The following is a 57,671-nucleotide window of genomic DNA, read 5'->3' as shown; positions in this document are numbered from 1 at the left end:
GCCCGGGCCCGTGGGATCACCGTGGTCGGCACCGCGAGCGAGTCGAACCACGACCACCTGCGCGAGCTCGGCGCGATCCCGGTGACGTACGGCGAGGGCCTGGCCGAGCGGGTGCGGGCCGCCGCCCCGGGCGGGGTGGACCGGGTGCTGGACGCGGCCGGGCGCGGGGTGCTGCCGCTGTCGATCGAGCTGGTGGGCGGCGCGGACCGGGTGCTGACGATCGCCGACATCCAGGGCGCGCAGGAGCACGGCGTCCGGTTCACCGGTGGCGCCGAGGGCGTCGAGCCCTACTACACGAGTGCCTACGCGGCCGCGCTGGCCCTGCACGAGGCGGGCACCCTGCGGCTGCCGCTGCACCGGGTGTTCCCGCTGGCGGAGGCGGCCGAGGCGCAGCGGGTCAGTGAGGGCGGGCACCTGCGCGGCAAGATCGTGCTGACGGTCTGACAGGCACACGGCGCCCGCCCTGTCCCTGTCTGCCCGTTTTGCTTCCGTTTTGCATTGGCTGCGCCATTTCCGTACGGTTTCATCCGTTCGGAGTAATTCGGCAGGCGGACGCGCCGTAAACACGGCGCTACGCCGTCCGGCCGACATGCGGTCCCTCGAACGGTCGACCAGGGTTGGCCGGACGTGGGCGGCACCGGACCGCCTGCCCTGACGGTCAGGAGGACCAGGCGCATGGGTGGAACGGACAGGCGGGCGGTGATCGGCGAGTTCCTCGGGACCCTGCTGCTGGTGCTGCTGGCAGTGGGTGCGGCGGTGCTCGCGGGGGTGGCGATCGGTCCGGTGGGCATCGCGTTCGCGTTCGGCTTCGTGCTGCTGGCGCTCGCGTACGCGCTCGGCCCGATCTCCGGCTGCCACGTCAACCCGGCGGTGACGCTCGGCTTCCTGCTGGCCCGCCGGATCGACGGGCGCACGGCGGTGTCGTACTGGGTGGCGCAGCTGCTCGGCGGCATCGCGGGTGCGGGGCTCGTCCTGCTGCTGGCGAAGCAGATACCGGGGCTGGAGACCCACGGCAAGCTCGGCACCAACGGCTGGGGCGAGCGCTCCCAGATGCACATCAACGCCGGCGGCGCGTTCCTGACCGAGGTCATCCTCACCTTCCTGCTGGTGTACGTCGTCCTGGCGGTCACCCACCGGCTCGCCGCGGTCGGCTTCGACGGGCTGCCGATCGGCCTCGCGCTGGTGGTCGTCCACCTGGTCGGCATCCCGCTCACCGGCACCTCGGTCAACCCGGCGCGCAGCCTCGGCCCGGCGCTGTTCGCGGGCGGCGACGCGCTGTCGCAGCTGTGGCTGTTCCTGCTCGCCCCGCTGGTCGGCGGCGCGCTGGCGGCGGGCGTGCACCTGCTGACCCACCCGCAGCCCAACCTTCCGGTGGCGGAGGCCCTGGCGACGGACGCGCGGGTGTAGTACCCGCCGTCGAGCCGGCGCGGCGGCCGGGACCGTACCGACGGTCCCGGCCGCCGCTGTCGTCGGTGGCCTTCTGCCGGCTCCTGCTTCTCTCCGCTCCGCCCCCCGGTCCCGCTCCGGGCCGCTTTTGAGCCGCCGACCGGCCGGATCCGGCGAACCGGCCGAAGGCGCCCGACGCGTGGCCGCCCGCTGGGTAGAGTCGCGCCATGGTGACTGAGAACGCGGGGAGCCCCGCGGGCGGGCGGCTGGCCGGCCGCTCCTGTGCGGTGACGGGTGCGGCCAGCGGTATCGGACGGGCCGTCGCCGAACGCTTCGTCCGGGAGGGCGCGTCGGTGGTCGCCTTCGACGTGGACGAGGCCGGGCTGGACCGGCTGGCCGAGCGGTTCCCGGACGCCGTCAGCACGGTGGTCGGCGACGTGGCCCGGGACGAGGACGCGCGCCGGCTGGTGGCCGCCGCCGTCGAGCGGCACGGGCGGTTGGACGTGCTGGTGGCCAACGCCGGGATCATCCCGCTGATGGAGATCACCGAGGCCACCGCCGAGGACTGGGACCACGTGATGGCGGTGGACGGCCGCGGCATGTTCCTCACCTGCAAGTACGCGATCGAGGCGATGACCGCGCAGGACCGGCCCGGCGGCTCGATCGTCTGCCTCTCCTCCATCTCCGGCGAGGCCGGCCAGCGCGGCCAGGCGGTGTACGGGCCCGCCAAGTTCGTCGCCTCCGGCCTGACCAAGCACCTCGCCGTCGAATGGGCCGACCGCGGCATCCGGGTCAACGCCGTCGCCCCCGGCACCATCACCACCGAGCGGGTCGCCCGGCTGTACGACGAGCCCGGCGGCACCGAGTACCTCGGGGCGATCGAGAAGCTGCACCCGATGGGGCGGCTCGGCGACCCGGCCGAGGTCGCGGCGGCCGTCCTCTTCCTCGCCTCCGACGACGCTTCCTTCGTCACCGGGGTCGTGCTGCCGGTGGACGGCGGGTACCTGGCGCAGTAGCGGGCCCGGTCGGCGGGGTGTCCGGCTGCCCGGTTCCCGGCTGCTCGGTTGTCCGGTTACCTGGCTGCCCGGCTGCCCGGCTGCCCGGCTGCCCGGCTATCCGGCGAGCAGGTCGACCAGGGCGGACACCCCGTCCGACCCGTGCCCGGCCCCGACCGCCCGCCGGGTGACGGCGAGCGCCGCGTCCAGGACGGAGGTGTCCAGGCCGCGCGCCCGGGCGGTGTGCGCGACGTGCGCCAGCCCGGCCTCGGCGGAGGCGAGGCTGCTGTGGTCGCCCGGATGCCGGCGGTCGTCCGCGCGCTGCGCGAGGCGGTCGATCAGCGGCGGCAGCAGGCGCGGCAACCCCTGGGCGTACGGCGCGAGTTCGGCGCCGCTGATGCCCTCGGCGCGGGCCAGCGCGAGGGCGTGCAGGAAGCCGTGCACGGTGGTCCAGAACAGGTCGAGCAGGGCCGCGTCGAAGGCCGCCGCCCGGCCCGGGTCCGCGCCCACGTGGCGTACGGTGCCCAGCGCCCGCAGCGTCGCCTCGTGGGCGGCGAAGGCCTCGGCGTCGCCGCTCAGCAGGACGGTGCCCTCCGGGTGGCCGATGGTCGGGGTGGGGGTGAGGACCGCGGCGTTCAGGAGGCGGTAGCCCCGGGCCTCGGCGTCGGCGGCGTTCGCCCGCGCGTCGCCCGGCGCGATCGAGGTGGCGTTGACGACGGTCCGGCCGCGCAGTGCCGCCCCGGCGGCCTCCAGTACGGCCCGGGCGGCCGGCTGGTCGCGGACGCAGAGCAGGACGAGCGGGGCGCCGGCCTCGGCGGGGCCCGTGGCTCCTTCGGTGGAGCCCGTCACCGCCTCGGCGGGGCTCGCGGCCGACCGCGCGCCGAGGGCGAGCGGTTCGGCGTCCCGGCCCGGCGTGCGGTTCCACACGGTGACCGGATGGCCGGCGGCCAGCAGTGCCCCGGCCAGCGCCCGGCCCATCGGGCCCAGGCCCAGCACGGCAACGGCGGTGCGGGCATGGGTGGTTGAGGAAGATCGTTCGTTCGGCATGGCGGTTACGCTAGACCTTCACGCCGACGGCAGAGTCAAGGCGGAGGGGCACGGCGGAACGTCACGGGGGCTTCGGTGGAGAGCCCCGGTGGCGACCCGCGGTGGACGGTCCGTCGAGGAGGTGTCCGCGATGCGGATCGGAGAGCTCGCCCGGCGCACCGGGGCCACCCCGCGCGCGCTGCGCTACTACGAGGAGCAGGGGCTGCTCGCGCCCGAGCGCCGTCCCAGCGGCTACCGCGAGTACGGAGAGCCGGACGTCGACACCGTCCGCGGGATCCGCACCCTGCTCGCGGCCGGCCTCAACAGCGCCGTGATCGCCGAGATCCTCCACGGCCTGCCGGGCCCGGGTCGGCGCCCTCCCGGCCCGACCTGCCCCGAACTGCTCGACGGTCTGGCCCGGGAACGCGCCCGGATCACCCGGCAGATGGACGAACTCGCCGAAGCGCGAAGCCTGTTGGACGCCATCATGGGTGCGGAGGTGCCGAGCGAGGCGATCCGGTCCGGCCGGCTCCGGGCGGCGGACCGCCGGTCGGCCGGGGAGCGTGAGCAGACCGGTGGCCGTCGCCTGCGGCAGGCCGGGGAGCGTGAGCAGGCCGGGGGCCGTCGCCCGCGGCAGGACGGGGAGCGCCGCCCGGAGCCGACCGGGGGGCGCCGCCCGCAGCCGGTGGCGCGGAAACTCGATGGTGCGCGCTCGCGGACCGTGCTGGAGTGAGCGGATGGATCATGACGACATGCTTGCCCTGTTCGACGACCGGATCCGGCGCAACACGCCGCCCGATCCCGGCTGCCGCGTCGAGCGCGACGGTGCGGTGGTCCGGCAGGTGGGCTCGGAGCACAGCTGGAACGGCGTGGTCTGGTCCGGGCTGGACGAGGCCGGCGCGGACGCGGCGATCGCCGCGCAGGTGCGCCACTTCGCCGGACTGGGGCTGGAGTTCGAGTGGAAGGCCTACTCCCACGACCGCCCCGCCGACCTCGGCGCCCGCCTGCTGGCGGCCGGTTTCACCCCGGAGCCGGACGAGGCGCTGATGCTCGCCCGGATCGCGGACCTGCCCGCCGAGGCCGCCCTGCCCGAGGGCGTCCGGCTGCTCCCGGTGACCGACCCGGCCGGGGTGGACCTGCTGATGGACGCCCACACACAGGCCTTCGGCGCCGAGAACCCCCGTCTGCGCGAGCGGCTGCTCGACCACCTGCGGCACGGCGTCGGGACGGTCAGCATGGTCGTCGCGATGGCCGGCGACCGCCCGGTCAGCGGCGCCAGGATGGAACTGATCCCGGGGACCGGGTTCGCCGGACTCTGGGGCGGCGGCACCGCACCCGACTGGCGCGGCCGGGGCATCTACCGCGCCCTCATCGCCCACCGCGCCCGCCTCGCGGCCGAGCTCGGCTACGAGTACCTCCAGGTCGACGCGAGCGACCAGAGCCGGCCGATCCTGCAGCGCCTCGGCTTCGCCTGGGTGAGCACGACGACCCCGTACGTCCGCCAGCCGTAGGGCCTGCCGGGGGCCGCGGGTACGGGTACGGGTACGGGTACGGGAGAATTCCTTCCCACCGTGTGGACGCGGCCGGTGTCCCCTGCCGATCGGCAGGGGGACGTGGGGGTGCCGCTGCTCAGGATGTGCCGTTCGGTACATGTGCGGGAGGGGTGGCCGGGGTCATCGTTGGGGCACCACGAGCGGGGCCGTCCGGGCCCCGGGAAGGAGCCCCGGCATGTTCGACCTCCGCCACCCGCGCGCCCTCGCCGCGACGACTGCCGTGCCCGCCCTCCTCGGCCTGGGCTTCGGCCTCGGCCTCGGGCTCGTACACGCCCGGAGGCGATCAGGCCGGGAGCCGTGCCCGAGGCACCGCGGCCGGCCCGACGAGGGTCGTGAGAAGGCAATCCGACAGGGCTGCCTGCCGTCGTTGCGAGGACGCTCGTCACGGGGCGCTCGTCGGCCGCCCTCACGGCAGCCGCTCGACCACGACCATGGCCGCGTCGTCGTCCAGTCGGCCGCCGACGTGGGCGAGCAGGTCGCGGCGCAGGTGCTGGAGCAGGGCGGCGGGGTGTTCGGCACGCCAGGCGGTGACGCGTTCGGTGAGCGGGTAGAAGCGCCGCTGGGCGTCGCGGGCCTCGATCACGCCGTCGGTGTAGATCAGCAGCCGGTCGCCGGGCCGGAACGGGAAGGTCTCCGTCTCGTACCGCGTCGGCGCGAGCTCGCCGAGGCCCAGCGGCGGGGAGGGTTGGCGGGCGGCGAGGGCGGTGATGCCGTCGGGGTGCAGCAGCAGCGGGGGAGGGTGGCCGCAGTCGATCAGGCGCACCGGGGAGCCGTCGTCGGGGATGTCGAGCAGCACGGCGGTGATGAACGACTCGCCGGAGTCGCCGCTCTCCTCCGGGGGGTCCTCGGGCGGGGGGAAGGGCAGTGCGGAGAGCGCCTGCCGCTCGCGCCGCTCCCACCGGTCCCGCCGGGACTGTTCGGCGAGCTGGGCGAGGTCCCAGCTGACGCTGCCGTCCAGGTAGGCGGCCAGGTCGGGCAGTTCGGCGTGCAGGTGGGCGGCGGCGCGGAAGGCGCCGAGCAGCAGGGCCGCGTCGCCGAGCGAGGAGAGGCCCTTGCCGCGCACGTCGCCGACCAGCAGCCGGGTGCCGGTGGCGGTGCGGGCGGCCGCGTACAGGTCGCCGCCGACCTGCGCCTCGGCCTCGGCGGCCAGGTAGACGGAGGCCAGGTGCAGTGGTCCGATCCGTTCCGGCAGCGGGCGCAGCAGCACCCGCTGGGCGGCCTCGGACACCGAGCGCACCCGGGCCAGTTCGCGCTCGTGCCGTTCGCGCAGCACCCGCAGGCCGACGATCAGTGCCGAGACGATCAGCTGCGCGCTGAGCTGGGTCTCGATGTTCGCGCTGGTCAGGCCGTCCCGGACGGCGCCGATGACGGTCAGCGCGGCGAACGCGAGCGCGGCGACCCCGGCGGTGGCCCGGGGGCCGGCGAAGGAGGCGGTGAGGGCGGGGGCGACGATCAGCAGCGGGCCGAGGTGGACGTCCGGCGGGGAGACGATGTCGACGACGGTGATCAGCACGATCAGCGCGAGCGTGAGCGCCGTCAGCACCCGGCGGTCGGGCCGCCAGGCGCGGCGGCGGTCGGGGGGATGCGGCGCGGGCGGCGGGTGCGGCGCATCGGGGCGCTGCCGGAGGGGCACTCCTCCTCTGTACACCGTGGGGGTGCCGGGGCGCACCCGGAGCGGCCGGGCTCACTCCCCGGCAGCGTTCGGTTCCTGATCCCCGCCGGCGCTCGGCTCACGCCTCCCGGCAGGGCTCCGCCCGCTCCCCTGCGGTGCCCGGTCAGCCCTCCTGGCCGTAGCGGGCCAGGTAGTCGGCGAAGCGGGCGACGTCCTCGTCGGACCAGTCGGTGAAGCGCGCGGTGAAGGAGAGCCGACGCTGCTCGTTGGCGTCCCGCAGCAGGGTGAGCCCCGCCTCGGTGGCGCGCAGGATCTGGCCGCGCTGGTCGTCCGGGTCGGTCTCGCGGGCCAGCAGGCCGAGCTTCTCCAGGGCGGTGACCTGGCGGCTGACGGTGGACTTGTCGAGCATGAAGTACGCGGCCACGTCGGCGGCCCGGCAGCCGCCGCGCTCGGTGATCAGGTCGAGGATGCTGTAGGTGACCAGCGAGAGGTCGGGGTGCAGCTGGGAGGCCTTGTGCCGGGCGCGGCGGGCGAAGGCGGTCAGCTCGCGCTGGATGGTCTCGATGGATGACTGGCGGCCGGGCACGGCGTTCCTATCTCCTCGATATTTGTTGCACTATACAACAGATGTGCCCGGGATCGCGCCCCGCTCCGGCGCCCGCCGTTCCGGTGCGGCCTGCCAGGCGCGGGCGGCGGCGATCCGGCTGGTCGCACTCGGGTGAGTGGCGAACAGTAGCTCAAGCACCCTCGGCGGGTCGACATCGGAGACGTTCGCCACGGCCAGTCTGCGCTGCATCGCCACGAACTGCTCGACGTCCCCGGTCAGTTCGAGCGCGTGCCGGTCCGCCCTGGCCTCGATCCGACGGCTCACCGCACACTGCGCCGGCCCCGACAGCGCGCCCAGCAGCGCCGCCAGTGCCGCCAGCAGCGGCAGCGCCCGGGGGTCCGCCGCGTCCGTCGCCCCGGCGGCGTCCAGCAGCGGCCGCCAGGTGGCGAGCAGGCCGAGGACGGCCACCGCGACGGCCGCACCGACCGCGCCCAGCGCGGTACCCACCGGCACGTCCCGGTGCTTGACGTGGCCCAGCTCGTGCGCGACCACCAGTTCCACCTCGCGCGGCTCGGCGGTGGTCAGCAGGGTGTCGTACGCGACGATCCGGCGGGTCGCCCCGAACCCGGAGACGTACGCGTTGAGCGCGGTGGTGCGGCGGGAGGCGTCCGCGACCAGGACGTCCCGCACCCGGACGCCGTCCCGCTCGGCCAGTGCCAGCAGCGCGGTGCGCAGCTCCCCCGGGGGCATCGGGGAGAAGCGGTTGAACACCGGCTCGATCAGCAGCGGATGGAGGAAGGAGAGCGCCACGGTCAGCAGCGCCGCCGCGCCCGCCCCCGGCAGCCACCAGCGCTGCGGCGACCAGGCGGTCAGCGCGAACAGCCCGAGCGCGAGCGGGAGGACGAGGACGAGGGTGAGCGCGAGGCCGCGTACGGCGTCCAACGCCCACCCGGCCCAGCCCTGGGTCACCAGCCCGTACCGGGCCCGGACGGTCCGCGCCCCGGCGCCGAACGGCAGCTGCAGCGCCTGGCCGAGCAGCACCAGGGCTGCCGCTCCGGCCAGCACCCCGGCCGTCCGTGAGCCGCCGAACCAGCCGCCGACGGCGGTCACCACGGCGGCGCCGACCGGGGTGAGGCCGAGCAGCAGGGTGAGCGCCAGGCCCGCCAGCCGCCCGCCCAGCGCCCACGGCAGCTGGGCGCGGCGCAGTGCCCGGCCCCGGGCGCGCTCGTCGGGGGTGAAGTCCGGGGCGGCCTCCGGGGTGGGGGCCTCGGAGGCTGGCGTGGTGTCCATGGCGGGGAGCGGCTCTTCCGGTCGGGGCGGGGCGGGGATGATCGGGTCGGGGAGGGACGGGGGTACGGCGGTTCAGCAGTTCAGTGGTTCAGCGGTGATTCAGCATGGCGTACCCGGCCGCTCGCCGCTCACGCCACGGCCCGGTTCCCACCCCCGGCCGGGTCGTTCACTCCTCCGTGGTCCCTGTGGCGCCGTGGACGCCGGCGCGCAGCAGCTGGTGGCCGAGGTCCACCAGGGCGCGGCCGACCGCCAACTCGTCGCCGACCGCCGGGGCCGGGGCGTCGCGCGGGTTGCGGCGGGAGCGGGTGTCGCTGTGCAGCACGTTGCCGTCGGCGTCCAGCACGGCGTGCACCCGGGTGGTGTCCTCGTCCTCGACCACGTGCAGGCTGAGCTGCCAGTCCTTGGTGCGCACGGCCCCGGGCGCCGGCTGTTCGACCCCGAGGGCGGTAGCCGCGGGGGAGGCCGCCGCGTCGGCGCGGACGATCACCACCGGGCAGACCCCGTGCACCGCGCACCGGGTGGACACCGAGCCGAGCAGGGTCCGGGCGAAGGTGCCCCGGCCGCGACTGCCCAGCACCAGCAGGTCGGCCCCCTCGGCGGCCTCCAGCAGCACCTCGGCGGCGTGGCCCAGCACCAGGCTCTCCCGGACGTCCACCGGGCGGTCCGGGCCGAGGACCTCGTTGACCTCGGCGCTCAGCGTCCGGCGGGCGATCCGTTCGAAGCCGTCGTCCACCATCGGCGCGAACCACCCGTACAGCGAGGGGTACTCCCAGGCCGCCACCGCGTGCACCGTCGCCCCGGTGAGCACGGCCTGGCCGACCGCCCAGCGCAGGGCCGCCTTCGACGGCGGGGAGCCGTCGATCCCGACCACGATCCGGCGCTCCCGGGCGGGGGAGGCGCGGCCGCCGCCCGCGGGGGAGACGTCACCTGCGGAGGAGAGCTGATTGCTGCCCATCACGTCACACCTCCGGGCCTTCGGTGCGGGACTCGCCCCCCTACGCGCGCGCTCCCCTGCACGGGCTCCCCTGCACGGGTTCCCCCCGCACGCGCTTCCCCCGTACTCGTCCCCTCCACACCACGCTGCGCGCCCCGCCCGCCTCCGCGCCAGGGACATGGTGGCCCGGTCGGGTGGGCGGTTGGGACGGGTCGGCCAGGCGGGCCGGGCGCGCCGTCCGGGGAGCGGCCGTCGGCGCCCGGTCGGGGCCGCCGCGCCGTGCCCTTTTGTGGCCGGAATGTTGCGGGCTCGGGTCCAAGCGGTGGTGATTCGGTGGCGTACGCTGATCGTTCTCGCATCATCCTCGGGGGGATCCACTCATGCGCCGTGCCGCGGCCGCCGTCGCGCTGTTCGCCGGACTGACCGCCGTCACCGCCTGCGGGCCGGACGACCCCGCCCCGGCCCCGGCCTCCGCCGCCCCCGTCCCGCCGGGCGAGTCCTCGGCGCCGGGCGGGACGCCCTCCGGCACGGCCCCGGGCAAGAGCGCCCCGCCCCGGCCCGACGGCACCATCACCGTCGCCTTCGCCGGGGACGTCCACTTCGAGGGCCGCACCGAGGCCCGGCTGGCGGTCAAGCCGCCCGAGCCTGCGCTCGGCCCGATCTCCCGCACCCTCGCCGACGCCGACCTGTCCGTCCTCAACCTGGAGACCGCGATCACCGGGCGCGGCGCCCCGGAGCCGAAGACGTACACCTTCCGCACCTCGCCCAAGGCGCTGTCGGTGCTCAAGGACTCGGGCGTCGACGTCGTCTCGATGGCCAACAACCACGCCGTGGACTTCGGCGCCGACGGCCTCACCGACACCCTCGCCGCCAAGGACTCCTCGCCGATCCCGGTGGTCGGCGTCGGGCGCAACGCCAAGGAGGCGTACGCCCCGTACGTCACCACCGTGCGCGGGGTGAAGGTCGCGGTGGTCGCCGCCAGCCAGGTCGAGGACCTCACCAACCAGAAGTGGCGGGCCGGCGCGAGCAAGCCGGGCATCGCCTCGGCGCTGGACGTCCCGGCGCTGGTCAAGGCGGTGGAGACGGCGAAGCAGCAGGCCCCGGTGGTGCTCGTCTACCTGCACTGGGGCGACGAGGGCAAGGCCTGCCCGACCGGTCCGCAGACCACCATCGCCAAGAAGCTCGCCACCGCCGGAGCCACCGCCGTGGTCGGCACCCACGCGCACACCATGGTCGGCTCGGGCATGCTCGGCGACACCTACATCGGGTACGGCTTCGGCAACTTCCTCTGGTACGGCACCTCGAACTACGCCAACTCCAACGAGACCGGCGTCACCACCCTCACCCTCACCGCCGACGGGAAGGTGACCGGGGAGGCCTTCACCCCGGCCACCATCGACGACAAGGGCATCCCGGAGCCGGTCACCGGCGCCACCGCCGAGGCCGCCCTCAAGCGCCGCGACGGCCTGCGCGGCTGCACCGGCCTCTCCCCGGCGCCCGCCGCCCCGGGCGCCCCCGGCACCCCCGCGACGGCCCCCACCGCCCCGACGGCCCCCGCCTCCACGGCTCCCGGGAAGTCCTCGACGGCTCCCGCGAAGGCTCCGACGACCCCGGCCGCGCCGCGCTAGGGTCCGGTCGCCCGGCCCGGCGCACGTCCTGCGGGAGCCCTGCCGGACGGGCCCTGCCGGACCAGGGCGCGGCGTCGCGGTGCGGCGGCACGGGACAGCACGAGACGGCGGCGCGACCACCCGGGCCACGCCGCCGCCTACCGCCCGCCGGGGGGTGCTACCGCTCGGCCCGCGCCCGTGCCCGGACGGCGCGGCGCAGGGTGTCCAGCTGGTCCACCAGTCCGCGCCGGGTCGCCGCGGTGAGCTCCGGGTCGGCCAGGCAGGCCTCGGCTGCCCGTACCGTCCGTTCGGTGGCGGCGAAGGCGGGGAAGCCCGTGGTGGCGAGCACCCGGGCCAGTGCGGGGCCGCGGCGGGCGGCGGCCGACCCCAGCTCCTCGAAGTAGCGGGCGGTCAGCCCGTCCAGCAGCTCGGCCTGCTCGGGCTGCCACAGGCCCCTGGCGGTGGCGGCGGCCAGGTAGTTGGAGAGCTCGCCGTGGAACAGCGCCTGCCAGGCTGCCTCCTTGGCCCCCGGGTCGGGCAGCGCGGCGCGGCAGCGCGCGGCGCCCTTCTCGCTGGTGTCGCTGGGGTCGGCGGCGAGTTCGGCGGCGATCTCCGGCTCGCCCGCCGCGCCGAGCACGCACAGCCGAAGCAGCAGCTGCCAGCGCAGGTCCGGGTCGAGCACCGGCCCGCCGGGCACGGTGCCGGCCGCCAGCCAGTCGCGCAGCTCGGCGGCCTGCGCCTCGCCGGCGGCGGTGCCGATCACGCCGCGCGCGGCCACCAGGCGCAGCCCGGTGCGGTCCGTTTCGTCCTCGGTGCGCCGCAGCAGGGTGCGGCAGACCTCGTTCAGGACGGCCAGTGCCGCCGGCCGACCGGTCGGCGGCACGGCGCAGTCCACCACGAAGTCGCGGGCGAAGGAGAGCACCGCGTCGACCAGGTGCACCGAGGTCTCGCCGGGCAGGTGGGCGGCGACCAGCTCCAGGTACTCGCCGGGCGCCAGCTCCCCGTCGCGCACCTGGTCCCGGGCGGCGCTCCAGAGCACGGCCCGGGCCAGCTCCTCGGGCACGGCGCCGAGTGAGGAGCGCACGGTCCGCCAGGAGCCGGGGTCGAGACGGATCTTGACGAAGCTGAGGTCGGTGTCGTTGAGCAGGGTCAGCTCGGCGTCGGTCTTCACCGCCGCGGTGCTGTCGGCCGCCAGGTCGAGCGGCACGCGGTCGGCCAGCTCCAGGGCGCCCTCGGCGGTGCGCCGGTAGTGGCCCACGGTCAGCTGGTGCGGGCGCGGCCCGCCGTCGGCCGAGGTGTGCTCGATCCGGCCGTCGGTCAGCCGCAGGGTGTCCACGCCGGTGGTGCGCAGCCAGCGGTCGGCCCAGCCGTGGACGTCGCGGCCGCTGGTCGCGGCCAGGGCCCGGAGCAGGTCGTCGAGGGTGGCGTTGCCGAAGGCGTGCTCGTCGAAGTAGTCGTTGACGCCGGCCAGGAAGGCCTCCTCGCCGAGCCAGGCGACCAGCTGGCGCAGCGCGGCGGCGCCCTTGGCGTAGGAGATGCCGTCGAAGTTCTGCAGCGCCTGGGCGGTGTCGTCCACCGTGCCGGGTGCCACCGGGTGGGTGGAGGGGCGCTGGTCGGCGTCGTAGCCCCAGGTCTTGCGGTTGGCGGCGAAGCCGGTCCAGGCGCTGGTGAAGCGGGTGGAGGAGGCGGTGACGCTGTAGGCCATGTACTCGGCGAAGGACTCGTTCAGCCACAGGTCGTCCCACCACTTCATGGTGACCAGGTCGCCGAACCACATGTGCGCCATCTCGTGCACCACCACCAGGGCGCGCTCCTCGCGCCTGGTGTCGTCCACGGCGGAGCGGAACACGAACTCGTCGCGCAGCGTGACGCAGCCCGGGTTCTCCATCGCGCCGGCGTTGAACTCCGGCACGAAGCACTGGTCGTAGCTGTCGAAGGGGTAGCGGTGCCGGAAGACCCGGTGGTAGTGGTCGAAGCCTTGCCGGGTGACCTCCAGCAGCTCGGGGGCGTCGGCGTCCAGGTGGGCGGCGAGCGAGCGGCGGCAGTGCAGGCCGAGCGGGATCCCGTCGTGCTCGGCGCGTACCGAGTGCAGCGGGCCGGCCACCACGGAGACCAGGTAGCTGCTGATCGCCGGGGTGGGCGCGAACTCCCAGCGCCCGGGCGTGACCTGGCGGCCCACGCCGTTGCCGACCACGGTCCACTGCCGCGGCGCGGTGACGGACACCGTGTACCGCGCCTTGAGGTCGGGCTGGTCGAAGGACGCGAACACCCGCGGGCCGTCGTCGAGGAAGGACTGGGTGTAGACGTAGTCCTCGCCGTCGGCCGGGTCGGTGAAGCGGTGCATGCCCTCGCCGGTGTGCGAGTAGGCCATGTCGGCCTCGACGGTGAGCTCGTTGTCGGCCGCCAGGCCGGTCAGCGGGAAGCGCCCGGCGCGCAGCGCGGCGACGTCCAGTTCGCGGCCGTTCAGCACCACCCGGCGGAGCGCGGCCGGCTTGACGTCCACGTAGGTCCCGGTGCCCGGGGTGGTGCAGCCGAAGCGGATCACCGTGGTGGAGCCGAAGACCTCCGGACCGCGGGTCAGGTCGAGGTCGAGGCGGACGGTGCGGACGTCGAGCAGGCGGTGGCGCTCGACGGCCTCGGCCCGGGTGAGTACTGAGGTATCAGACATACGGGTCATGCTGCTTCATCCACGGGTGGGCGGCACCCGCTTTTCGGCACCCGTTTTTCGGTGCCGGCTTTTCGGTGCCGGTCTTTTGGCACCCGCTCTTCGATGCCCGCTTCTCGGTGCCGGTTCTTCGGTGCCGGAAGGAGACCGGGGCCGCCGGATCGTCCGGGGCGGACGGCCTCCGTGCGTCCGGAGCGAGTTGACGGCGAAGCAGCGGGATTCGTACAGGCGCTCGGCACAGGCGAACAGCTGTGTTAGGTTAGGCTTGCCTAATCTTGCTGGTCGGAGGGGATGTCCTGTGCAGCAACAGTCCGAATTCGCCGGTGCCGTCGCGATGGTCACCGGGGCCGGGCAGGGCATCGGCGCGGCCGTGGTGCGGGCGCTGGTGGCCGAGGGAGCCGTCGTCGCGGCGGTGGACCGCGATCCCGGCGGGATCGACGCGCTGGCGGCCGAACTGCCGTCCGTGCGTCCCTACGCGCTGGACGTCTCGGACGCCCGGGCGGTCGACAGCACCGTGGAGTCGATCGAGAGCCGGCTCGGACCGATCGGCGTGCTGGTCAACGTCGCGGGAGTCCTGCGCACCGCCCCGGTCGTCGAACTCACCGACGGGGACTGGGCGGACACCTTCGCCGTCAACACCACCGGCGTCTTCCACACCAGCCGCGCCGTCGGCCGCCGGATGGCGGACCGCGGACGCGGGGCGGTCGTGACCGTCGGCTCCAACGCCGCCGGGGTGCCGCGCGCCGGGATGGCCGCCTACGCGGCGTCCAAGGCGGCGGCCACCATGTTCACCCGCTGCCTGGGGCTGGAACTCGCCCGGTCCGGGGTGCGGTGCAACGTGGTGTCGCCCGGCTCGACCGACACCGCGATGCAGCGCGCGCTGTGGGGCGAGGACGCCGAGGCGGCCGAACGCCGGGTGATCGAGGGCGACCTGGGCGCCTGGCGGGTCGGCATCCCGCTCGGGCGGATCGCCGCGCCCGCCGACATCGCGGAGGCCGTGGTGTTCCTGGCCTCCGACCGGGCGCGGCACATCACCATGCACGACCTGTACGTCGACGGCGGCGCGACCCTGCGCGCCTGAGCGGAACGCCGCCGGTCCTCCTCCCACCCCCCCGAAGAACCGTCCCAGACTGGAGAAACCGCCGTGACCACGGTGCACCACGCCCCCGCCGGGCCGATACCCGCCGGGCCCGACGCCCCGGCGACCGCCCTCGCCGAGGGCCAGGACCACGCCGTCATCGGCGCGGCCAGCGGACTGCTCGGCCAGTACCGGGCCGGCTCCGACGAGACGTTCTTCGCCTCGCCGACCCGCACCCTGCTCGGCTCCGGGGTGCACGCCCGGGTGCCGCAGGACGGGCGGCCGCTGCCGGTGCGGGTCGCCGAGACGCTGGCCGAGGCGGGCCGCTCCGGCGTCGAACGGCCGCTGGTGGTCGGCGCGGTGGCGTTCGACCGGGACAGCCGGGTCGAACTCGCCGTCCCCGCCCGGGTCCGCACCGCCGGGGCGCTGCGCGACGACCCGCTGATCGCCCTGCCCGCGCCGCCGGCCGAGCAGGCCGACTGGCGGATCGACCCGGTGCCCGCGCCCGAGGCGTACGGCGCGGGCGTCGCGGCCGCCGTCGAGCGGCTGCGCGGCGGGGAGTTGAGCAAGGTGGTGCTGGCCAGGACGCTGGAGCTGAGCGCCGCGCGGCCGCTCGACCTGCCCGCCATCCTGCAGCGGCTGGCCCGCCGCGACCCGGGCGGCTACACCTTCGCCGTCCCGTCCGGCGGCGGCCGCACCCTGGTCGGCGCCAGCCCCGAACTCCTGCTCTCCCGGCGGGGAACGGCCGTGCTGGCCAACCCGCTGGCCGGCTCCGTACCGCGCAGCGAGGACCTCGGCGAGGACGTCCGGCGCGCCGCCGCGCTGCTGGAGTCGCCCAAGGACCTGCACGAGCACGCCGTCGTGGTGGACGCCATCCGCGAGGCGCTGGCGCCGTACTGCCGCACCCTGGAGGTACCCGAACGGCCCACCCTGGTACGGACGGCCGCGATGTGGCACCTGGCCACCACGATCCGCGGCGAGCTGGCCGACCCGGCGGTCTCCGCCCTCGAACTGGCCTGCGCGCTGCACCCCACCCCGGCGGTCTGCGGCACGCCGACGGACGTCGCCCGCCGGGTGATCGGCGAGGTCGAGCCCTTCGACCGCGGCCTCTACACCGGCATGGTCGGCTGGGAGGACGCGACCGGCGACGGCGAGTGGGTGGTCACCATCCGCTGCGCCGAGGCGGAGGGGCGGACGCTGCGGGTGTACGCCGGCGCCGGCGTGGTCGAGCAGTCCCGGCCGGAGGCCGAACTCGCCGAGACCAGCGCCAAGTTCCGCACCTTCCTGGACGCCGCGGGGGTGGCCCGGTGACGCCGCTGGAGACGGCCCGGGCGGGCTTCACCCCGTACCCCGCCGAGTTCGCCGAGCGCTACCGGGCCGCCGGGTACTGGCGCGGCGAGACCTTCGGGCGGATGCTGCGCGAGCGCGCCGCCGAGCACGGCGGGCGCACCGCCGTCGTCGACCCGGGCGGCCACGGCGTGGCGGCGACCGAGCGGCGCTGGACGTACGCCGAACTCGACCGCCGGGCCGACCGGATGGCCGCCGGACTGCTCGCCCGAGGCATCCGGGCCGGGGACCGGGTGGTGGTCCAACTGCCCAACGCCGCCGAGTTCTTCGAGGTCGTGTTCGCGCTGTTCCGGATCGGCGCGCTGCCCGTCTTCGCGCTGCCCGCCCACCGGTACGCCGAGATCGGGTACTTCTGCTCCTTCACCGGGGCGGCGGCGTACGTGGTGCCCGCCGTCGAGGGAGGCTTCGACTACCGCGAACTCGCCAGCCGGGTACGGGCCGAGAACCCCGCGCTGCGGCTGGTGCTGGTGGCCGGCGAGGACCCGGGGGAGCACGTCCGGCTCGCGGACGTGCCCTGCGACGGGCCCGGCCCGGAGGCCTTCGGCGGGGAGCCCGGTCCCGAGGACGTCGCCTTCCTCCAGCTCTCCGGCGGCAGCACCGGTGTGCCGAAGCTGATCCCGCGCACCCACGACGACTACATCTACTCGCTGCGCGGCTCGGTCGAGCTGTGCGGCCAGGACCCGGACAGCGTGTACCTGTGCGCGCTGCCCGCCGCCCACAACTTCCCGCTCAGCTCGCCGGGTTCGCTCGGCACGCTGTACGCCGGTGGTCGGGTGGTGCTCTGCCCGCAGCCCGCCCCCGAGACGGCCTTCCCGCTGATCAAGCGCGAGGGCGTGACCATCACCGGGCTGGTGCCGCCGCTCGCGCTGCTCTGGCTGGACGCCGCCGAGCGCGGCGCCCGCGGCTACGAGAGCCTGGAGGTGCTGCTGGTCGGCGGCGCCAAGTTCAGCGAGGAGGCGGCCCGGAGGGTGCGCCCGGTACTGGGCTGCACGCTCCAGCAGGTGTTCGGGATGGCCGAGGGCCTGGTCAACTACACCCGGCTGGACGACCCGGAGGAGCTGGTCACCACCACCCAGGGCCGGCCGATCTCGCCCGACGACGAGGTCCGGGTCGTCGACGACCAGGACCGGGACCTGCCCGACGGCGCCACCGGACACCTGCTCACGCGCGGCCCGTACACCATCCGCGGCTACTGGAACGCGCCCGGGCACAACGCCGACTCCTTCACGGCGGACGGCTTCTACCGCACCGGGGACCTGGTCCGGCGCACCCCCACGGGCCACCTGGTGGTCGAGGGGCGGGCCAAGGACCAGATCAACCGGGGCGGGGAGAAGGTCGCCGCCGAGGAGATCGAGAACCACCTGCTCGCGCACCCCGCGGTGCACGACGCGGCGGTGGTGTCGATGCCCGACCCGTACCTGGGCGAGCGCACCTGCGCGTACGTGGTGCTGCGCGCCGAGAGTCGTGAACAGCCCCCGAAGAGCGTCGAGTTGAAGCGGTTCGTGCGACAGCGCGGGCTCGCCGAGTACAAGGTGCCGGACCGGGTCGAGTTCGTCGCCGCCTTCCCGGCCACCGGGATCGGGAAGGTCAGCAAGAAGGAGCTGCGGGCCGCGATCGCGGCCTCGCTGACCACCGGCTGACGCCTCCGTCCTTCGTCGCCACCTCGCCACATCTAGCTAAGGAACACCACCGTGGGCCTGCCCCGCATTCCCCGCTATCCCATGCCCGCCGCCGAGGAACTGCCCGCCAACCGGGTCTCCTGGACGGTCGACCCGGCGCGCGCCGTCCTGCTGGTGCACGACCTGCAGCACCACTTCCTGGACGCCTTCGACGCCGAGGCCGCGCCGGTGACCGAACTCCTCGGCAACGTCCAGGCGTTGGCGGAGGCCGCGCGTGCCGCCGACGTGCCCGTCGTGTACTCGGCGCAGCTCGGCGGACAGAGCCCGGCCGAGCGCGGGCTGCAGCAGGACTTCTGGGGCCCGGGCATCCCGGCCGACCCGCGGGCCACCGCGATCGTCGACGCCGTCGCCCCGGCGCCGGGCGACACCGTGCTGACCAAGTGGAAGTACAGCGCCTTCGTGCGCACCGAGTTGGAGCAGCTGCTGCGCGAGCAGGGGCGGGACCAGCTGGTGATCACCGGCGTGTACGCGCACATCGGGGTGCAGGCGACCGCCTGCGACGCCTGGATGCGGGACGTGCAGGCCTTCGTGGTGGCCGACGCGGTCGCCGACTTCGGCCCGGCGGAGCACCGCGGTGCGCTGGCCTGGGTGGCCGGGCGCTGCGGGATGGTCGCCACGGCGGAGACCGTGCTCGGGGCGATGGCTCCGGCCGCAGCGGCGGCCGGCCTGGATGCCGTGGCCGGCCTGGACGCCGCGGCCGGCTTGGACGCCGCAGAGATCGACGTGCTCGAAGGGGTGGGCGGCAAGTGACGGGTACGGGCTTCACGGTGGAGCGGATCCGGGCCGAGGTCGCCGACCTGCTCGGCGAGGACCCGGCGGAGATCCCGCTGGACGAGAACCTGGTCGACTGGGGGCTGGACTCTATCCGGCTGATGACCCTCGCCGGGCGCTGGCAGGAGGAAGGCGCCGAGGTGGCGTTCGTCCAGCTCGCGGAGCGCCCGGCGATCGAGGCCTGGGCCGAGCTGCTGGGCGCGGCGTGATGGCGGCGGGGGTGGGCGAGGCGCTGCGGGACCCGGTGCGGGATCCGCTCCGGGAGCCGGTTCGGGACAGGGACCGGGACGCGGCCCGCGGGGCGGTGCTGCCCGAGGTGCCCGAACTGCCTCCGCTGCCGCGCCGGACGGTGCGCTACCCGGCCACCACCGCGGTGGGGCCGGTCGAGGCGCAGGCGGCGCGGACGCCGGACGCGCCGGCGCTGGTGCTCGCGGGCGGGGAGACCGTCGGCTACCGGGAGTTGAACGCCTCGGCCAACCGGCTGGCGCGCGCCCTGGCCGCCTGTGGGGCCCGCCCGGGTGCGGTGGTCGGCCTGGCGGCGTTCCGCCGTCCGGCGGAGCTGGTGACGGCGCTGCTGGCGGTGGCGAAGTCGGGTGCGGCGTACCTTCCGCTGGACCCGTCGGACACGCCCGGGCGGCGCGAGCGGCTGCTCGCGGAGAACGCTCCGGTCTGCGTGCTGGGGGAGGGGGTGCCGGGGGCGCTGGCCGGGCTGGAGACGGAGGGCGAGCTGCCCACCGACCCGCCCCGGGCGCTGACCCCGCACCATCTGCTCTGCGTCGGGTACGGCCCGGGCGGGCGCCCGAGCGCCGTCCGGCTCACCCACGCCGAGGCGGACCGCCGGGTGCGCGAGCTCCAGGCGGCCCACCCGCTCGGGCCGGGCGACCGGGTGCTGCAGCTGGGCCTGCCGCTCTGGGAGTACCTGTGGCCGCTGCGGACCGGCGCCGCCGTGGTGCTCGCCGACCCGTGGCAGGAGGGCGAGGTCGGGGCGCTGGTGCGGGAGTTGGGCGTGACGGCGGTGCGGGTGGCACCCGGGGTGCTGCTCGGCGGGTGAGCGGGATCCGGGTGCCGGGGGGCGACGGCTGACGGAAGACGGTCGACGGGTAACAGATAACAGATGACAACTTTCAGCGAACAGATTTTGTTATCTGTTCGCTGAAAGTTGTCGGCCGTCATTCGTTCGTCGCTGCCGCCGACTCCGCCGACTCCGCCGCAAGATCCGCCGCCAGGTCCGCCGCCGTCCACGCCATCGCCACCGCGCCGTCCAGCACCGCCCGCTCCGCCTCCGCGCCCAGCGCCGCCTCGGCGAACGCCGCCTCGTGCGGGGCGCAGGCGCCGCCGGTGATGTCCAGCACCGGATGGATCGACGGCACCGCGTGCGACACGTTCCCCATGTCCGTACAGGCGAAGGGTCCGCTCTCGACCGGTTCCGGCCGGCCGAGCGCCGCCGCGTTGGCCCGCCACAGCGTCAGCAGCCGGGGGTCGGAGCGCATGTCCAGGTAGTCCGGCTCGGGTCGGGTCAGTTCCACCTCGCAGCCGGTGGCGAGTGCCCCGGCGCGGAAGCAGTCCTCGACCCGGGAGCGCAGTTCGGCGAGGTCCTCGGCCGCCGAGGCCCGGATCTCGTACTCGGCGCTGGCGCTGTCCGGGATCAGGTTCGGCGCCGTGCCGGCCGCCGTGGTGATGCCGTGCACCCGCCACTGCGGCGGGAGGTGCTGGCGCAGCAGCCCGATCGCGACCTGGGCGACGGTGAGCGCGTCGGCGGCGTTGCGCCCCCGGTGCGGGTCGAGGCTCGGGTGGGCGGCGCGCCCGGTGTAGCGGACGGAGAGCGTGCCGAGGGCGAAGGAGCGGAAGTCGGCGACCTCGACGGGGCAGGGGTGGACCATCATCGCCGCGTCCACTCCGTCGAACGCCCCGGCCTCCAGCAGCAGGGCCTTGCCCGCCCCGCGCTCCTCGGCCGGCGCGCCGATCACCCGTACGGTGAGCCCGAGTTCGTCCGCGTACGGGGCGAGCCCGAGCGCCGCGCCGATCCCGGCGGCGGCGATCAGGTTGTGCCCGCAGGCGTGGCCGAGTCCGGGCAGGGCGTCGTACTCGCAGACCAGCGCGACGGTGACCGGCCCGCTGCCGAGGCGTGCGTCGAAGGCGGTGGCCAGGCCGTGGGCGGGCGCGGTGACCGAGTAGCCGTGTGCGCGCAGCAGTTCGGAGCACCAGGCGGCGGCCAGGTGCTCCTCGAAGGCGGTCTCGGGGTGGGCGTGGATGCGGTGGCTGAGCGCGAGGAGTTCCGCCCGCAGGGTGAGGACGCGCTCGCGCACGGCCCGCTTGGCGGCGCTGGGTCCGGTTGGTCCGGTTGGTCCGGTGGGTTCGGCGCTCTGTGGCAGCGGTTCGGTCTGGGGCACGGGTGGCGTCTCCGGGGTGTCAGGGGCTCGACCCTGCGGGGCCGTTGACCAGATCATATGAACTTAGATTAGGCTAACCTAAGTAAGGCGTTCCGGATCCCCCGAGGAGCTCTCCACCCCATGCCTGCCGTCGAAACCCAGATCGCCGACAGTCAGACCGTCGACAGCCAGATCGCCGACAGTCGGGCCGCCCACAGCCGGACCGTCGACGGTCCGGCCGCCGACGTCCCCCTGCTCGCCGCCCAGGCCGCCATCTGGTACGCCCAGGCCCTCGACCCCGACAGTCCGGTCTACAACACCGGCGACGCCGTCGAGATCACCGGCCCGCTCGACGACGAGCGGTTCGAACAGGCGCTGCGGCAAGCGGTGGAGGAGGCCCAGGCGCTGAGCGCCGTCGTCGTCACCGACCCGGACGGCACGCCCCGTCAGCGGCTGAGCCCCGGTCGCCACTGGCCGCTGCACCGCCTGGACCTGCGCGCCGCCGAAGACCCGGCCGCCGAGGCCGAGGCCTGGATGCGCGCCGACCTCGCCCGTCCGGCCGACCTCGCCGAGGGCCCGCTGTTCACCCACGCGCTCATCCGGCTCACCGGGGACCGCCGGCTCTGGTACCGCCGCATCCACCACCTCGCCGTCGACGCCTACGCGTTGACCCTCCTCGGTGACCGGGTCGCGGCCCTCTACACCGCCCTCGTCACCGGCGCCGAACCCGCGCCGAACCCCTTCGCCGGACTCGCCGAGGCCGCCGCCGAGGAGGCCGCCTACCGCGAGAGCGCGCAGTACGGGGCCGACCGCGCCCACTGGTCGGCCCGGATGGCCGACGCCGACACCCCGGGCACCCCCGAGCCCGGCGCGTCTCCCGAGTCCGGCGCGTCCGGCGCATCGATCCGCCTCACCGCCGAACTGCCCGCCGGCACCCGCGACCGCCTGGAGCGCGCCGCCGAGGCCGTCCGCGCCACCTGGGCCGAGCTGCTCCTCGCCGCCGCGGCCGGCTACCTGCACCGCCTGACCGGCACCCAGGACGTCGTCCTCGGCCTGCCGCTCGCCAACCGCCGCGGCCCGGCCGCCCTGCGCACCCCCGTCGCCGCCGCCAACGTGCTCCCGCTGCGCCTCGCCGTCCGCCCCGCCGACAGCGCCGAGGCCCTGCTGCGCGCCGTGGTCCGCGAGCTGCGCGCCGTCCGCCGCCACCAGCGCTACCCGCTGGAGGAGCTGCGCCGCGACCTCGGCCGCACCGGCGACCGCCGCGCCCTGTTCGGCCCGATGGTCAACATCAAGGCCTTCGAGAGCGACCTCGACCTGGCCGGCCTGCCCGGCACCGTCCGCAACCTCGCCGCCGGCCCGGTCGACGACCTCGCCCTGAACGTCTCGCCCGGCCCGGACGGCGCGCTGCGCCTGGTCATCGACGCCGACCCGGCCCGCTACGGGGCCGCCTCCCTCGCCGCCCACCGCGACGGCCTGCTGCGCTACCTCGACGCCCTCGCCGACCTGCTGCTCACCGACCCCCGGACGCCCGTCGCCCGGATCGACCTGCTCGACCCGGACGGCCTGCGCCGCGCCACCGAGGGCCGTACCGAGCCGCCGGTCGAGCGGACCGTGCCCGAGCTGTTCGCCGCCCAGGCCGCCCGCACCCCGGAGGCCGTCGCCGTCCGCTCCGGCGCGGCCGCGCTGACCTACCGGCAGCTCGACGCCGCCGCCAACCGGCTCGCCCACCGGCTGACCGCCCTCGGCGTCAAGGACGGCGCACCGGTCGCGATCGCCCTGCCACGCGGCACCGACACCCTGGTGGCGATGCTCGCCGTCCTCAAGGCGGGCGGCGCCTGCGTCTCCCTCGACCTCGCCCACCCCGAGCGGCGCCTCGCCGCCGTGCTGGCCGACGCCCGCCCGGTCTGCGCGATCGGCACCGCCGAGGCCCTCGCCGGGCTCGGCCTGCCCGCCGGCCTGCCCGTCGTCCGCCCGCAGGACGTGGCCGGCGAGCCCGACACCGCCCCGCCCGCGCCCCGACTCGACCAGCCCGCCTACGTGTTGCACACCTCGGGCTCCACCGGCCGCCCCAAGGGGGTGGTGGTCACCCACGCCTCGCTGGCCAACCTGCACGCCGGCCTCGGCGAGGACCATGTCGCCCCCGCCCTGCGCCGCGCCGGCCGGGACCGGCTGCGCGTCGCCCACAGCGCCTCGTTCGCCTTCGACGCCTCCTGGGACCCGGTGCTCTGGATGGTCCACGGCCACGAGCTCCACCTGCTGGACGACGCCACCTACCGCGACCCGGCCGCGCTCGCCGCCCACCTCGACCGCGAGCGCGTCGACTACCTCGACCTCACCCCCTCCTACCTCGAAGTCCTGATCGCCGAAGGCATCCTGGACGAGGGCCGGCACCGCCCGTCCGTCCTCGTGGTCGGCGGCGAGGCCACCCCGCCCGCCCTCTGGCAGCGCCTGGCCGCCGTCCCCGGCCTGCACCCGGTCGACCTCTACGGCCCGACCGAGACCACCGTCGACGCCTACGCCTGGACCCCGGGCCCGGACGGCGCCCCGCGCGGCCGGGTGGTGCGCGGCTCCCGCGCGTACGTCCTGGACGGCTCGCTGCGCCCCGCGCCCGACGGCGTCACCGGCGAGCTGTACGTGGCCGGCGCCTGCCTGGCCCGCGGCTACCTCGGCCGCCCCGACCTCACCGCCGAACGCTTCCTCGCCGACCCCTTCGGCCCGCCCGGCAGCCGGATGTACCGCACCGGCGACCTCGCCCGGCGCCGCCCCGACAACACCCTGGAGTTCCTCGGCCGGGCCGACGACCAGGTGAAGATCCGCGGCTTCCGGATCGAGCCCGGCGAGATCGCCGCCGTCCTCGCCGAACTCCCGGGCGTCGCCCAGGCCGTGGTGATCGCCCGCCCCGGCCCGCAGGGCAAGCGCCTGCTCGGCTACGCCGTCCCGGAGAGCGGCAGCACGCCCGATCCGGACGGGCTGCGCGCCGCGCTCGCCGCCCGGCTGCCCGCGCACATGGTCCCGGCGGCCGTCCTGCTGCTGGACGAACTGCCGCGCACCGCCCACGACAAGCTCGACCACCGGGCCCTGCCCGAGCCCGCCGCGGCCACCGAGGGCACCGCGGCGGCCACGCCCCGGGAGGAACTGGTCTGCGGCCTGTTCGCCGAGGTCCTCGGCCTGCCGCAGGCACCCGGCCGGGAGGCCTCCTTCTTCGACCTCGGCGGCCACTCGCTGCTCGCCGGCCGCCTCGCCGCCCGGCTGCGCGAGACCTTCGCCGCCCCGGTCGGCTTCGCCGACGTGTTCCGGCAGCCGACCCCGGCCGGCCTCGTCGAACTGCTGGACCAGGCCGCCCTGTTCGACCCGGCGGAGCCCGAGCACCGCCCCGCCCTGGTGCCCGTGCCGCGCACCGAGCGGATGCCGCTCTCGCCCGCCCAGCGCGGGCTCTGGTTCCTGCACCGCCTCGAAGGCCCCAGCCCCACCTACAACATCCCGCTGGCACTCACCCTCACCGGCCCGCTCGACCGGCACGCCCTCGGCCTCGCGCTCGGCGACCTCGTCGCCCGGCACGAGGTCCTGCGCACCGTCTACGGGGAGGAGTCGGACGGCACGCCGTACCAGCGGATCCTCTCCGAATTCCGGCCCGAACTCCACGGGAGCACCGGAGAGCTGGCCGATGAAGTCCGGTACGCCTTCGACCTGACCGCCGAACCGCCGCTGCGCGCGAGCCTGTTCACCGACGGCCCCGAGCGGCACACCCTGCTCCTGCTGCTCCACCACATCGCGGGCGACGGCGCCTCCACCACCCCGCTGCTGCGCGACCTGGCCGTCGCCTACGGCGCCCGGAGTGCCGGTCGGGATCCGGAACTGCCGGAACTCGCCGTCCAGTTCGCCGACCACGCGGCCTGGCAGCGGGAGCGGCTCGGCGCCGCCGACGCGCCCAGCCCGCTCGCCGTCCGGCAGGTGGAGCACTGGCGCGCCGCGCTCGCCGGACTGCCCGACCAGCTGGAGCTCCCGCTCGACCGCCCCCGTCCGGCCGTCGCCGGCCACCAGGGGGCCACCGTGCCCTTCGCGCTCGGCGCCGAGGCGCACACCGCCCTGGCCGGGCTCGCCCGGGCCGCCGACAGCACCGTCTTCATGGCCGTCCAGGCCGGGCTCGCCGCCCTGCTCACCCGGCACGGCGCCGGCACCGACATCCCGGTCGGCACCCCGGTGGCCGGCCGGGAGGACGAGGAGACCGCCGCACTGGTCGGCTACTTCGTCAACTCGGTGGTGCTGCGCACCGACACCTCCGGCGACCCGACCTTCCGCGAGCTGCTGGCCCGGGTCCGCGGCACCGTGCTCGCCGCGCACGAGCACGCCGAACTGCCCTTCGACCGCCTGGTCGAGGAGCTCAACCCGGCCCGCTCGCTCGCCCGCCACCCGCTGTTCCAGGTGATGCTCGCCTGGCAGAGCCGCCCGGACGAGCGGACCGCCCTGGGCGGCGGCCTCACCGCCGACATCGCCGCGATCCCCAGCGGCACCGCCAAGTTCGACCTCACCCTGAACGCCGGGGAACTGCCCGGCGGCGGCATCAGCGGCTTCCTGGAGTACCGCACCGACCTCTTCGACGACGCCACCGTGGCCGCCCTCGGGGAGCGCCTGACCCGGCTGCTCACCGCCGCCGCGAGCGCCCCCGACACCCCGATCGGCCTGCTGCCGCTGATCAGCGAGGAGGAGCGGCGGCGCGCCCTGGTCGAGTGGAACGGCCCGTCGGTGGACACGTCTTCGGACGCCACCCTGCCCGAGCTCTTCGAGGCGGCCGCCGCCGCCCATCCGCACGCCGTGGCGGTGGGCTACCGGGACGAGCAGCTCGACTACACCGAACTCGCGGCCCGCTCGTACCGGTTGGCCCGGCTGCTGGCCGCCGAGGGCATCGGTCCCGGCACCATCGTCGCGCTCGCCCTGCCGCGCTCGCTCGAACTCGTCGTCGCCCTGCTGGCGGTGGCCAAGTCCGGCGCCGCCTACCTGCCGCTCGACCCCGACTACCCGGCCGACCGGCTCGCCTACATGCTGGCCGACGCCACCCCGGCCGCCCTGCTCACCGACCGTGCCACCGCGCCCCGGCTGCCCGCCCACGAGGTGCGGCAACTCCTGGTCGACGGGCCGGAGTCCGCCGCCTTCCCGGCCGTCCCGTTGGAGCAGCACGAGCGCACCCGCCCGCTGCGCGCCGAGGACACCGCGTACGTCATCTACACCTCCGGTTCCACCGGCCGGCCCAAGGGCGTGCCGGTCACCCACCGCAACGTGGTCCGGCTGTTCGGCGCCACCGACCACTGGTTCGGCTTCGGTGCCGAGGACGTGTGGACGCTGTTCCACTCCTACGCCTTCGACTTCTCGGTCTGGGAGCTGTGGGGCGCCCTGCTGCACGGCGGCCGACTGGTCGTCGTCCCGCACCTGGTCAGCCGCGACCCGGCGGCCTTCCTGGACCTGCTCGCCCGCGAGCGGGTCACCGTGCTCAACCAGACGCCGTCCGCCTTCTACCAGCTCAGCGCCGCCGACCGGGACCGCCCCGGCAGCGAACTCGCCCTGCGCTACGTGGTGTTCGGCGGCGAGGCGCTCGAACTCGCCCGGCTGGACGACTGGTACGACCGGCACGCCGAGGACGCGCCCACGCTGGTCAACATGTACGGCATCACCGAGACCACCGTGCACGTCTCGTACATCGCCCTGGACCGGGCGAGCGCCGCCGCCGGGAGCAGCAGCACCATCGGCGTCAACATCCCCGACCTGCGGGTCTACGTCCTCGACCAGCACCTCCAGCCCGTCCCGCCCGGTGTCACCGGCGAGATGTACGTGGCGGGGGCGGGCCTGGCCCGCGGCTACCTCGGCCGCCCCGAGCTGTCCGCCACCCGCTTCGTCGCCGACCCGTACGCCGCGCTGTTCGGCGAGCGCGGCACCCGGATGTACCGCTCCGGGGACCTCGCCCGGCGCCGCGCCGACGGCGTCCTGGAGTACTTCGGCCGCGCCGACCAGCAGGTCAAGCTGCGCGGCTTCCGGATCGAACTCGGCGAGATCGAGGCCGTGCTGGCCGCCCACCCGGCCGTCGCCGACGCCGCCGTGGTGGTGCGGGAGGACGTGCCGGGGGACAAGCGGCTGGTCGGCTACGCGGTCGCGCCGGTCGGCGCCGTGGGACCGCTCGGCACCGCCACCCCGGACGAGCTGCGCGCCCACGCCGCCGCCGAACTGCCCGCCCACATGGTGCCCTCCGCCGTCGTCCTGCTCGACCGCCTCCCGCTGACCGCCAACGGCAAGCTCGACCGCCGCGCCCTGCCCGCCCCCGAGGCCCCCGCCGCAGGGGCCGGCCGCCCGCCGCGCACCCCGCGCGAGCAGCAGCTGTGCGAACTGTTCGCCGAGGTGCTGGGCGTGGCCTCGGTCGGCGTCGAGGACGACTTCTTCGCGCTCGGCGGGCACTCGCTGCTGGTCGTGCGGCTCGCCGGGCGGATCCGCGAGGTGCTCGGACTGGAGGTCGGCATCGGCGCGCTGTTCCAGGCGTCCACCGTGGCCGCCCTGGACGCCGCCCTCGCGGCGGGCGCGCCCGGCGCCGACGCCCTGGACGTGCTGCTGCCGCTGCGGCCCGTCGCCCCCGGCCGGCAGCGCCCGCTGTTCGCCGTCCACCCGGCCGGCGGCCTCAGCTGGTGCTACACCGGCCTGATCCGCAACCTGCCCGGCGAGGTGCCGATCTACGGCCTCCAGGCCCAGGGTGTCGGTGCCGCCACCGCCGAACTCCCGCTGCCGGAAACGCTGGAGGAGCTGGCCGCGCACTACGCCGGCCGGCTGCGCGAGGTCCAGCCGGAGGGCCCGTACCGGCTGCTCGGCTGGTCCACCGGCGGGATCATCGCGCACGCGGTGGCCGTCCGGCTCCAGGAGCTGGGCCAGGAGGTCGAGTTGCTCGCCATCCTGGACGCCTACCCGGCCGAGGGCTTCCGCGAGCTGCCCGTCCCCGACCAGGCCGAGGCACTGGAGGCGCTGCTCACCATGGGCGGCTTCGGGCCGGAGGACCTCGACGGCCTGTCGCTCGAACTCGGCGCCGTCACCGCGCTGTTGCGCCGCGAGGGCAGCCCGCTCGCCGGGCTGGACGAGAGCACCGTGGCCGCGCTCAACCGGATCTACCTCAACACCAACCACCTGGTGCGCGGCTACGACCACCGCCGCTTCGACGGCGACGTGCTGTTCTTCCGCGCCACCGTCGACACCATCGACGACGCCCTGGTGCCCGAGCTGTGGACGCCGTACGTGTCCGGCCGGATCGCCAACACCGACGTGGCCTGTTCCCACAAGGACATGACCCTGCCCGAGCCGATCGCGCACATCGCGAGCGTGATCGCCGACCACCTCAAGCAGTCCGACAAGCAGTCCGACAAGACGACCGACGATGGAGAAGACCACCGATGAGTGACGCCCCCGCCAACCCCTTCGACGCCGACGGCGAGTTCCTCGCGCTCGTCAACGCCGAGGGACAGCACTCCCTGTGGCCCGCCTTCGCCGCCGTCCCGGCCGGTTGGACCGTCGCCCACGGCCCCTGCGAGCGGCCGGCCGCCCTGGAGTGGATCACCGCGCACTGGACCACGCTGTGACCCCTCCGGCAACCCCTCCGGCGGTCCAGGCCCCGGCGCGCCCCCTGCTCGCGGGGCGCGCCGCGGTGGTGGTCGTCTACACGGCCGCGATGTGCATGAACGGCCTGGACTCGACCATCGTCAACCCGGCGCTGTTCAGCATCGCCGAGGACTTCGGCCGCCCGGTCTCGGCGGCGAACGCCGTGGAGACCGCCTTCCTGGTCGGCCTCGCCCTCGGACTGCCGGTGGCCGGCTGGCTCGGCGACCGGTACGGCGTCAAGCGGGTCTTCCTCGGCTCGCTCGCCGCCTTCACCCTCGCCTCCGCGCTCTGCGCGGCGGCGCCCGGCCTGGGCGCGCTGTCCGCCGCCCGGGCCGTCCAGGGCGTGGCCGGCGGGCTGCTCACACCGGTCGGGATGACCCTGCTGTTCCGGGCCTTCGCCCCGCACGAGCGGGCCGGCCTGGGCCGCATCCTGATCGTCCCGACCGCGCTGATGCCCGCCCTCGGGCCGCCGCTCGGCGGCTTCCTCACCGAACACCTCTCCTGGCACTGGCTGTTCCTGGTCAACGTGCCGATCGGCGCGGCCGCCGTGCTGATCGGGCTGATCGGCCTGCGCGGCGAACAGGAGCCTCCGGCCGGCCGCTTCGACACCACCGGGTTCCTGCTCGCCACCCCCGGCCTCGGCCTGCTCACCTACGCCCTCGGCTTCGGTCCGGCGCACGGCTGGACCTCCCCGGGCGTGGCCCTCGGCGGACTGCTCGGCCTGGTCCTGCTGGGCGCCGCCGTACGGCACCAACTGCGCACCGCCGAACCCCTGGTGGACCTGCGGCTGCTCGCCGACCGGACCTTCGGCACGGCGAGCTGGCTGGCCCTGCTGACCTCGGCCGGGCTGATGGGCGCCCTGTTCGTGCTGCCGCTGCTCTACCAGGCGGCGCGCGGCGCCACCGCCCTGGACGCCGGGCTGAGCGTCTTCCCGGAGGCCATCGGCCTGATGGCCGCCTCGCAGGTGGTGGACCGCCTGCTGCCCCGCCTCGGCCCGCGCCGGCTGGCCCTGCCCGGGCTGCTGCTGGCGGCGGCCGTGCTGGCCGCGCTCGGCTTCGCGGAGAACCCGTGGGCCGTACGGGCGTTGATGTTCGCCGTCGGACTGGTGCTGGGCACCGCCGTGCTCACCGTCCAGATCGCCGGCTTCGCCGACGTCCCGCCGCCCGCGATGGGCCGCGCGATGGGCCTGTTCACCATCCTGCGCACCCTCGGCGGCGCCCTCGGCATCGCCGCCACCGCGGCCCTCATCGGCGCGTTCGGCGACGGCGCGGGCGCCGGACCGTACCGGCTCGCCCTCGGGCTCACGGCGGTCCTGGTCGCCGCCGGCGCCCTCCTGGCCGTCCGCCTCCCGGTCGACGCCCCGGGCCCGCCGCCGGAGGACTGAGCCCTCAGGAGCTGGTCGTCCGCCCGGCCGCGTCGTGCGGCCCGGCGGACGACCACCGCACCGGGCACGGGAGCAACGCCACCGTGCCGGATCGTCCCGCCGACCGACCCCGACAACGACTCGAGCGGGAAGCCCATCCGCGACTACCCGCGGATGGGCTTCCCGCTCTACCCGATCGTGGACCCCGGAAGAAGACGGTGACGCCGTTCCCGGATCCCGACCGCGACCGCCGGCGGCGATCAGGGGTGAGGTCCCCGATCGCCGCCGACCGCCCGCGGACCGGCTGGTCCGCAGGTCACCGGCCGCCCAGCAGGTGGGCGAGCCCGTCGGCCAGGCCGCCGCGCCAACAGGCGTAGTCGTGGCCGCCGTTGAACTCGCGGTAGGCGAGGTCGTAGCCGCGGGCGGTGAGCACGTCGCGCAGGTGGCGGTTCTGGGCGAGCAGCATCCACTCCTGGAGCCCGACCTCGATCCAGAAGCGGGCCGGGCGCCGCTGTTCGGCGGCGAGGCGGCGGGTCAGCCACTCGCTGCCGACGTCGAACTCGGTCTCGTCGGGCCACCAGAAGGAGCCGGACTGGGAGAGCGCGTTGCCGAAGCGCTCCGGGCGGCGGTAGGCCGCGTAGGCGGCGGTGAGGCCGCCCGCGCTCTGGCCCGCGACCACGGTGTCGGCGGGGTCGGTGCTCGCGCCGAACTCCGTTGCGGCCCAGGGGAGGAGGCGGTCGGCGAGGAGGTCGACGAAGGCCGGGTTGCAGCTCAGGTCGTCCGGCCGCTGCGGGCCCATGGTGTGCACGAGCAGGGCGACGGTCGGCGGGATCGCACCGTCCGCCGCCAGGTTGTCGAGGGTGTCGCCGACGGACAGCACCCCGCCCCACATCTCGCCGTCCAGCAGCACCGCGACCGGGTACGGTCCGCCGTCCGCGCGGTGCCCGGCCGGGAGGTGGACGTCCACCCGCCGGCCGGCCGCCGTGTGCGCGACGGTCCGCCCGCGCGGCACGCCCTCGCGCCGCGCCACGTACGGCTGCGCGGGCGCGGCGGGCAGGCTGAGCACGGAGGAGGGGTGCCGGCCGTCGCGGGCGGGCAGCCGGGGTTCGGTGTCGTACGGGTCGGGGCGGGCCCGGTCCAGGACGCGCAGCCAGTCGGCGCGGGTGGTGCCGGGGGCCTCGCCCCGGAAGGGGTACAGCTGGTAGGAGGCGCGGTGGTCCTCGCGCAGCCGGTAGGTGATCGACCAGCTTCCGTCGGCCTGACGCTCCATCAGGTGCGGTGTCAGGTCCCCGGCGTGGCGGTCCTTGTCGGTGACGGTGTGCAGCAGGGCGAGCACGCCGTCGCAGTCGGCCTCCCGGTGGGTGAAGGTGACCAGGCGGTAGGCGGGGTCGTCGGGGTCGAGGGCGACGACGGGCGGGGCTTCCACGGTGGGTTCTCCAGGGGTGGTCACGCGGGGCTGCCCTTGCGGCTGAGCAGCACCCAGAGCAGGAACGGGCCGCCGAGGACGGTGGTGACGATGCCGACGGGGATCTCCACCCCGCCGAGCAGCACCCGTCCCAGGGTGTCCGCGAGGACGACGAGCAGGGCGCCGGTGAGGGCCGAGCCGAGCACCGGCACCCGTGCGGGTCCGGCCAGCCGCCCGGAGACCACCGGCGCGGCCAGCGCCACGAAGCCGACCGGCCCGCAGACGCCGACCGCCAGTCCGGCCAGGGCGACGGCCAGCAGCAGGCAGGCGAGCCGCACCCGGCCCGGGTCGACGCCGAGCGCCGAGGCGACGCTGTCGTCGAAGCGCAGCACCGCCAGGCGCCGGGCCGCCACCAGGGCGAGCGGCACCAGTACGGCCAGCCCGACCAGGACGGGCGTGGCGATCGCGAGGTCCCGGCCGTTGAGGCTGCCGGAGGTCCAAACGTACAGCGATCCGGCCGAGTTGAGCGAGCGGCGGGCCAGCGCGACCTGGATCACCGCCGAGGCCAGCGCGGACATCGCGAGGCCGACGACCAGCACCCGGTACCCGCGCGCGCCGAGCCCGCCGGAGACCAGGGTGACCACCAGGACGGCGGCCAGCGCGCCGAGCGGTCCGGCCCACCAAGCGCCGAAGGTGCCGGAGGCGGTGGCCGAGATCAGCACGGCCGCGGTCGCGCCGTCGTTGACGCCGAGGAGTTCGGGGGTGGCCAGGCGGTTGCGGGCGAGGGTCTGGGTCAGGCAGCCGGCCAGGCCGAGCGCGGCCCCGGCGGCCAGGGCGGCGACGATCCGGCCGAGCCGGAACTTCTGCACCAGCAGCACGTCGAGGCGGTCACCGTAGCCGAACACGGCCTGGAAGGTGCGGCCGAGGTCGAGTTCGCTCTGCCCGGCGTGGGCGGCGACCACCACGGCGGCGAGCAGGGCGGCGGCCAGGCCGAACGAGGCGGCCAGCGCCCGGCGGGGGAGCAGCAGCGACCAGGCGCCGTACCGCAGTGCCAGGTCGGGCTTCGGGGCGGGCGGTTCGGCCCGCCGTCCGGCCGGCGGGGTGGCCTCGGCCGGGTCGCTGAGGGCGAGCGCGGCGGAGCGCCGGGAGCGGACGATGGCGATCAGGGCCGGGGCGCCGACGAGGGCGACGATCACCGACACCGGTGCCTCGTACGGCCTGGCCACCACTCGGGCGAGCACGTCGGCGCCGGTCAGCACGGCCGCGCCGAACAGTCCGGCGAGCAGGGTGAGTCGGCCGATCCGCGGACCGGCGAGGGACCGGGCGAGGAAGCCGGCCAGCAGGCCGAGGAAGGACACCGGCCCGGCCAGGGCGACCGCGGAGGCGGTCAGCAGGGTGACCGCGACGGCGACCGCGGCCCGGGTGGCGCCGGGGCGGTGGCCGAGGCCGCGGGCCAGGTCGTCGCCGAGCGCCAGGGCGGTGAGCGGCCGGGTGGTGAGCGCGGCGAGCAGGAAGCCGGCGCCGAGGACGGGGGTGAGCCGGGCGAGTGTGCTCCAGCCCTCCACCCCGGCCAGTGAGCCGAGCACCCAGACCCGGTAACGGTCGTAGGCCTCTGGCGAGTTGACGATCAACACACCGGTGAGACCGCCGAAGGTGGCGCCGACCGCGGAGCCGCCCAGCACCAGCCGCATCGGCGAGCCGCCGCCCCGGCTGCCCGCGATCAGCAGCACCAGCGCGCTGGCGAGCACGGCGCCGCCGAAGGCGAAGGCGAGGTAGCCGTAGGAGCTCTGGACGCCTAGTACGGCGATGCCGAGCACCACGCCCAGCGAGGCGCCGGCGTTGACGCCGAGCAGGCCGGTCTCGGCCAGCGGGTTGCGGGTGACGGACTGCAGCTGCGCCCCGGCGACGCCGAGCGCCGCGCCGACCAGCAGCGCGGTGAGGGTGCGCGGCAGTCGCAGGTCGCCGACGACCAGGGCCAGTCGGCCGTCGGCGCGGGCGCCGTCGTGGTTCAGCAGGTAGTCCAGCACCCGGCCGGGGCCGACCTCGCCGGCGCCGACCGACAGCGAGAGCGCGGCCAGGGCGAGCAGGAGCACCACCGCCGCCGTGACGGCCGGCCAGGTGGGGCGGGTGCCCTCCGGGCGGCCCCCGGGCCCCTCCGGGCGGCTCCCGGGCCGTCGGAGCTCCGGCGCGGTGGCGGGGGGCGCCTTGGTGACGCCGGCTTGCGACAATGTCATAAGGTAAGGCTAACCTAATGGTCGAGTCCGTCCCGCGGGGCCCCTCCGCCCCGCCGAACGACCCGGACGCTGCTCAACTCCCGTACCACCGTTGCCCGGAGGCACCCATGCCGTTCGCCCGTCGCCCGCTCAGCCCCGTCCGCCGCCGTGCGGCCCAGGCGCTGGCCGTCACCGGGGCGGCCGCGCTCCTGCTCACCGGCTGCGGCTCCTCCGGCTCCTCCTCCTCGGGTTCGTCCGCGGCCGCCTCCCCGGCGGCCGACGCGGCGGGCGGCGGCAAGGGCGGCGACACCGGCAAGCGCACCGTCAAGGACGCCACCGGCAAGGCCGTCGAGGTCCCCGCCGAGCCCAAGCGGATCGTCACCCTCACCCAGGAGGACCTGGACGCGGTGCTCGCCCTCGGCGTCAAGCCGGCCGGCATCACCAACGGCCAGGGGCTGGCCGAGCCGCCCGCGTACCTCAAGGACAAGGTGCAGGGCGTCCCGGTGGTCGGAAACCTGCTCCAGCCCGTGATGGACAAGGTGATCGCCGCCAAGCCCGACCTGATCCTGGCCGGCGACATGCAGGACGAGCAGGTGCTCAAGCAGCTGCGCGAGATCACCCCCGCCACGCTGGTCACCATGGCGCCCACCGACGACTGGAAGCTCGCCTTCCGGGGTATCGGCAACGCCGTCAACAAGCTCGACCAGGCCAACAAGGTGATCGGCGACTACGAGGCCAAGGCCGCCAAGGCGGGCGGCGAGCTCGGCAAGAACAAGGGCGCCGCCGTCTCCATCGTCCGCTGGAACCCCACCGGCCCGAGCTGGATGGAGAAGAAGCAGTTCGCCAGCGGCGTCGCCCTGGACATGGGCCTGACCCGCCCGGCCGCGCAGGACAAGGACGGCAACGCCCACAGCCCGGCGCTCAGCCTGGAGAAGCTCAACGAGATCGACGGCGACTGGCTGTTCCTCTCCACCCTGACCGACGACGGCAAGACCGCGCTCAAGGACGTCCAGTCCAAGCCCGCCTACCAGGAGCTGGGCGCGGTGAAGAACAACCACGCCGTCACCGTGGACGGCTCGGTCTGGTCCACCCGGGGCGGCCCGCTCGCCGCGGACGTCGTCATCGGCGACCTCGCCAAGGCACTCGGCGGCAGCTGAGCGGGCGCCGGTCGAGGGGGAGCTGCCATGGAGTTGACGATCCAGGGACTCAGCGCCGGCTACGGGCCGGGGCGCCCGGTGCTCGGCGGCGTCGACCTCACCGTCCCGGCCGGCCGGGTGGTGGCGGTGGTCGGGCCGAACGGCTGCGGGAAGTCCACCCTGCTGCGGTCCGTCGCGCGGCTGCACCGGCCGGACGGCGGGCGGGTCCTGGTCGGCGGCGAGGACGTGTGGCGGCTGCGCCCGCGCCAGGCCGCCCACCGGGTCGCGCTGCTGCCGCAGAGCCCGCAGGCCCCGGAGGCGGTGACCGTCGCCGGACTCGTCCGCTACGGCCGCCACCCGCACCAGGGGCTCTTCCGGCAGTGGTCGGCGGAGGACGAGCGGCTGACCGCCGAGGCCCTGCGCGCCACCGGCGTGGAGGAGCTGGCCGACCGCCGGCTCGACCGGCTCTCCGGCGGCCAGCGCCAGCGCTGCTGGCTGGCCATGGTGCTCGCCCAGGACACCCCGGTGGTGCTGCTCGACGAGCCGACCAGCGCCCTCGACCTCGGGCACGCGGTGGAGGTGCTGGAGCTGGTCCGCCGGGTCGCGGCGGGCGGGCGGACGGTGGTCATGGTGCTGCACGACCTCGCGGCGGCCGCCCGGTACGCGGACCTGCTGGTCGCGCTGCGGGACGGCGCGGTGGTGGCCTGCGGGCCGCCGCGCGAGGTGGTGGACGCTCCGCTGGTGCGGGCGCTGTACGACATCGACAGCCATGTGCTCGCGGCGCCGGGGGACGGCGCGCCGGTCATCGTGCCCCGGGCGCCGCTGGGCTGACGGGGCGGGGGGCCGAGGGGTCGCCGGGACGGAGGGGGCGCCGGGGCCGGGGGACGGGCGGGGCGGAAGGACGGGCGGGGCGGCTGCGTGGGGGCAGCCGCCCCGCCTTTTCCGTCTCTTCGATCACCCGTTCGAGTGGTTTGAAGTCTGCATGTCACGGCCGGAGTTCACCCCGCCCGTCGCATTGTCAGTGGGCCTCGCTACGTTCCTCGCATCGCTGGTCAGCAGGCGATCGACAGGTGTTTCCCGGTGGGAGGAGTACGGCCGTGGCATGGGTGGAGACGGACGCGGGAGGGTACCGCGTGGCGCTCGACGGGGAGGGCAGGGTGGCGTGCCGCAACGCGGCGGGCCGAGACCTCAAGTCCCTGCCGTCGAAGCTCGGTGACGACCGCGTGGTCGTCCAGCTCAAGCAGCTCGCCGAGTGGCTGGCCGCGCATGAGCGGGGCTGCCTGGAGGACGTCGAGCGCTGGATGGTCCGCTCGCTGCCGGTGCCCGCCGCGGTGCTCACCGCCGTGTGGCCGGACGAGGCCTGGCAGGGCGTCCTGAAGGACCTCGTGGTCACCGCCGTGGACGGCTCCGTGGCCGGCTTCCTGCGCGGCGCCGACGCCGAGCGCGGCCTCGGCCTGGTCGACCTGGACGGCGACACCGTGCGCCTCACCGACGGCGAGGTGCTGATACCGCACCCCGTCCTGCTCGAAGACCTCGACGAGCTGCGGGAGTTCGCCGTCGAGCTCGGCGTCTCCCAGCGCGTCCAGCAGCTCTACCGCGAGGTCTGGCACCGGCCCGCCGACGGGTCGGCCGGCACCGAGGTCACCACCTACGCCGGCGGCCGCTACCGGGAGCTGCGCGAGCTGGTCGGGCGCTGCAACCGGCTCGGCTGCCGGGTCCGCGGCGGCTCCGCCGTCCAGTCGGTCACCGAGGGCGGGCGCACCGTCGAGGCCCGGGTCTGGGTCGGCGACTACTACGAGTACGACGCGTGCGAGACGGGCGCGCTCAGCTGGGCCGGCCCGGACGGCCGGGCCCTGCCGCTCACCGAGGTCGGACCGGTCGCCTGGTCCGAGGGCATGCGGATGGCCGCCGCCCTGTACGCCGGCCGCACGATCCAGGGGGAGGAAGCCGCATGACCGCCACCGGCCTGACCACGACCACCACCAACCCGGGCGGCAACGGCGCCGACCGCGCCGCGACGCCCGAGGAACTGCTCGACGCCGGGGCCGTGCTCCCGTCCGGCACCCTGCCCGACGCCGGCCGCCCCGACAGCGCCGCCGACGTGCTCACCGCCCGCACCTACACCCACCCCGCGCTCGACGGCCGCCGGATCGTCCGGCTCGTCCCCGGCGCGCTCGGCCCGGCCGAGGACCTCGCCCTCGACTTCCTCGGCCTGGCGCCGGAGGCCGGGGCCGCCGAGGTCGGCCAGGTCCGCCAGGAGGCGCTCGGCTTCCCCGCCTGGGCACTGGTCCACGACCCGGCCAACGGCCACCACGCGCTCGCCCTGGTCAAGGAGCTGGAGCGGATCGCCCGCCAGGCCGCCTCCAAGCCCGGCGCCGCCAAGGACGGCTTCGACGAGCTCGCCACCCGCCTCGGCCGCGCCGTCCCGCACTTCCTGCCCACCTTCTGCGAGGAGGTCGGCCGGATCTTCCTCGGCCACGGCAACCAGACCTACGCCGCCGCCTGGTTCGGCAAGGCCCGCGAGGCCGAGCGCACCCACGGCCTGACGGTGGACGAGGAGCGGCTGCGCGCCGTCTTCCTGGAGTTCGCCCTGGCTGGCGCGCTCACCGTCAAGTCGCTGCGCCAGTACGTCAAGGAGCTCGCCCAGCGGCTCGACCCGCTGACCGCCTGGCAGCGCTTCCGCCAGCTGTGCACCGAGCGCTCCGCGGCCGGCATGGCCCCGTACGCCGGGATCGCCGAGGACGCCCGCGCCCTGATCAAGGCCGCCGGGCTGGACCGCACCGAGCACGAACGGGCGCTGCTCGCCGAGCTGCTGGACTCCCCGGCGGTCAACCGGGCGCCCGCCGCCTTCTGGAAGTCCTGGCACGGCGCGCTGGTCGAGCTCGGCCGCGACGACACGGCGGTCCGCACCCGACTGCTGGAACTGCTGCCCGACCCGGCCTCCGCCGACCCGGCCCCGCACGACACCGCCTGGCTGGCGGTGCTCGCCGAGACCGGCGCCGAGGAACTGCTCATCGGCCCCCGCGCCGAGGGCGCCGAGCCCGCCGCCGCCTGGCTCCAGCGCTGGTGCCACCACCACGGCCGCGGCTGGCGCAACCGGCCCAGCTGCCCGGCCACCCTCGCGCTGGCCGGCCGGATGGTCGAGCGGCTGAAGGCCGACGCCGTCCCGGTGGACCTCCACACCGGCATCCGCGCCAGCCACACCCGGATCGACCTGCTGGACCTGCTGCTGGCCGCGGGCGTGCCGGTGGCCGACCCGCCCGGCGGCCTCGGCTTCGACCTGCGCGACTGGGCGGCGCAGAGCGGCCCCGACAGCTCCGCCCTCACCGCCGTCGGCGCCGACGAGCGCTACCGGCCGCTGCTGCGCCGGGCCACCCCGCCCGCCTGGGAGACGGCCGTCCGGCGCCAGGCGCCCGCCGTGCCGCTGCTGAACGAGCTGTTCGCGGAGTGGGCCGAGGAGCGCGCCGAGGAGCTGACCGCCGCCCGCGGCCTGGCCGGCGCCGCCGACCTGGTCCGGTCGATCGGCCAGTACCACACCGCCATCCGGACGGTCGCCCCGGCCGTCGCCGAGCGGATCGCCGCCCTCGACGTCACCGCGCTGCTCACCGACGCCCTCCGGGCCGGAATCCTGGACGAACTCGGCTGGCCCGCCCTGGAGGAGGCGCTCGGCAAGCTCGCCGACCCGCCCGCCGACGACGCCCCGCAGCACCCCGTCCCCAGCCTGGCCGGCGCCGGCCTGAGCGACCTGCTCATCGAGGACGCCTGGCCGCACCTGATCCTCGCCCGCCTCGACCGGGCCGTCGTGGTCGGCCCGCAGGGCATCGCGCTGGAGCACACCCTGCGGCTGCCCGAGCGGCCGTCGCACGAGCGCAACCGGACCAGGCTGCGCTTCGTCGACGGCGAACTGCTGGTCGTCTGGTCCGAGGAGGGCAAGCAGCTCGCGTACTGGTCCAGCCGCCCGGACGAGCGGTTCGAGCTCGAGGGCGAGACCATCGCCGGCTACTACTACCGCGACCGCGAGCCCGAGGCGCCCTCCCTCCAACTGCCCGGCGGCGGCCGCACCACCGGCGAGCGCCCGCTGCACGCCGGCGACACCCGGATGCCCCACGAGCACCCCGTCCTCGGCGACGGCACCGGCTACTGGACGATGCGCCGCACCACCGAGGGCGAGGCCGTCCTGCGCGAACTCGACCCGGCCACCGGCACCCTGGGGCGCACCGCCGAACCGCCGGTGATCGCCGCCACCGCCCACGCCGGCCGACTGGTCCAGCGCAGCACCTGGCTGCTGCCGCTCCAGCCCGGCCTGGAGCGGACCCCGCTCGGCACCGACGGCACCGTGCTCGGCAACTGGGTCAGGACGGAGCCCGGCAAGGCCGTCACCGCCTTCACGGCCGACGGCCACCGCATCGAGCTGCCGCTGGCCGGTCACCGGACGGACACCGTCCCGGTGGCCCGGCTCGCCCTGCCCGGCGCGGCCGCCCCGGTGGTCAGCCACACCTCCGGCGAGCACTTCTCGCTCAACCTGCCCGACCTCACCGGCCAGGCCGACCGCACCGTCGACCTGCGCCCCGGCCGCTCCGGCGAGCTCTCCGCCGCCGGCACCCCGCTCATCCCGCCGTACCCGCACTGGCACGCCCTGCGCCCGCGCGACGAGGCGGGCTCGCAGGCACTGCGCGCCGTCACCGCCGAGCAGGCCGCCCGGCTGGTCGACGCCGCCTGGCCGGTCGACACCGAACCCGTCCCGGACGGCGAACAGTGCTGGCTCACCGTCCAGGGCGTGCGCCGCCCGCTCGCCCGGCGCACCTCGCGCACCCTGCCCGTCCCGGAGGTCGGCGCGATCCTGCCCGGCATCGCCCACCCGCGGCTGCTGGCCGGCGTCGCCGGGCTCGCCCGTACCGCCGCCGACCTGTTGGACCGGGTCGCCCGGTTCGTCCCGCAGCCGGAGGCCGAGCGCCCCGGCAAGGCGAAGAACGCCGAGTGGCGGCCCGACCACGGCCGCGACCACGAACTGCGCGACGCCGTGCGCGCCGTGCTGCCCGAGATCGGCGGCTTCGGCAACAACTGGGGCTCCGAGGAGCGCTGCCGGGTGCTCAACAACCTGCGCGCCGTCACCGCCGTGCTGGCCGCCCCGCCCGCCGCCGAGGGCGAGGGCTGGACCAGCCCCGCCACCGTCACCCTGCACAACGGCAGCGTCAGTTACGGCTGGCTCCGGCTGCTCGGCCGGATCCACGCGCTGGCCTACGCGGTGGCCTCGCCGTTCACCGAGCCCGCCCACCGCTCCTCGCTGGTCCTGCTGCTCGGTGAGCTGACCAGGGGCCCGTTGGCCGACCGCGGCGCCACCCTGCGCGAGATCGTCCTCGCCGAGCAGGTGCCGCCGGCCCCGAACGCCACCGGCCCCCGGCCGGTCACGCCCCGCGAGGGCGAGGTGCTGCGGCACGGCGGGCGCACCGTCGTCATCATCGGCCACCAGCGACAGCTCGCCGACGGCTGGGTGCACTGGCTCGCCGTCGACCACGACCCGAGCGGGGAGTTCGGCCCCGTCGCGCACTTCACCACCCTCGAGGAGCGCGGCACGGAGGAACTGGTCGACGCCGCCTGGGTCGCCAAGTTCTGGCGGGTCGCCGCGCTGCACGGATCCGTCCCCCGGGACGCGGCCAGGACGGAGGCCTTCAACGAGCTCACCGGCATCGGCACCGCCCGCTCCGCCCTGCTGCTCAGCCCGCCGTCCGGCCTGCTGTACTGGACGGACATCTCCGCGCCCACCGAACTCGGCCTCAAGGCCGCCGAGTTCAAGGCCGCCCGGGCCTGGCTGCGCGGGCACGACCACAACGGCCTCGCCGCCGTCTGGGGCGCCCTGCTGCCCGCCGACCCGAAGACCCTGTGGACCGAGGGCCCCGACATCGCCGCCGGCGCCGAGGAGTGGATCCGGCGCTTCGGACGGCTCGTCACCCTCCCCGAGGAGGCCCTGGCCACCGTCCAGGGCGTGTCCATCGACACCGTCGAGGCGGTGCTCAACCCCGCCCACACCCCGTGGCTGGCCGGCCGCACCGGCTTCCGGTTCACCGAGGTGGACGGGGTCGGCCAGCGGCTGACGCCCGAGGACGAGTCCGCCGTCCCCGAGACCGGCGCGCTCGGCTCCACCATCGCCGCGCTGCGCTGGCTCGCCTACCACCTGCCCGCCGACAGCCCGCTGCGCCCGCTGCTGCCCACCGCCGCCGCCGCGCTGCGCGACCGCCTCGCCGACCCGGAGCTGCTGCTCGACCTCGACCTGGTGCGCACCGTCAAGGGCGCCTCGCTGGCCGCCGTCCTGCGCACCCACTTCGGCCTGCCCGCCGAGGGCGGGGCCGACCGGGACGGCCTGGTCCACTGCGGCCCGGCGCTCGTCCTGACGCCGTACCACGAGGACTACGAGCGGATCTGGCTGCGCCCGGCCGCCCTCACCGGTCCGGACGACCCACTGCTCGAACTGCTCGACGGGCTCTCCAGCAGCTACTGGTTCTCCGCCGAGCGGGGCGCCATCGAAGCCGTGCTGCGCGGCGAGCCGGAGCAACTGGCCGCCTCCGCCGCCTCGGTGCCGGCCCCCGGCGAGGGCCCGGCCTGGCTGCAGAACCCGCTGCTGTCCGTCCCCGAGCTGGTCGCCGAGGTGTCCCGCACCCACGGCCTGGGCGAGGACGCGGCCACGCTCTACCTCCAACTGCTCGCCCTGCCCGACCCGACCGACCGCAACGCCGCCCGCTGGACGGGCTGGAAGCCCGCCCGGCTGAAGAAGGCCCGCGCCGAACTCGCCGCCAGCGGCCTGGTGCTGGAGGCCAAGCGCTCCCGGGCCGGCCGCAGCCTCTTCCTGCCCGGCGGCTGGCAGGAGGCCAAGTCGCCCGCCCTGCCCGCCGAGACGTGGAAGGCCGCCCTCTACGAACTGCCCACCCACCGGCCCGCGCTGGTCCCCCTGCCCGTCCCCGAGCTGTTCGCCCGGGCCTGGCAGCGGACCGTCGACGGTGACGCCCCCGGATACGAAGAGCTCCAGACCGGCAAGCGCAGGAAGGCCCGCCGATGACCGCCACCGAGACCACCAAGGGCGCCGCCGCCCCCGCCGCGGCCGACCGGCAGACCGTCCCGCCCGAGGAGAAGTACGCCGCCGAACTGGAGTTCCTGGCCGCCCACGACAGCGGCCCGCGCCCGCCCGGCTGGCTCCTGACCCCGCGCGCCGTGGTCACCTTCGTGATGGGCAGCGGCGGCGAGAAGCTCAAGGCCGGGCGCAAGGGCCTGATCATCGAGCCGAAGTTCGTCGGCGAGCGCGCCCTGGTCGAACGCTGCGTCGTCACCCTCGCCGGGGAGCGCGGCCTGCTGCTCGTCGGCGAGCCCGGCACCGCCAAGTCCATGCTCTCCGAGCTGCTCGCCGCCGCCGTCTGCGGCAGCAGCGCGCTCACCGTCCAGGGCACCGCCGGCACCACCGAGGACCAGCTCAAGTACGGCTGGAACTACGCCCTGCTGCTCGCCAAGGGGCCCAGCCGCGAGGCCCTCGTGCCCTCGCCGGTGCTCACCGCGATGACCACCGGCGCGGTCGCCCGGGTCGAGGAGGTCACCCGCTGCCTGCCCGAGGTGCAGGACGCGCTGGTCTCGCTGCTCTCGGAGCGGCGCATCGCCGTCCCCGAACTGGCCGGCACCCCGGACGGCCAACTGCACGCCGCGGCCGGCTTCACCCTGATCGCCACCGCCAACCTGCGGGACAAGGGCGTCAGCGAGATGTCCGCGGCGCTCAAGCGGCGGTTCAACTTCGAGACGGTCGGCCCGATCGGCAGCCTCGCCGCCGAGGTCGACCTGGTCCGCCGCCAGTCCACCGCCGCCGTGGCCCGGGCCGGCGCCGCCTACGCGGTGGACGACGCCGTCCTGGAGGCCCTGGTCACGGCCTTCCGGGACTTGCGCACCGGCCGGTCCACCGAAGGCTGGGACGTCGAACGCCCGTCCACCGTGATGAGCACCGCCGAGGCGGTCTCCGTCGCCACCGCGCTCGGCGTCAGCGCCGCCTACCTGCCCGACGGCGGGGACCTGCTCGGCCGGCTTCCCGGCCAGCTCCTCGGCGTGGTCCGCAAGGACGAGCCGTCCGACGCGGCCCGGCTGCTCGGCTACTGGGACGGCCCGGTCCGCCGCCGCGCCGAGCAGGGCGCCGCCACCTGGCGCACCCTGTGGGACCTCCGCCCGGCACTGGAGGCCTGATCCGATGAGCAGCGCGGAGACCACCCGCCCGGACGACGCGGACCAGGCGGTCCACGCGGACCAGGCGGTCCGGGCCGAGGCCGACCGGCTGGCCGCCGCCGGCACCGGTCGCCCCGGCCCCTACCTGATCGGCGTGCGCCACCACGCGCCGTCCCTCAGCGCGGTGGTCCCCGCGCTGCTCGACGCCGCCCGGCCGGACGTCGTCCTGGTCGAGCTGCCCGCCGAGTTCCAGCCCTGGCTCGGCCCGCTCGCCGACGAGGCCACCCGGGCCCCGGTCGCCCTCGCGGCGGCCCCGGCCGGGCCCGAGGAGGCGGCCGGGCCCGCCTTCTACCCGTTCGCCGACTTCTCCCCGGAGCTCGCCGCCCTGCGCTGGGCCCGGCGCAACGGGGTGGAGGCCGTCGCCTGCGACCTCCCGCTCGCCCACCGCGCCGCCCGCACGGCGGAGCGCGGGCGCACCGATCGGATCCCGGACGCACCCGGCGTCGCCGACGCGCTGCGCCACCGCCTCACCGGCCGGGACTCCGACGAGGACCTGTGGGACCGCCTGGTCGAGACGGCCGCCCCCGGCTCCACCCCGGAGGCCGTCCGGCGCGCCGCCCTGCTGGTCGGCTGGGCACTGCGCCGGGACGCCGAGACCGGCCCCGGCGTCGACCCGTACGACCTGCGCCGCGAGGCCTGGATGCGGTCCCGCATCCAGGCCGCCGCGGCCGGCGGGCGCCGGGTCGCCGCCGTGATCGGCGCCTTCCACGCCCCCGCCCTGCTCGGCGGTCCCCTCGCCACCGAGGAGCCGCCGCGCCCGGACGGCCCCGGGCACGTCCTGTCCCTGATCCCGTACACCTACCCGCTGCTCGACGCCCGCTCCGGCTACCCGGCGGGCATCCGCGACCCGGAGTGGCAGCACACCGTCCTCGACGCCGGCGGCGACCCGGAACGCCTCGCCGAGGCGCTCACCACCACCGCTGTCCGGATCTGCGCCGCGCTGCGCGCCCAGGACCACCCCAGCGGCCCGGCCGACGCCCGCGAGATCGTCCGGCTGGCCGGCGACCTCGCCCGGCTGCGCGGCCACGCCGCCCCCGGCCGCGGCGAACTCGTCGAAGCGGTGCAGACCGTCCTCGCCCAGGGCGAACCCCTCGGCCGCGGCCGGGCCGTCGCCCGCGCCCTCGAACAGGTCCTGGTCGGCACCCGCACCGGCCGCCCGACCCCCGCCGCCCCGCGCAGCGGACTCGCCCCCGCCGTCGAGACCCTCCTCGCCGACCTCGGCCTCCCCGGCCCCGGCGACCCCGGTCCGCGCGACCTGCGCCTCGACCCGCTGCGCAGCGGCCTCGACCGCCGCCGCGAGATCCTCCTGCACCGCCTCACCGCCTGCGAGATCCCCTACGGCGAGCCCGTCGCCACCACCGGCGCCGGCGGCACCGAAACCCTCGGCACCCGATGGCGCCTGCACTGGACGCCCGCCACCGCCGCCATGCTCACCGTCGCCGGCACCCGCGGCGTCACCCCCGCCCAGGCCGCCGAAGGCGCCCTGCGCGCCCGCCTCACCGACCAGCCGACCCCGCGCGAGATCATCGACGGCCTCACCGCCGCCGCCTCCTGCGCCCTCCCCGCCCTCACCGAGGCCCGCCTCACCCAACTCACCACCCTCCTCCCCGCCTCCGCCACCCTCCCCGACCTCCTCGACGCCCTCGCCCTCCTCGACCGCCTGACCGCGGGCCACTTCCCCGGCCACACCCCGGCGGGAGCGGAGGAAGGCCCCGTCGCCGCAGACGACGGCACGCCCGTGGCCGGCGCCCCCGTGGCCGGCCCGCCCGTGCTCGTCGCGGCCGGGGAGGTGCTCACCGTCGCCGCCGTGCGGCAGTTGGAGGGCCTGGGCGGGTCGGACGATCCGCAGGACGCGCGGGCGCTGGTGGAGCTGGTACGGCGGGCGGACCGGCTCGGCGGGGTGCGGCTGGCGTACGTGCTGGCCGGGCTCGCCGAGCAGGGGAGCCCGCTGGTGCGGGGCGCGGCCGGCGCGGTGCGGGTGCTGCTCGGCCAGGAGCCGGCCGAGGTGCTGGGCGGCCGGGCCGCCTCGTGGGTGGACGGCGCGACCGCTCCGGAGGCGCGACAGGCGCTCGGGCGGGCGCTGGTCGGCCTGCTGACGGCCGCGGAGGGGCTGTTCGACTCCGCGCCGCAGGCACTGGAACCGCTGCTGGAGCGGGTCACCTCGCTGCCCGACGACGCCTTCCTGGACCGGCTGCCCGCGCTGCGCGGCGGGTTCGACACGCTCAGCCCGGCCGCCCGGGACCGGCTGCTGGCCCTGGTCGAGGAGCGTCTGGGCGCCCGGCTCGCCGCCCTGCCCGAGGAGGCCGGCCCCGCTGTGCTCGCCGGCTGGGTGCGCGCGGACCTCGCGGCGCGTGCGGCGCTCGTCCGTCGCGGCCTCCTGCCCGCAACGCCCGCGCAGCCCGCGGTCGTTGCGCCGTCGCCCGCGGCCCCGCCGCCTGCCTCCGACCCCGTTCCCGTCCCCGACCCCGCCCGCACCCTCGCCCCCGCCGAGCGTTGGCGGCTGCTCCTCGGCCGCCCCGGCAGCGGCGGCCTGACCGGTCGCGGTGCCCGACTCGCCACCGCCCTGGACGAGTTGTACGGCGGCGGCCACGGCGAGGGCTCCGGCCCGGGCCTGGACAGCCGGGGCGGCAAGGGCGGCCGCGAGGCCCCGTACCCCGGTGTGCGGGAGTGGGCCGAGGAACTGGAGTCGCTGTTCGGCCCCGGCGTGCGCGAGGAGGTGCTGGCCGCCGCCGTCGCCCAGGGCCGCACCGACGTCCTGGAGACGATCGACCCGTCCGCTGTCCGCCCGTCCGTCGAGCTGCTGCGCACCGTGCTGGACCACGCGGGCGGTCTGCCCGAGGCCCGGGTGGCCCGGCTGCGCCCGCTGGTGCGGCGCCTGGTGGACGAACTGAGCCGGGAGCTGGCCACCCGGCTGCGCCCGGCCCTGACCGGGATCGCCGTGCCGCGCCCGTCCCGCCGCCCGGGCGGCGGGCTGGACCTCGACCGGACCATCCGGGCCAACCTGGTCACCGCCCGCCCCACGCCGGACGGCGGCACCCTGATCGTGCCCGAGCGCCCGGTCTTCCGGACCAGGGCGCGGCAGGCCAACGACTGGCGGCTGATCCTGGTCGTGGACGTCTCCGGGTCGATGGAGGCCTCCACGGTGTGGGCCGCGCTGACGGCCTCGATCCTGGCCGGGGTGCCCTCCCTGAGCACCCACTTCGTCGCCTTCTCCACCGAGGTCCTGGACCTCACGGAGCGGGTGGACGATCCGCTGGGCCTGCTGCTGGAGGTGAGCGTCGGCGGCGGCACCAGCATCGCGAGCGGGCTGCGCTACGCGCGGGAGCTGGTGACGGTGCCGTCCCGCACGCTGGTCGCGGTGGTCAGCGACTTCGAGGAGGGCGGGCCGGTCGGCGGGCTGCTGGCCCAGACCCGGGCCCTGGTGGACTCCGGCGTGCACCTGCTCGGCTGCGCGGCGCTGGACGACACCGGGACGGCCCGCTACTCGAAGGCGGTCGCGGGCCAACTGGTCGCGGCCGGAATGCCCGTGGCGGCGTTGAGCCCGCTGGAACTGGCCCGCTGGGTGGGGGAGAAGGTGCGATGAGCGTGACGGCGCGGACGAGCGACTGGCCGGGCGTGCGGCCCGAGGTGGTCGCCGAGGTGGTGGCCGGGCTGAGTGCCCGGCTGCAGAAGCGGCTGGACGGCGCGGCGGCGAAGCTGGCGGAGCGACCGGTGGCCCGGGAGGGCGACGAGTGGCGGGTGGAGGTGGACGAGGAGACGGTGCTCGTGCTGCACGCCCCGGGCGGGGTGGTCGCGGCGGAGGCCGGCGTCCGCTGCGGCTGCCTGCTCGCCCCGGCCTGCGTGCACCGGGCCGCGGCGGTCACCCTCTGCCCGCTCGCCGAGGCCGAGCCGGGGCCGGGGCCGGAGCCCGAGCAGGAGCCCGAGCCCAGGAGTGACACGGACGGCGCGCCAGGGGAGCCGACCGGCCGGCCGGTCGCCGACCCGATCGTCGGCGACCCGCTCACCGCCGTCGAACTCGCCGCCGTCCGCCACCTCCACCGGGCCGCGGCCGCCGTCCTGGCCGCCGGGGTGAGCGGGGCGGGCGCCGTCTCCCAGGCCGAACTGCTGCGCGCCGCCCACCGGGCGCGCCTCGCGGGCCTGCACCGCCCGGCCGCGGCGGCCGTCACCGTCGCGACCAGGGTCCGGGCGGCGCGCTCCGGCGCGCCCGACCACCGCCTGGTGGACCTGGTCGCGGGCCTGCGCGAACTCCTCGGCCTCACCACCGCCCTGGCCACCGGCACCGCGCCGGTCGCCGAGCTGCGCGGCACCGCACGCCAGGCCTACCGGGAGGAGGGCGGTCTGCGGCTCTACGGCCTGTTCGCCGAGCCGGTGCTGACGGCCACCCATGCCGGTGCGGTCAGCTGGGCGGTGGACGCCGACGGGCACCTCAGCACGATCGCCGAGGTGATGCCGCACGACGACGCGGCGGCCGCCGCCCCGCAGGCGGTCGGGGCGGGCAACCGGACGGTCCGGTTGGGCGACGCCGCGCTCAGCCACCGTGAGTTCAGCCGCGCGGGGCTGGCCGTCCAGGGCGCGACCAGGTCCGGTGGTGGTCGGCTGGGCGCCGGGGCCTCGGTCCGGGCGGTGCGGGCGACGGGCGCGGCATGGACGGCGGAGCCGGCCGCCCGGCTCTGGTCGGAACCGGCCTCCGCCCAGGTGGCCCGGGCACTCGCGGCGCAGGAACTGCCGTACGAGAGCCGCCCGGCCGGGAGCGACCTGCTCTTCCTGGACGTCACCCTGCTGGGTACCGCCCCCGGTCCGGGTGGCGCACCGCAGCTGCTGGCGCGCTGCACGGCGAGCGGTGCGCAGGGCGGTCCGGTGATCGTCCTGCGCCCGGCGCACGAGCACCCCGACCTGCCGTTCCGGGCGAACCTCGCGCTGCTCGCCACCGCCCCCGGCCTGCGACTGCGGGTGATCGGGCGGCTGGAGCGCGCGGACCGTCCGGAGCTGCGTCTGCTCGCGATCGGTACGCCCCCGGCCGCTCCCGACCCGCTCGCCCTGTCCGCGGACCGGGCGGGCCGGGTCAACCTCGGCCTCGAACGGCTCCAGACCGCCGACCTCGCCGCGTCCGCGACGGCCTCCGCCACGGTCGGCGAGTCGGCGGATGGGTCGGCGGACGGGCCGGCGGACGGATCGACTGCCCCGGCGCCGTACGGCCCGCCCGTCCACGTGCTCGGCCGCCGGGTCGAGCAGACGGTCACCACCGGTCGGCACGCCCTCGCCCCGAGCGAGGCCTCGGCGGCGGCCGACCGCGGTCTGCTGCGCGCCGCCGGGCTGGCCACCGCCGCCGAACTCCTCGACGGCCTGCGGGCCTCCGCCGCCAACCAGCAGCGCGACGTCTTCGGCCGGATCGTCACCGACGACCACGAGGATTTCGCCACCGCCTGGCTGACCGCGGCCTCCTACACCGAGGAACTGGCCACGGCGCTGTGCGCGTCGGCCTGGTCCGGGGAGGGGTGAGGAGCCGGTCGTGTGCGGCCCCGTGGTGTCCTTCGACGCCCCGGGCGGCGGGCGGGCCGGACCCTCGTGCGGGGTCCGGTCGCTCACCGCAGGACGGCCTCCGCCCCGCCGTCGCGGCGGCTGACGGCCCGGAGCGGAGGCCCTCGACGGGGAACCGGCGGGGGTATAAGCCGAACTATTTGCACAGTCCGATATTCCGCGCCAAATGGCATACTTGTCACAGGAAGACACGGGACGAAACCTCGTACGAGACCCCGGACGAGAGACCTCACGCGGGGCCGCGTCCAGCACACGGCACGAGCAGCGCGACGGAAGGGTAGGCGTCATGGGAATCCGCGACGATGCGGCCGAGATCCGGGCCCGCGGCTGGCGGACGCTCGCCGCGCTGCACGGCATGATCGACACCGCGCTGGAGAAGGCGCTCCAGGCCGAGTTCAAGCTCTCGGTGGTCGAGTACACGGTGCTGGAGGCGCTCTCCCGCCAGGACGGCTGGCACATGCGGATGCAGCAGCTGGCCCGCGCGGCGGCGCTGAGCAGCAGCGCGACCACCCGACTGGTGAGCCGCCTGGAGGACCGGGGCCTGCTCGGCCGGTTCCTCTGCGCGGACGACCGGCGCGGCATCTACACCGAGCTGACGCCCGAGGGCCGCGACCTGCTGACGGCGGCTCGCCCGGTGCACGACGCCGCCCTGGAGGCGACGCTGGCCGAGGCCACCGAGGTCCCGGAGCTGGCTCCGCTGGTCGGGTCGCTCGCCGAACTCCACCCGGTCCACGCCAACGCCTGAGCCCCGCACCGACGGCTGAGACCGAGGCGGGCCGCCCACGGAAGCGGTCCGCCCGGCCCGGATCGTCCGGCAGCATGACCACGCACAGCGCCGGGCGGTCGCGGCGCAGGTCGAAGGGGCGTCACCGCCGCTCCTCGGTCTCCCGGACGGTGGGGGAGTCCGCAGAGGCCCGCCGCGGGGCGGAAGGGGCGGACGGCGCGAGGTGTTGCGCCCCGTACACGGGTGTCGCCGGGCCGAGCTGCCCGGCCGGGCCGGCGTCCCGGGCCCGTTGCGGCACGGCCGCTTGGGCGTGCGGCGCACCGTCCGAGCCGTCGTCGGGCCGTGGTGCCGGGCGGCGCTGGTCCACCGCGGGGCTGCCCGACAGGTCGTACATGCGCGGCAGCGCGGGCCGGGGCACGACCACGGCGCCGGGCAGTCCGGGGATCTCGGCGCCGACGGCCAGGCCTCCGTTGGCGGGCGCCTCGGCACCGCCGACCCCGGCGGCACCCGTCCCGGCGCCCGTCCCGGCAGCCGCCCCGGCGCCGTCCGCGCCGTAGGGGACGGCCGGGGCCCCCGGGGCGCCGAACGGTCCCGGGCCCGCCTGGCTCCCGCCCGGCAGCCCGCCGTGCCCTGCGGCCGTCGCACCCGGCGGCTCCTGCCCGAGGGCTTCGGACCCGGAGCCGCCCCCGACCCCCGCCCCAGCGTCCGCTCCCGCTCCGGCTCCTGCCCCCACGTCGGTCACGGGAGCCCGGGTGATCCGGGCCCCCGAGGGCAGCCCGGACACCGCGGCCGACTGCGCCGCCTGCTCCAGCAGCGCCGAGGGCACCAGCACCGCGGCCCGGGTGCCGCCGTACGGGGACGGGTGCAGGGTGACCCGGACGTCGTGCCGGGCGGCCAGGTGCGCGACGACGAACAGGCCGAGCCGCAGGTCGTCGCCGAGCGCGGAGACGTCCAGGTCGGGCGGGTCGGCCAGGTACGCGTTGAGGCGCTGGTACTCCGTCTCGGTCATGCCGAGCCCGCGGTCCTCGACCTCGACCGCCAGGCCCTCGGGCACCTCCTTCGCGGAGATCTGCACCTGGGTGTACGGCGGGGAGAAGGTGGTGCCGTTCTCGATCAGTTCGGCGACCAGGTGGATGACGTCGGCGACGGCCTGCCCGCCGAGCGAGACGCGCGGCACGCCCCGGACGACGACCCGGGAGTAGCTCTCGGTCTCCGAGACGGCGCTGCGCAGCACGTTGACCACGGGTACGGCGTTGCGCCAGCGCCGGGCGGGGAGGTCGCCGCCGAGGATGACGAGGTTCTCGGCGTTGCGCCGCATCCGGGTGGCCAGGTGGTCGACCGCGAACAGTTCGCGCAGCAGTTCCGGGTCCTCGTGCTCGCGTTCCAGCGCGTCCAGCATGCTGATCTGCCGGTGGATCAGGATCTGGGTGCGCCGGGCGATGTTGAGGAAGACCTTCTTCGTCCCCTCGCGGCCCTGGGCCTGGTGGACGATGGCGGCGACCGCGGCCTGCCGGACGGCGGCGAGGCCCTCCGAGGCCTGCTGGACGTCGTCGCCGGTCCGTCGGGAGGGTGTCCAGGCGGCCGGGGCGGGCACCTGCTCCCCGGCGCGCAGCCGCCCGACCACCTCGGGGATCTCCTGCTCGGCGAGCGCCATGGTGTCGGCCCGCAGTTCGGACAGCCGCGCGGACAGCGCCCAGGCGGTCCGGATGCCGCGGACCAGGCTGATCAGCACCACCGCGGCGACGACCGCGCTGCCGGCCAGCAGCGCGGTGCGCTGGCCGGAGTCGCGCAGCAGGTAGGCGGCGTAGCCCCAGGCGGCGGCGAGGCCCAGGCTGGGGACCAGCACGGCGGCGAGGAGCGGGCTGCGGAGCGAGCCGGACCGGCCGGCGCGGTGGCCGGTCCGGGGGGCCGGTATGCCTGGCATCTGATTCCTTGCTGCAGGGCCGAGTCGCGGGGCCGGGTCGTGGAACCCGGCCGTCGAACCCGGCCGTGGGGCCGGGTCGTGGAACCCGGTCCTGGAACCGGGTCGTGGGGCCTGGCCGCGGGACCGGCGCGCCGGTTCGGACCGGTGGGTCCGAGCGGCGGGCCGACCCGTACGGCGCGGCCGGGTCGCAGGGAGCCGGGGCCGGGATCCGTCGGAGCCGGTGACGTGGTGTCACCGGTCCGGCGGGGTGCAGCACGGCCGCCGACGGCACGGAACGCTATCAGCCCGTGGTGCGGTCGGCGCAATATCAACTGGCTCTGCGCACAAGGCCGATGGCCTCGCGACGGTGCCCGCGCCGTAAGGTCCGCCGGCGCGAAGCCGCAGCTCACGGCCCTCGGTCCGGTCGGGCCGACGGTCCTCGGAGGTCGGGGACGGCCACGGCAAGGATGCGACAGGAACAGGTCAAGTCGCGCCGCGGCGGGCGGGATCTCAGCCCGCCAGCGGCATCGGCAGCACCCGTCCGCCCAGGCCTGGCGGCTTCTCCACGTGGGCCTCCCGCTGGGCGGCGAGTTCGCTCCAGGGCCAGCTGGTCAGCTCGGACAGCTCCGCCGACCACTGCTTGCCGTAGGTGCCCGAGGCGAACTGCCCGAGCCGCAGCCGCTGGACGTCCGAGGTGCCGGCCGGAGGGTAGACGTGGGTGGCGTCCCGCAGGTAGCGCTCGATACGGAACTCGGGCTGGAGGCCGCGGGCGGCGTGGATCTCCATGGCGTTGCGCGCGGAGTCCAGCGCGTACTCGGTGTTGATGAGCTTGGCGTTCATCAGCTCGGCGTCGCAGGCGCGGCCGTGGTCAAGCAGGTGGGAGGCGTGGTAGGCGGCGAGCCTGGCGGTCATCAGCCGGGACTGCATCTCACCCAACTTGAGCATGATGTTCGGGAGTTGGTTGATCGGCCGGCCGTACAGGACGCGCCCCTCAGCGAACCGGACGGTGTCCTCGACGATCGCGGTGTGGATGCCGAGTGCGACGGCGGCGAGGTTGATCCGGCCGTAGAGGGTGGAGGAGGAGTAGGCGACGTCCAGTCCCCGCCCCTCCCGGCCGAGCCGGTTTCCGGCCGGGATGCGGCAGTCCTCCAGGATGATCTCGCCGAAGCTGAAGCCATGCAGCCCGCTCTGGGAGCCGGGGGAGCCGGTCCGGAACCCGGGGCGGTCGCTCTCGACCAGGAAGGCGGACAGGCCCCGGCTGCCCTGGCCGGTGCGCAGCACCACGCCGTGCACGTCCCCGATGTGGGAGTTGCCGACGAACCACTTGCGGCCGTTGAGCACGTACTCGTCGCCGTCGCGGATCGCGGTGCCGGTCATCCCGAGCACGTGCCCGCCGGACTCCGGCTCGGTGACGGCGATGGTCGGCAGGCACTCTCCGGAGGCGAACTTCGGCAGCCACGTGCGGCGTTGTGCCTGGGAGCCGTAGTGGAGGACCTTGGCCACGCCCAGCTGGGAGGCCTGTGCGATCGAGCCCGCGGCCCCGCTGACCCGGGCCAGCTCCTCGATGATCACGGTCTTGGCGACGTGCCCCAGCCCGAGGCCGCCGAACTCCCGGGGAATCGTCACGCCGATCCAGCCCTGCCGGGCGATCTCCCTGGCCAGCTCGACCTCGATCGTCCGCTCGGCCTCCATCCTGGCCACCCGCGGACGCACCTCCTTCTCCGCGAAGTCACGGACCTCGGCGCGAAGGCCCTCGTGACGCTCGTCGGTGAAGTAGTCCATCGCCATGCTCCGGTCCTCTCGATACGTGTGGTGCCGTGCCTCCGTCCGTGCCGTCGATGCCGCTCCGGCGACCCCTACGGGGGGCGGTGGGTGTGCGGGGGTGTCGGCCGGTCGCCCCGGTGCGATCGGCGCATGCGTCACCGGGCGGTGTCCCGGTGACGGGAACCGTCCGTGTCTTCGGCAGGGCTCATTGTTGTATGGGGTACCGGGGCATCCCAGAGTCGATCTTGGATTGGCGCGATTCGGCCCGTCCCCGTCGGGAGGGGTTTCGTCCGGGCGCCGGGCGGGAATCGATCTTCGCTTCCGTGACGGTCCGTCGACCGGTCGTCCACATGCGGTTTTGACGAGCCATCGGCAAGGCTCCGGTGCGGCTCCGGCCGGGCGCCGGAAGGACTCCGGAAGGACATCGGCAGGACTGAAGAACGGTCGATCGGACCCGCCCGGGCGTTCTGATGTCTGGTTACATGTGCGCCATGACAGATGTGATGAGCACTCAAGGCCAGTTCCCGGGTGCCTCCGGGGAGTCCGCGCGAACCCGCAGGCTGCGCGGCCTTGGGCTCAACGACCCGTCCGCGGACGAGGCCTTCGACCGCTTCGCCCACCTGGCAGCCAGTATCACGCGCGCTCCCATCGCGATGGTCAACTTCATCAACGACGAACGCCAGATGTTCCGGGGGCTCTACATTCCGCCAAGTTCGGCCGACGCCGCGGCCGAGGACGGATCGTCCTGGGCGGAACGCGGCATCGCCTTCGACCTCCCCACCCGCGAGATGCCGCTGAGCCACGGCTTCTGCCCGCACGTGGTCGCCCAGCGCTCCCCCCTCGCCCTCGACGACATCCTCGCCTACCCCCGGTTCGCGGGGAACCCGGTGGTGGACGAACTCGGCGTCCGCGCCTACCTCGGCGCCCCGCTCGTCGACGACACCAACACCGTCATCGGCACCGTCTGCGTGCTCGACCGGGAACCCCGGCAGTGGGGGCGCGAGCGGCTGCGCGACATCCAGCACCTCGCCGAGGCGCTGCTCTCCGAGATCCGGCTGCGCGACAGCCTGCTCGCCCAGCGCCAGGAGATGTTCGCCGCCTTCGACGGCTCGCCGTACCCCATCCTGCTCACCGAGGGCCCGGGCCAGGAGATCCGCTACGCCAACGCCCAGCACGCCGACACCTTCGGCGCGCCGAAGGCGTACGGGACGATCGGCGCCGCGTACCCGCAGCTCGGCGCGGCGGGCCTCGAACAGACCGTCGTGGAGGCGTACCGCACCGGTCGCACCGCCGTCCTCGACAACGTCCGGATGCAGGCCGCCCGCCCGGACGCCCAGCGCGGCCGGCAGGTCTTCAGCTTCACCTGCACCCCGCTGCGGGCCGCGCTCACCGGCCGGATCAACGGCGTCCTCACCGTCGGCATGGACATCACCGCCCAGTCCCGCACCGAGGAGGAGCTCGGCACGCTGGCCGCCCTGCTCGTCGACCGGCTCCAGCAGAGCGGCGGCTCCGTGCCCGGACGCTCGGCCATCGCGGGCGAGGCCGGTCCCGTCCTGCCCGGCTGAACCCCGGCCGGTGCGGACCGCCCACCGCCGTGGCGGGGCGCCTCTCACCCCCGTGGAGAGGACCCCGCCACGGTGTCGGTGCGGTGCCGATGGTGTCGGCGCGGTACCGCCCGGGCCCGTCCGAGTTCCTCCGGTGCCGTCCGAGATCGTCCGAGATCATCCGGCGCCGTCCGGTGCCGTCCGGTGCCGTCCGGTATCGGGAGTTCGCCGGGATGCCCGCGGGATCCCCCCGGGATTCCGCCGGGCCGAGCGGGTGAACCGTCCCCGCTCCGCCGCCCCGACCGGGCCCGCGCCCGGGGTGCCGGGTGGTAGGCATGGGCCGCATGGACTGGTTCGCCGCCCCCGACTACTGGCTGAGCCGGCTGCTCGTCCAACGCCTGCTCGCCGCCCTCTACCTGATCGGATTCCTGGCCGCCGCCGCGCAGTTCCGCGCCCTGATCGGCGCCGACGGCATGCTGCCGGTGCCCCGGTTCACCGCCAGGGTCCCGTTCCGCCGATCCCCCGGCCTGTTCCACCTCCACTACAGCGACCGGTTCTTCGCCGCCGTCGCCTGGAGCGGCGCCGCCCTCGCCGCCGCGGTGGTGGGCGGGCTCGCCGACGCCGTCCCGCTCTGGGCGTCCGTCCTGCTGTGGGTGGTGCTCTGGGTCCTCTACCTCTCCATCGTCAATGTCGGGCAGACCTGGTACTCCTTCGGCTGGGAGTCCCTGCTGCTCGAAGCCGGCTTCCTCGTGGCGTTCCTGGGCAACGCCGACACCGCCCCGCCCACCCTGGTGCTGTGGTTGATGCGTTGGCTGGTCTTCCGGGTCGAGTTCGGCGCCGGACTGATCAAGCTGCGCGGCGACAGCTGCTGGCGGGACCTGACCTGTCTCCGGTTCCATCACGAGACCCAGCCGATGCCCGGACCGCTCAGCTGGTTCTTCCACCACCTGCCCGCCCCGGTCCACCGAGTGGAGGCCGCCGCCAATCATTTCGTCCAACTCGTCGTACCGGTGGGCCTGCTGCTGCCGCAACCGATCGCGAGCTACGCGGCCTGCGCCGTCCTCGTCACCCAGTTCTGGCTGGTCGCCTCCGGCAACTTCGCCTGGCTCAACTGGCTGACCATCGTCCTCGTCCTCGCCGCCGTGCAGCCGACCCGCCTGGGCCTGCCCGTCCACGCCCGCGCGTACCCCGGCGCGCCGCTCTGGTACGAGGCGCTCGTGATCGCGTTGACCACCATCGTCGTAGTGCTCAGCTACTGGCCGGTGCGCAACATGCTCTCCCGCGCCCAGGCCATGAACCGCTCCTTCAACCGGCTCCACCTCGTCAACACCTACGGCGCCTTCGGCAGCGTCAACCGGCTCCGCCAGGAGGTGGTGGTCGAGGGCACCGACGAGGCCGTGCTCACCCCGCACACCGTCTGGCGCGAGTACGGCTTCAAGGGCAAGCCGGGCGATGTCCGCCGGCTCCCGCGCCAGTTCGCGCCCTACCACCTGCGGCTCGACTGGCTGATGTGGTTCGCCGGCATCTCGCCCGCCTACGCCCGCCCCTGGTTCCTGCCCTTCGTCACCCGCCTGCTGTCCGGCGACCGGGCCACCCTGCGCCTGCTGCGCCACAACCCGTTCCCGGACGCCCCGCCGACCCACGTCCGGGCGACCCTCTACCTCTACCGGTTCACCGATTGGCGCGAACTGCGGGAAACCGGCGCGTGGTGGCACCGCACCGCGCTCGGCGAGTACCTCGCTCCGGTCGATCTGCACGCCGTCGGCCGGGCCGGGTACCGGCCGCCGCTCGGCCGACGGGGACCGGCACGGGGACGCGGCGTACGGGACGTACCGCTGGAGCGGTTCCGTCGGCCCGGCAGGCGACGGGACATGCGGCCGGACCGGCGGCCCGGGCCGTCCGGTGGAGAGCGGCGGGAGGACGCGGGATGAGGGCCGGCGGTGTGGAGCCGTGAGCAGCGGAGACACCCGTCCGGACCAATGCCGGGCCACTTCCGGACCAGCTCCGGAGCGGCGCCGGACCACCCGGTCGGACCGCCCGAGTGGCGGCCAGGCGGGCGGTATGGCACACGACACCCGCCCGTCCGGGCGGTGGGTGCGTGCAAGGCTCGAACGGGCACCCGTATTCTGGGCGTCCACACCGGCAGCCCGACCGCGCGCCCCCTAGCCCCGCCCCAGGGGCGACCCCGCGCACCCGGTCCGCCGCCCCCTCGCCGCCAGCCCCGCCGTCGACGCCCAGAACCGGACCTCACATGACAGTGCTTCACTCGCGCAACGCCGACGCAGCCGACCCGGCGGACGTCGCCGACGCCGCAGACGTCAAGGACCCCCAGGACGCCGCCGCGGAGCCCGACCTCCGCGAGGACCTCGGCCGCTACGCCGAGCTCGGGGCCTTCACGCTCACCGCCGAGACCCACGCCTGGTACGCGGCCGTCGACACCGTCGCCACCCCTGAGGACGCCCGCGCGGCCTCCACGGCCCTCGCCGAACTGCGCGGCAGCGACCTCCAGCAGACCTGGGAGGCCGTCCTCTCCCTCGCCGCCGACACCAAGCTGGACGAGCCCGACACCGTCGCCAAGACCGCGCTGCTGGTCGAGATGCTCCAGCGGGTGCACCGCACCTCCGCGGCCCTCTTCCCCGCCGCGTACGACGCCGACCTCGGCGCCCTCGCCGCCGCCACCGCCGACAGCACCTGGCGCCGCGAGAACGGCGTCAAGCTCTCCTGGCTGCGCGGCCGCTCGCTGCGCAAGCAGGCCGTCGCGCTCGCCACCGACCGCCGCATCCGCCGCGAGGACCTGCACGAGGCCCTCACCTCCGCCGAGATCGAGCGCCGCGCCTGGGCCGCGCTCGCCCCGGCCGGCACCCTCCCGCGTGTGCCCACCGACGGCGCCCTGGTCGACCGCACCGCCCAGGCCTTTGAGACGATCAACACCGGCCTGCGCGGCCTCGCCCGCCTGCTGCCCGACCACGACCTCGACGGGCTGCCCTTCGCCGAGCTGATCGACCTGGTCGAGCGCCTCGCCGCCGACGAGGGCACCCTCTACCGCCTGCCCACCATCCGAGGCCTGCGGGCCGGCCTCGAGGAGGCCGGCCTCGCCGACCTGCTCGCCGAACTCGCCACCGCCAAGGCCGACCGCCGCGCCGCCGAGGCCGCGTACACGGCCCGCCAGGCGCTGGCGAGCGGGCAGCGGGACGGGCTGGCGGAGAAGAGCGCCGCTGCTGTCGAGGCGGCGCCGGTCGAGGAGCCGGGTGCCGAGGACGCTGCCGGTGCTGTGGTCGAGGACGATGCCGATGTCGACATCGACGGTGCGACCGGTACGGAGGAGGCTGCGGTCGAGGAGCCCGGGACC

At 75.8% G+C, this 57,671-nt stretch carries 36 protein-coding genes and 1 pseudogene (2 of these 37 running past the window's edge); 26 read left to right on the top strand and 11 right to left on the bottom strand.

The genetic code is table 11. The features are described from left to right. The 3 genes from ACWDD9_RS02285 to ACWDD9_RS02275 all read left to right on the top strand — a co-directional run. Positions 1–444 carry the end of an NADP-dependent oxidoreductase gene (locus ACWDD9_RS02285; protein ID WP_449810593.1) on the top strand. It extends 483 nt beyond the left edge of the window, so the window shows 444 of its 927 coding nt (coding positions 484–927); its start codon lies beyond the left edge, outside the window; the stop codon is at positions 442–444. A 231-nt stretch (positions 445–675) separates the two neighbouring features. Further along, a complete protein-coding gene (locus ACWDD9_RS02280; protein WP_049651042.1) occupies positions 676–1,407 on the top strand; it encodes an MIP family channel protein in 732 nt (243 codons plus the stop codon). Positions 1,408–1,613: 206 nt separating this feature from the next. Then, positions 1,614–2,402, top strand: a complete 789-nt coding sequence (locus tag ACWDD9_RS02275; RefSeq protein ID WP_049651041.1) for an SDR family NAD(P)-dependent oxidoreductase — start codon at positions 1,614–1,616, stop codon at positions 2,400–2,402. 96 nt (positions 2,403–2,498) lie between these two features. Here ACWDD9_RS02275 and ACWDD9_RS02270 read toward each other — a convergent pair whose 3' ends face one another. Beyond that, entirely contained in the window at positions 2,499–3,428 is a 930-nt protein-coding gene (locus ACWDD9_RS02270) for an NAD(P)-dependent oxidoreductase (RefSeq protein WP_449810592.1), read from the bottom strand. A 130-nt stretch (positions 3,429–3,558) separates the two neighbouring features. Between ACWDD9_RS02270 and ACWDD9_RS02265 the strand changes: the two genes are divergently transcribed. Both ACWDD9_RS02265 and ACWDD9_RS02260 read left to right on the top strand, forming a co-directional pair. Beyond that, positions 3,559–4,140: a MerR family transcriptional regulator gene (locus ACWDD9_RS02265; protein ID WP_449810591.1), complete on the top strand. Its 582-nt coding sequence runs from the start codon at positions 3,559–3,561 to the stop codon at positions 4,138–4,140. Positions 4,141–4,144: 4 nt separating this feature from the next. Further along, a complete protein-coding gene (locus tag ACWDD9_RS02260) occupies positions 4,145–4,918 on the top strand; it encodes a GNAT family N-acetyltransferase (RefSeq protein ID WP_049651039.1) in 774 nt (257 codons plus the stop codon). Positions 4,919–5,366: 448 nt separating this feature from the next. Here the strand turns inward: ACWDD9_RS02260 and ACWDD9_RS02255 are convergent, their stop codons facing one another. The 4 genes from ACWDD9_RS02255 to ACWDD9_RS02240 form a co-directional block, all read right to left on the bottom strand. After that, complete coding sequence (locus ACWDD9_RS02255; protein WP_449810605.1) at positions 5,367–6,503, bottom strand: PP2C family protein-serine/threonine phosphatase; 1,137 nt, start codon at positions 6,501–6,503, stop codon at positions 5,367–5,369. A 232-nt stretch (positions 6,504–6,735) separates the two neighbouring features. Next, complete coding sequence (locus tag ACWDD9_RS02250; protein ID WP_049651037.1) at positions 6,736–7,158, bottom strand: MarR family winged helix-turn-helix transcriptional regulator; 423 nt, start codon at positions 7,156–7,158, stop codon at positions 6,736–6,738. Positions 7,159–7,188: 30 nt separating this feature from the next. After that, the gene (locus ACWDD9_RS02245) at positions 7,189–8,409 is read right to left on the bottom strand and encodes a M48 family metallopeptidase (RefSeq protein WP_449810590.1); all 1,221 of its coding nucleotides are present in this window, start codon (positions 8,407–8,409) and stop codon (positions 7,189–7,191) included. Between the two features lie 166 nt (positions 8,410–8,575). After that, positions 8,576–9,364, bottom strand: coding sequence for a universal stress protein (locus ACWDD9_RS02240; RefSeq protein WP_375874457.1), 789 nt, complete (start codon positions 9,362–9,364; stop codon positions 8,576–8,578). 359 nt (positions 9,365–9,723) lie between these two features. Between ACWDD9_RS02240 and ACWDD9_RS02235 the strand changes: the two genes are divergently transcribed. Next, the gene (locus ACWDD9_RS02235) at positions 9,724–10,971 is read left to right on the top strand and encodes a CapA family protein (RefSeq protein WP_387966618.1); all 1,248 of its coding nucleotides are present in this window, start codon (positions 9,724–9,726) and stop codon (positions 10,969–10,971) included. A 157-nt stretch (positions 10,972–11,128) separates the two neighbouring features. Here the strand turns inward: ACWDD9_RS02235 and pepN are convergent, their stop codons facing one another. After that, positions 11,129–13,618, bottom strand: a complete 2,490-nt coding sequence (pepN, locus tag ACWDD9_RS02230) for an aminopeptidase N (protein WP_449810589.1) — start codon at positions 13,616–13,618, stop codon at positions 11,129–11,131. Between the two features lie 262 nt (positions 13,619–13,880). On the opposite strand from pepN, the gene ACWDD9_RS02225 reads away from it, so the two are divergent. From ACWDD9_RS02225 to ACWDD9_RS02200, 6 genes and pseudogenes are all read left to right on the top strand, one after another. After that, on the top strand, positions 13,881–14,696 hold the full coding sequence (locus tag ACWDD9_RS02225) for a 2,3-dihydro-2,3-dihydroxybenzoate dehydrogenase (RefSeq protein WP_049659886.1): 816 nt from the start codon (positions 13,881–13,883) through the stop codon (positions 14,694–14,696). 96 nt (positions 14,697–14,792) lie between these two features. Continuing rightward, positions 14,793–16,004, top strand: coding sequence for an isochorismate synthase DhbC (dhbC, locus tag ACWDD9_RS02220; protein ID WP_449810604.1), 1,212 nt, complete (start codon positions 14,793–14,795; stop codon positions 16,002–16,004). After that, a complete protein-coding gene (locus tag ACWDD9_RS02215) occupies positions 16,001–17,680 on the top strand; it encodes a (2,3-dihydroxybenzoyl)adenylate synthase (protein WP_449810588.1) in 1,680 nt (559 codons plus the stop codon). The genes dhbC and ACWDD9_RS02215 overlap by 4 nt, the downstream gene beginning before the upstream one ends. A gap of 51 nt (positions 17,681–17,731) precedes the next feature. Next, positions 17,732–18,349, top strand: a pseudogene (locus ACWDD9_RS02210) (isochorismatase family protein); the annotation flags it as partial. Between the two features lie 116 nt (positions 18,350–18,465). After that, positions 18,466–18,699: a phosphopantetheine-binding protein gene (locus tag ACWDD9_RS02205; protein WP_049657883.1), complete on the top strand. Its 234-nt coding sequence runs from the start codon at positions 18,466–18,468 to the stop codon at positions 18,697–18,699. Next, on the top strand, positions 18,699–19,541 hold the full coding sequence (locus tag ACWDD9_RS02200; RefSeq protein ID WP_449810587.1) for an AMP-binding protein: 843 nt from the start codon (positions 18,699–18,701) through the stop codon (positions 19,539–19,541). Before ACWDD9_RS02205 ends, ACWDD9_RS02200 begins: the two co-directional genes overlap by 1 nt. A gap of 118 nt (positions 19,542–19,659) precedes the next feature. On the opposite strand, the gene ACWDD9_RS02195 is transcribed toward ACWDD9_RS02200, so the two are convergent. Next, on the bottom strand, positions 19,660–20,937 hold the full coding sequence (locus tag ACWDD9_RS02195) for an amidohydrolase (protein ID WP_449810586.1): 1,278 nt from the start codon (positions 20,935–20,937) through the stop codon (positions 19,660–19,662). Between the two features lie 63 nt (positions 20,938–21,000). Between ACWDD9_RS02195 and ACWDD9_RS02190 the strand changes: the two genes are divergently transcribed. The 3 genes from ACWDD9_RS02190 to ACWDD9_RS02180 are packed head-to-tail and all read left to right on the top strand — an operon-like array spanning position 21,001 to position 29,866. After that, positions 21,001–28,281: an amino acid adenylation domain-containing protein gene (locus ACWDD9_RS02190; protein ID WP_449810585.1), complete on the top strand. Its 7,281-nt coding sequence runs from the start codon at positions 21,001–21,003 to the stop codon at positions 28,279–28,281. After that, a complete protein-coding gene (locus ACWDD9_RS02185) occupies positions 28,278–28,463 on the top strand; it encodes an MbtH family protein (RefSeq protein ID WP_049656914.1) in 186 nt (61 codons plus the stop codon). Before ACWDD9_RS02190 ends, ACWDD9_RS02185 begins: the two co-directional genes overlap by 4 nt. Then, a complete protein-coding gene (locus tag ACWDD9_RS02180; RefSeq protein WP_449810584.1) occupies positions 28,460–29,866 on the top strand; it encodes a DHA2 family efflux MFS transporter permease subunit in 1,407 nt (468 codons plus the stop codon). The genes ACWDD9_RS02185 and ACWDD9_RS02180 overlap by 4 nt, the downstream gene beginning before the upstream one ends. A gap of 295 nt (positions 29,867–30,161) precedes the next feature. Here the strand turns inward: ACWDD9_RS02180 and fes are convergent, their stop codons facing one another. Then, positions 30,162–31,295, bottom strand: a complete 1,134-nt coding sequence (fes, locus tag ACWDD9_RS02175; RefSeq protein WP_449810583.1) for an enterochelin esterase — start codon at positions 31,293–31,295, stop codon at positions 30,162–30,164. Then, complete coding sequence (gene fhuB, locus ACWDD9_RS02170; RefSeq protein ID WP_449810582.1) at positions 31,292–33,484, bottom strand: Fe(3+)-hydroxamate ABC transporter permease FhuB; 2,193 nt, start codon at positions 33,482–33,484, stop codon at positions 31,292–31,294. The genes fes and fhuB overlap by 4 nt, the downstream gene beginning before the upstream one ends. Positions 33,485–33,591: 107 nt before the next feature. On the opposite strand from fhuB, the gene ACWDD9_RS02165 reads away from it, so the two are divergent. From ACWDD9_RS02165 to ACWDD9_RS02130, 8 genes are all read left to right on the top strand, one after another. Continuing rightward, the gene (locus ACWDD9_RS02165; RefSeq protein ID WP_074004181.1) at positions 33,592–34,620 is read left to right on the top strand and encodes an ABC transporter substrate-binding protein; all 1,029 of its coding nucleotides are present in this window, start codon (positions 33,592–33,594) and stop codon (positions 34,618–34,620) included. Positions 34,621–34,647: 27 nt separating this feature from the next. Next, entirely contained in the window at positions 34,648–35,430 is a 783-nt protein-coding gene (locus ACWDD9_RS02160) for an ABC transporter ATP-binding protein (protein WP_049658517.1), read from the top strand. 266 nt (positions 35,431–35,696) lie between these two features. Next, positions 35,697–36,554 (top strand): DUF4132 domain-containing protein, encoded by an 858-nt coding sequence (locus ACWDD9_RS02155; protein ID WP_049658519.1) that lies wholly within the window; start codon positions 35,697–35,699, stop codon positions 36,552–36,554. Continuing rightward, on the top strand, positions 36,551–41,650 hold the full coding sequence (locus ACWDD9_RS02150) for a hypothetical protein (protein ID WP_449810581.1): 5,100 nt from the start codon (positions 36,551–36,553) through the stop codon (positions 41,648–41,650). Before ACWDD9_RS02155 ends, ACWDD9_RS02150 begins: the two co-directional genes overlap by 4 nt. Continuing rightward, on the top strand, positions 41,647–42,810 hold the full coding sequence (locus ACWDD9_RS02145; RefSeq protein WP_449810580.1) for an ATP-binding protein: 1,164 nt from the start codon (positions 41,647–41,649) through the stop codon (positions 42,808–42,810). Before ACWDD9_RS02150 ends, ACWDD9_RS02145 begins: the two co-directional genes overlap by 4 nt. 4 nt (positions 42,811–42,814) lie before the next feature. Continuing rightward, a complete protein-coding gene (locus ACWDD9_RS02140) occupies positions 42,815–46,432 on the top strand; it encodes a vWA domain-containing protein (protein WP_449810579.1) in 3,618 nt (1,205 codons plus the stop codon). Continuing rightward, a complete protein-coding gene (locus tag ACWDD9_RS02135; protein ID WP_449810578.1) occupies positions 46,429–48,348 on the top strand; it encodes a hypothetical protein in 1,920 nt (639 codons plus the stop codon). Before ACWDD9_RS02140 ends, ACWDD9_RS02135 begins: the two co-directional genes overlap by 4 nt. Positions 48,349–48,673: 325 nt before the next feature. Continuing rightward, the gene (locus ACWDD9_RS02130) at positions 48,674–49,132 is read left to right on the top strand and encodes a MarR family winged helix-turn-helix transcriptional regulator (protein ID WP_049660429.1); all 459 of its coding nucleotides are present in this window, start codon (positions 48,674–48,676) and stop codon (positions 49,130–49,132) included. A gap of 121 nt (positions 49,133–49,253) precedes the next feature. Here ACWDD9_RS02130 and ACWDD9_RS02125 read toward each other — a convergent pair whose 3' ends face one another. Both ACWDD9_RS02125 and ACWDD9_RS02120 read right to left on the bottom strand, forming a co-directional pair. Continuing rightward, positions 49,254–51,035 (bottom strand): ATP-binding protein, encoded by a 1,782-nt coding sequence (locus tag ACWDD9_RS02125; protein ID WP_449810577.1) that lies wholly within the window; start codon positions 51,033–51,035, stop codon positions 49,254–49,256. Between the two features lie 489 nt (positions 51,036–51,524). After that, the gene (locus ACWDD9_RS02120; RefSeq protein ID WP_449810576.1) at positions 51,525–52,802 is read right to left on the bottom strand and encodes an acyl-CoA dehydrogenase family protein; all 1,278 of its coding nucleotides are present in this window, start codon (positions 52,800–52,802) and stop codon (positions 51,525–51,527) included. A 467-nt stretch (positions 52,803–53,269) separates the two neighbouring features. Between ACWDD9_RS02120 and ACWDD9_RS02115 the strand changes: the two genes are divergently transcribed. The 3 genes from ACWDD9_RS02115 to ACWDD9_RS02105 all read left to right on the top strand — a co-directional run. Continuing rightward, positions 53,270–54,343, top strand: coding sequence for a GAF domain-containing protein (locus tag ACWDD9_RS02115; protein WP_449810575.1), 1,074 nt, complete (start codon positions 53,270–53,272; stop codon positions 54,341–54,343). Positions 54,344–54,666: 323 nt separating this feature from the next. After that, positions 54,667–56,253, top strand: a complete 1,587-nt coding sequence (locus ACWDD9_RS02110; protein ID WP_449810603.1) for a lipase maturation factor family protein — start codon at positions 54,667–54,669, stop codon at positions 56,251–56,253. A 320-nt stretch (positions 56,254–56,573) separates the two neighbouring features. Further along, positions 56,574–57,671: the 5' portion of a hypothetical protein gene (locus tag ACWDD9_RS02105; RefSeq protein WP_449810574.1), read on the top strand. Its footprint extends 1,278 nt past the window's final position; 1,098 of the gene's 2,376 nt are visible here — the first part of the coding sequence; the start codon lies at positions 56,574–56,576; its stop codon lies off the right edge, out of view.

The organism is Kitasatospora sp. NPDC001119 (assembly GCF_053598475.1).
The sequence above is the reverse complement of the archived record's forward strand: the minus strand, read 5'-3'. Positions and strand labels throughout refer to the sequence as shown.

Coding starts and splice junctions, on each gene's coding strand:
- ACWDD9_RS02190 (WP_449810585.1), top strand. CDS start 21,001: ATGCCTGCCGTCGAAACCCAGATCGCCGACAGTCAGACCGTCGACAGC.
- ACWDD9_RS02150 (WP_449810581.1), top strand. CDS start 36,551: ATGACCGCCACCGGCCTGACCACGACCACCACCAACCCGGGCGGCAAC.
- ACWDD9_RS02245 (WP_449810590.1), bottom strand. CDS start 8,409: ATGGACACCACGCCAGCCTCCGAGGCCCCCACCCCGGAGGCCGCCCCG.
- ACWDD9_RS02280 (WP_049651042.1), top strand. CDS start 676: ATGGGTGGAACGGACAGGCGGGCGGTGATCGGCGAGTTCCTCGGGACC.
- ACWDD9_RS02270 (WP_449810592.1), bottom strand. CDS start 3,428: ATGCCGAACGAACGATCTTCCTCAACCACCCATGCCCGCACCGCCGTT.
- ACWDD9_RS02160 (WP_049658517.1), top strand. CDS start 34,648: ATGGAGTTGACGATCCAGGGACTCAGCGCCGGCTACGGGCCGGGGCGC.
- ACWDD9_RS02185 (WP_049656914.1), top strand. CDS start 28,278: ATGAGTGACGCCCCCGCCAACCCCTTCGACGCCGACGGCGAGTTCCTC.
- ACWDD9_RS02240 (WP_375874457.1), bottom strand. CDS start 9,364: ATGGGCAGCAATCAGCTCTCCTCCGCAGGTGACGTCTCCCCCGCGGGC.
- ACWDD9_RS02125 (WP_449810577.1), bottom strand. CDS start 51,035: ATGCCAGGCATACCGGCCCCCCGGACCGGCCACCGCGCCGGCCGGTCC.
- pepN (WP_449810589.1), bottom strand. CDS start 13,618: ATGTCTGATACCTCAGTACTCACCCGGGCCGAGGCCGTCGAGCGCCAC.
- ACWDD9_RS02145 (WP_449810580.1), top strand. CDS start 41,647: ATGACCGCCACCGAGACCACCAAGGGCGCCGCCGCCCCCGCCGCGGCC.
- ACWDD9_RS02265 (WP_449810591.1), top strand. CDS start 3,559: ATGCGGATCGGAGAGCTCGCCCGGCGCACCGGGGCCACCCCGCGCGCG.
- ACWDD9_RS02120 (WP_449810576.1), bottom strand. CDS start 52,802: ATGGCGATGGACTACTTCACCGACGAGCGTCACGAGGGCCTTCGCGCC.
- ACWDD9_RS02200 (WP_449810587.1), top strand. CDS start 18,699: ATGGCGGCGGGGGTGGGCGAGGCGCTGCGGGACCCGGTGCGGGATCCG.
- ACWDD9_RS02260 (WP_049651039.1), top strand. CDS start 4,145: ATGGATCATGACGACATGCTTGCCCTGTTCGACGACCGGATCCGGCGC.
- ACWDD9_RS02110 (WP_449810603.1), top strand. CDS start 54,667: ATGGACTGGTTCGCCGCCCCCGACTACTGGCTGAGCCGGCTGCTCGTC.
- ACWDD9_RS02130 (WP_049660429.1), top strand. CDS start 48,674: ATGGGAATCCGCGACGATGCGGCCGAGATCCGGGCCCGCGGCTGGCGG.
- ACWDD9_RS02235 (WP_387966618.1), top strand. CDS start 9,724: ATGCGCCGTGCCGCGGCCGCCGTCGCGCTGTTCGCCGGACTGACCGCC.
- ACWDD9_RS02140 (WP_449810579.1), top strand. CDS start 42,815: ATGAGCAGCGCGGAGACCACCCGCCCGGACGACGCGGACCAGGCGGTC.
- ACWDD9_RS02275 (WP_049651041.1), top strand. CDS start 1,614: ATGGTGACTGAGAACGCGGGGAGCCCCGCGGGCGGGCGGCTGGCCGGC.
- fhuB (WP_449810582.1), bottom strand. CDS start 33,484: ATGACATTGTCGCAAGCCGGCGTCACCAAGGCGCCCCCCGCCACCGCG.
- ACWDD9_RS02115 (WP_449810575.1), top strand. CDS start 53,270: ATGACAGATGTGATGAGCACTCAAGGCCAGTTCCCGGGTGCCTCCGGG.
- ACWDD9_RS02165 (WP_074004181.1), top strand. CDS start 33,592: ATGCCGTTCGCCCGTCGCCCGCTCAGCCCCGTCCGCCGCCGTGCGGCC.
- ACWDD9_RS02135 (WP_449810578.1), top strand. CDS start 46,429: ATGAGCGTGACGGCGCGGACGAGCGACTGGCCGGGCGTGCGGCCCGAG.
- ACWDD9_RS02195 (WP_449810586.1), bottom strand. CDS start 20,937: ATGATCTGGTCAACGGCCCCGCAGGGTCGAGCCCCTGACACCCCGGAG.